General features: G+C 46.8%; 73 protein-coding genes (1 of these 73 running past the window's edge). 17 read left to right on the top strand and 56 right to left on the bottom strand.

Annotated features, from left to right (window positions below):
* Nucleotides 1–202: the end of a redox-regulated ATPase YchF gene (locus tag HA494_00910; GenBank protein ID NHV96342.1), read on the top strand. Its footprint begins 1,007 nt before the window's first position; 202 of the gene's 1,209 nt are visible here — the last part of the coding sequence; its start codon lies beyond the left edge, outside the window; it ends in the stop codon at nt 200–202.
* Here HA494_00910 and HA494_00905 read toward each other — a convergent pair.
* From HA494_00905 to HA494_00885, 5 genes are read right to left on the bottom strand one after another with little or no spacing between them, the layout of a single operon-like run.
* Nucleotides 199–927, bottom strand: a complete 729-nt coding sequence (locus HA494_00905) for a 30S ribosomal protein S3ae (protein NHV96341.1) — start codon at nt 925–927, stop codon at nt 199–201. The genes HA494_00910 and HA494_00905 overlap by 4 nt on opposite strands.
* A gap of 22 nt (nt 928–949) precedes the next feature.
* Nucleotides 950–2,245, bottom strand: coding sequence for a serine--tRNA ligase (gene serS / locus HA494_00900; GenBank protein NHV96340.1), 1,296 nt, complete (start codon nt 2,243–2,245; stop codon nt 950–952).
* A complete protein-coding gene (locus HA494_00895) occupies nt 2,238–2,492 on the bottom strand; it encodes a hypothetical protein (GenBank protein NHV96339.1) in 255 nt (84 codons plus the stop codon). Before HA494_00895 ends, serS begins: the two co-directional genes overlap by 8 nt.
* Nucleotides 2,489–3,880 (bottom strand): DHH family phosphoesterase, encoded by a 1,392-nt coding sequence (locus HA494_00890; protein NHV96338.1) that lies wholly within the window; start codon nt 3,878–3,880, stop codon nt 2,489–2,491. The genes HA494_00895 and HA494_00890 overlap by 4 nt, the downstream gene beginning before the upstream one ends.
* A gap of 13 nt (nt 3,881–3,893) precedes the next feature.
* On the bottom strand, nt 3,894–4,343 hold the full coding sequence (locus tag HA494_00885; protein ID NHV96337.1) for a 30S ribosomal protein S15: 450 nt from the start codon (nt 4,341–4,343) through the stop codon (nt 3,894–3,896).
* A gap of 213 nt (nt 4,344–4,556) precedes the next feature.
* Here HA494_00885 and HA494_00880 point away from each other — a divergent pair, with 213 nt between their 5' ends.
* The 5 genes from HA494_00880 to HA494_00860 all read left to right on the top strand — a co-directional run bounded on the left by HA494_00880 (nt 4,557) and on the right by HA494_00860 (nt 9,515).
* The gene (locus HA494_00880) at nt 4,557–4,781 is read left to right on the top strand and encodes a ferredoxin family protein (protein NHV96336.1); all 225 of its coding nucleotides are present in this window, start codon (nt 4,557–4,559) and stop codon (nt 4,779–4,781) included.
* Between the two features lie 75 nt (nt 4,782–4,856).
* Nucleotides 4,857–6,473, top strand: coding sequence for an FAD-binding protein (locus tag HA494_00875; protein ID NHV96335.1), 1,617 nt, complete (start codon nt 4,857–4,859; stop codon nt 6,471–6,473).
* A 117-nt stretch (nt 6,474–6,590) separates the two neighbouring features.
* On the top strand, nt 6,591–7,568 hold the full coding sequence (locus tag HA494_00870; GenBank protein NHV96334.1) for an amidohydrolase: 978 nt from the start codon (nt 6,591–6,593) through the stop codon (nt 7,566–7,568).
* A gap of 175 nt (nt 7,569–7,743) precedes the next feature.
* Nucleotides 7,744–8,613 (top strand): branched-chain amino acid ABC transporter permease, encoded by an 870-nt coding sequence (locus tag HA494_00865; GenBank protein ID NHV96333.1) that lies wholly within the window; start codon nt 7,744–7,746, stop codon nt 8,611–8,613.
* Entirely contained in the window at nt 8,610–9,515 is a 906-nt protein-coding gene (locus HA494_00860; GenBank protein NHV96332.1) for a branched-chain amino acid ABC transporter permease, read from the top strand. Before HA494_00865 ends, HA494_00860 begins: the two co-directional genes overlap by 4 nt.
* Nucleotides 9,516–9,609: 94 nt before the next feature.
* Here HA494_00860 and HA494_00855 read toward each other — a convergent pair whose 3' ends face one another.
* The 8 genes from HA494_00855 to HA494_00820 form a co-directional block, all read right to left on the bottom strand.
* Nucleotides 9,610–10,329 carry an ABC transporter ATP-binding protein gene (locus HA494_00855; protein NHV96331.1) on the bottom strand — a complete coding sequence of 240 codons (720 nt, stop codon included), beginning with the start codon at nt 10,327–10,329 and terminating at the stop codon, nt 9,610–9,612.
* A 7-nt stretch (nt 10,330–10,336) separates the two neighbouring features.
* Nucleotides 10,337–11,089, bottom strand: coding sequence for an ABC transporter ATP-binding protein (locus HA494_00850; GenBank protein ID NHV96330.1), 753 nt, complete (start codon nt 11,087–11,089; stop codon nt 10,337–10,339).
* Between the two features lie 80 nt (nt 11,090–11,169).
* Nucleotides 11,170–12,192: an amidohydrolase gene (locus tag HA494_00845; GenBank protein ID NHV96329.1), complete on the bottom strand. Its 1,023-nt coding sequence runs from the start codon at nt 12,190–12,192 to the stop codon at nt 11,170–11,172.
* Between the two features lie 208 nt (nt 12,193–12,400).
* Nucleotides 12,401–13,915 (bottom strand): ABC transporter substrate-binding protein, encoded by a 1,515-nt coding sequence (locus HA494_00840; protein NHV96328.1) that lies wholly within the window; start codon nt 13,913–13,915, stop codon nt 12,401–12,403.
* Between the two features lie 51 nt (nt 13,916–13,966).
* Nucleotides 13,967–14,554, bottom strand: coding sequence for an XTP/dITP diphosphatase (locus tag HA494_00835; protein ID NHV96327.1), 588 nt, complete (start codon nt 14,552–14,554; stop codon nt 13,967–13,969).
* Complete coding sequence (locus tag HA494_00830) at nt 14,538–15,173, bottom strand: Kae1-associated serine/threonine protein kinase (GenBank protein ID NHV96326.1); 636 nt, start codon at nt 15,171–15,173, stop codon at nt 14,538–14,540. Before HA494_00830 ends, HA494_00835 begins: the two co-directional genes overlap by 17 nt.
* Nucleotides 15,161–16,147, bottom strand: coding sequence for a N(6)-L-threonylcarbamoyladenine synthase Kae1 (gene kae1, locus HA494_00825; GenBank protein ID NHV96325.1), 987 nt, complete (start codon nt 16,145–16,147; stop codon nt 15,161–15,163). The genes HA494_00830 and kae1 overlap by 13 nt, the downstream gene beginning before the upstream one ends.
* A 41-nt stretch (nt 16,148–16,188) precedes the next feature.
* Entirely contained in the window at nt 16,189–16,734 is a 546-nt protein-coding gene (locus HA494_00820; protein ID NHV96324.1) for a hypothetical protein, read from the bottom strand.
* A 72-nt stretch (nt 16,735–16,806) separates the two neighbouring features.
* Between HA494_00820 and HA494_00815 the strand changes: the two genes are divergently transcribed.
* Complete coding sequence (locus HA494_00815) at nt 16,807–17,262, top strand: hypothetical protein (GenBank protein ID NHV96323.1); 456 nt, start codon at nt 16,807–16,809, stop codon at nt 17,260–17,262.
* Here the strand turns inward: HA494_00815 and secY are convergent.
* The 23 genes from secY to HA494_00700 form a co-directional block, all read right to left on the bottom strand.
* Nucleotides 17,259–18,671 (bottom strand): preprotein translocase subunit SecY, encoded by a 1,413-nt coding sequence (gene secY / locus HA494_00810; GenBank protein NHV96322.1) that lies wholly within the window; start codon nt 18,669–18,671, stop codon nt 17,259–17,261. The genes HA494_00815 and secY overlap by 4 nt on opposite strands.
* Nucleotides 18,672–18,678: 7 nt before the next feature.
* Nucleotides 18,679–19,083 (bottom strand): 50S ribosomal protein L15, encoded by a 405-nt coding sequence (locus HA494_00805; GenBank protein NHV96321.1) that lies wholly within the window; start codon nt 19,081–19,083, stop codon nt 18,679–18,681.
* A gap of 74 nt (nt 19,084–19,157) precedes the next feature.
* Entirely contained in the window at nt 19,158–19,619 is a 462-nt protein-coding gene (locus HA494_00800; protein ID NHV96320.1) for a 50S ribosomal protein L30, read from the bottom strand.
* Nucleotides 19,620–19,637: 18 nt separating this feature from the next.
* Entirely contained in the window at nt 19,638–20,204 is a 567-nt protein-coding gene (gene rpsE, locus HA494_00795) for a 30S ribosomal protein S5 (GenBank protein ID NHV96319.1), read from the bottom strand.
* 50 nt (nt 20,205–20,254) lie between these two features.
* Nucleotides 20,255–20,848 (bottom strand): 50S ribosomal protein L18, encoded by a 594-nt coding sequence (locus tag HA494_00790; protein NHV96318.1) that lies wholly within the window; start codon nt 20,846–20,848, stop codon nt 20,255–20,257.
* Nucleotides 20,845–21,276 carry a 50S ribosomal protein L19e gene (locus HA494_00785; GenBank protein NHV96317.1) on the bottom strand — a complete coding sequence of 144 codons (432 nt, stop codon included), beginning with the start codon at nt 21,274–21,276 and terminating at the stop codon, nt 20,845–20,847. Before HA494_00785 ends, HA494_00790 begins: the two co-directional genes overlap by 4 nt.
* Nucleotides 21,277–21,280: 4 nt before the next feature.
* Complete coding sequence (locus HA494_00780; GenBank protein ID NHV96316.1) at nt 21,281–21,685, bottom strand: 50S ribosomal protein L32e; 405 nt, start codon at nt 21,683–21,685, stop codon at nt 21,281–21,283.
* Nucleotides 21,682–22,230, bottom strand: coding sequence for a 50S ribosomal protein L6 (locus HA494_00775; protein ID NHV96315.1), 549 nt, complete (start codon nt 22,228–22,230; stop codon nt 21,682–21,684). Before HA494_00775 ends, HA494_00780 begins: the two co-directional genes overlap by 4 nt.
* Nucleotides 22,214–22,606, bottom strand: coding sequence for a 30S ribosomal protein S8 (locus HA494_00770; protein ID NHV96314.1), 393 nt, complete (start codon nt 22,604–22,606; stop codon nt 22,214–22,216). Before HA494_00770 ends, HA494_00775 begins: the two co-directional genes overlap by 17 nt.
* A gap of 9 nt (nt 22,607–22,615) precedes the next feature.
* Complete coding sequence (locus HA494_00765) at nt 22,616–22,777, bottom strand: 30S ribosomal protein S14 (GenBank protein NHV96313.1); 162 nt, start codon at nt 22,775–22,777, stop codon at nt 22,616–22,618.
* A 1-nt stretch (nt 22,778) separates the two neighbouring features.
* Complete coding sequence (locus HA494_00760) at nt 22,779–23,306, bottom strand: 50S ribosomal protein L5 (protein ID NHV96312.1); 528 nt, start codon at nt 23,304–23,306, stop codon at nt 22,779–22,781.
* A gap of 7 nt (nt 23,307–23,313) precedes the next feature.
* A complete protein-coding gene (locus HA494_00755; GenBank protein ID NHV96311.1) occupies nt 23,314–24,039 on the bottom strand; it encodes a 30S ribosomal protein S4e in 726 nt (241 codons plus the stop codon).
* The gene (locus HA494_00750) at nt 24,032–24,388 is read right to left on the bottom strand and encodes a 50S ribosomal protein L24 (protein NHV96310.1); all 357 of its coding nucleotides are present in this window, start codon (nt 24,386–24,388) and stop codon (nt 24,032–24,034) included. The genes HA494_00755 and HA494_00750 overlap by 8 nt, the downstream gene beginning before the upstream one ends.
* Before the next feature lie 11 nt (nt 24,389–24,399).
* Nucleotides 24,400–24,831, bottom strand: a complete 432-nt coding sequence (locus HA494_00745) for a 50S ribosomal protein L14 (protein ID NHV96309.1) — start codon at nt 24,829–24,831, stop codon at nt 24,400–24,402.
* Nucleotide 24,832: 1 nt separating this feature from the next.
* Entirely contained in the window at nt 24,833–25,156 is a 324-nt protein-coding gene (locus tag HA494_00740) for a 30S ribosomal protein S17 (GenBank protein ID NHV96308.1), read from the bottom strand.
* Nucleotides 25,153–25,434 carry a ribonuclease P protein subunit gene (locus HA494_00735; protein ID NHV96307.1) on the bottom strand — a complete coding sequence of 94 codons (282 nt, stop codon included), beginning with the start codon at nt 25,432–25,434 and terminating at the stop codon, nt 25,153–25,155. Before HA494_00735 ends, HA494_00740 begins: the two co-directional genes overlap by 4 nt.
* Before the next feature lie 11 nt (nt 25,435–25,445).
* Nucleotides 25,446–25,622 carry a 50S ribosomal protein L29 gene (gene rpmC, locus HA494_00730; protein NHV96306.1) on the bottom strand — a complete coding sequence of 59 codons (177 nt, stop codon included), beginning with the start codon at nt 25,620–25,622 and terminating at the stop codon, nt 25,446–25,448.
* Nucleotides 25,623–25,632: 10 nt separating this feature from the next.
* Nucleotides 25,633–26,235: a 30S ribosomal protein S3 gene (locus HA494_00725; protein NHV96305.1), complete on the bottom strand. Its 603-nt coding sequence runs from the start codon at nt 26,233–26,235 to the stop codon at nt 25,633–25,635.
* 23 nt (nt 26,236–26,258) lie between these two features.
* Entirely contained in the window at nt 26,259–26,720 is a 462-nt protein-coding gene (locus tag HA494_00720) for a 50S ribosomal protein L22 (protein ID NHV96304.1), read from the bottom strand.
* 98 nt (nt 26,721–26,818) lie between these two features.
* The gene (gene nadA, locus HA494_00715) at nt 26,819–27,820 is read right to left on the bottom strand and encodes a quinolinate synthase NadA (protein NHV96303.1); all 1,002 of its coding nucleotides are present in this window, start codon (nt 27,818–27,820) and stop codon (nt 26,819–26,821) included.
* Between the two features lie 38 nt (nt 27,821–27,858).
* On the bottom strand, nt 27,859–28,689 hold the full coding sequence (locus HA494_00710) for an aspartate dehydrogenase (protein ID NHV96302.1): 831 nt from the start codon (nt 28,687–28,689) through the stop codon (nt 27,859–27,861).
* Nucleotides 28,682–29,551, bottom strand: a complete 870-nt coding sequence (gene nadC, locus HA494_00705) for a carboxylating nicotinate-nucleotide diphosphorylase (protein ID NHV96301.1) — start codon at nt 29,549–29,551, stop codon at nt 28,682–28,684. Before nadC ends, HA494_00710 begins: the two co-directional genes overlap by 8 nt.
* Nucleotides 29,548–30,543: a hypothetical protein gene (locus HA494_00700; GenBank protein ID NHV96300.1), complete on the bottom strand. Its 996-nt coding sequence runs from the start codon at nt 30,541–30,543 to the stop codon at nt 29,548–29,550. The genes nadC and HA494_00700 overlap by 4 nt, the downstream gene beginning before the upstream one ends.
* Nucleotides 30,544–30,674: 131 nt before the next feature.
* Here HA494_00700 and HA494_00695 point away from each other — a divergent pair, with 131 nt between their 5' ends.
* Together HA494_00695 and HA494_00690 are read left to right on the top strand one after the other, a co-directional pair.
* Nucleotides 30,675–31,067 carry a hypothetical protein gene (locus HA494_00695; protein ID NHV96299.1) on the top strand — a complete coding sequence of 131 codons (393 nt, stop codon included), beginning with the start codon at nt 30,675–30,677 and terminating at the stop codon, nt 31,065–31,067.
* Nucleotides 31,068–31,211: 144 nt separating this feature from the next.
* A complete protein-coding gene (locus tag HA494_00690) occupies nt 31,212–32,111 on the top strand; it encodes a serine/threonine protein kinase (GenBank protein ID NHV96298.1) in 900 nt (299 codons plus the stop codon).
* On the opposite strand, the gene HA494_00685 is transcribed toward HA494_00690, so the two are convergent.
* The 13 genes from HA494_00685 to HA494_00625 form a co-directional block, all read right to left on the bottom strand.
* Nucleotides 32,108–33,319 carry a methionine adenosyltransferase gene (locus tag HA494_00685; protein ID NHV96297.1) on the bottom strand — a complete coding sequence of 404 codons (1,212 nt, stop codon included), beginning with the start codon at nt 33,317–33,319 and terminating at the stop codon, nt 32,108–32,110. The two genes, HA494_00690 and HA494_00685, sit on opposite strands and share 4 nt — an antisense overlap.
* 22 nt (nt 33,320–33,341) lie before the next feature.
* Entirely contained in the window at nt 33,342–33,581 is a 240-nt protein-coding gene (locus HA494_00680; GenBank protein NHV96296.1) for a ribonucleoprotein, read from the bottom strand.
* 142 nt (nt 33,582–33,723) lie between these two features.
* Nucleotides 33,724–34,482 (bottom strand): CBS domain-containing protein, encoded by a 759-nt coding sequence (locus tag HA494_00675; protein ID NHV96295.1) that lies wholly within the window; start codon nt 34,480–34,482, stop codon nt 33,724–33,726.
* A gap of 52 nt (nt 34,483–34,534) precedes the next feature.
* Nucleotides 34,535–35,557: an alcohol dehydrogenase catalytic domain-containing protein gene (locus HA494_00670; protein ID NHV96294.1), complete on the bottom strand. Its 1,023-nt coding sequence runs from the start codon at nt 35,555–35,557 to the stop codon at nt 34,535–34,537.
* Between the two features lie 15 nt (nt 35,558–35,572).
* Nucleotides 35,573–36,367 carry a 3-hydroxy-5-phosphonooxypentane-2,4-dione thiolase gene (lsrF, locus tag HA494_00665; protein NHV96293.1) on the bottom strand — a complete coding sequence of 265 codons (795 nt, stop codon included), beginning with the start codon at nt 36,365–36,367 and terminating at the stop codon, nt 35,573–35,575.
* 39 nt (nt 36,368–36,406) lie between these two features.
* Nucleotides 36,407–37,483, bottom strand: coding sequence for a type 2 isopentenyl-diphosphate Delta-isomerase (locus HA494_00660; GenBank protein NHV96292.1), 1,077 nt, complete (start codon nt 37,481–37,483; stop codon nt 36,407–36,409).
* Nucleotides 37,480–38,238: an isopentenyl phosphate kinase family protein gene (locus HA494_00655; GenBank protein NHV96291.1), complete on the bottom strand. Its 759-nt coding sequence runs from the start codon at nt 38,236–38,238 to the stop codon at nt 37,480–37,482. The genes HA494_00660 and HA494_00655 overlap by 4 nt, the downstream gene beginning before the upstream one ends.
* Nucleotides 38,220–39,176, bottom strand: coding sequence for a mevalonate kinase (gene mvk, locus HA494_00650; protein ID NHV96290.1), 957 nt, complete (start codon nt 39,174–39,176; stop codon nt 38,220–38,222). Before mvk ends, HA494_00655 begins: the two co-directional genes overlap by 19 nt.
* Before the next feature lie 3 nt (nt 39,177–39,179).
* Nucleotides 39,180–40,028, bottom strand: a complete 849-nt coding sequence (gene amrB / locus HA494_00645; protein ID NHV96289.1) for an AmmeMemoRadiSam system protein B — start codon at nt 40,026–40,028, stop codon at nt 39,180–39,182.
* A gap of 46 nt (nt 40,029–40,074) precedes the next feature.
* A complete protein-coding gene (locus HA494_00640) occupies nt 40,075–40,749 on the bottom strand; it encodes a 30S ribosomal protein S2 (GenBank protein NHV96288.1) in 675 nt (224 codons plus the stop codon).
* Nucleotides 40,750–40,838: 89 nt separating this feature from the next.
* Nucleotides 40,839–41,351, bottom strand: a complete 513-nt coding sequence (locus HA494_00635) for a DUF2102 domain-containing protein (protein ID NHV96287.1) — start codon at nt 41,349–41,351, stop codon at nt 40,839–40,841.
* Nucleotides 41,352–41,360: 9 nt separating this feature from the next.
* Entirely contained in the window at nt 41,361–42,602 is a 1,242-nt protein-coding gene (locus tag HA494_00630) for a methanogenesis marker 15 protein (protein ID NHV96286.1), read from the bottom strand.
* A 13-nt stretch (nt 42,603–42,615) separates the two neighbouring features.
* Nucleotides 42,616–43,050: a methanogenesis marker 5 protein gene (locus tag HA494_00625; GenBank protein NHV96285.1), complete on the bottom strand. Its 435-nt coding sequence runs from the start codon at nt 43,048–43,050 to the stop codon at nt 42,616–42,618.
* 168 nt (nt 43,051–43,218) lie between these two features.
* Here HA494_00625 and HA494_00620 point away from each other — a divergent pair, with 168 nt between their 5' ends.
* Nucleotides 43,219–43,620, top strand: coding sequence for a metallopeptidase (locus HA494_00620; GenBank protein ID NHV96284.1), 402 nt, complete (start codon nt 43,219–43,221; stop codon nt 43,618–43,620).
* Here HA494_00620 and HA494_00615 read toward each other — a convergent pair.
* A complete protein-coding gene (locus HA494_00615; GenBank protein ID NHV96283.1) occupies nt 43,595–43,792 on the bottom strand; it encodes a dodecin domain-containing protein in 198 nt (65 codons plus the stop codon). The two genes, HA494_00620 and HA494_00615, sit on opposite strands and share 26 nt — an antisense overlap.
* Before the next feature lie 155 nt (nt 43,793–43,947).
* Here HA494_00615 and HA494_00610 point away from each other — a divergent pair, with 155 nt between their 5' ends.
* A complete protein-coding gene (locus tag HA494_00610) occupies nt 43,948–44,970 on the top strand; it encodes an MFS transporter (protein NHV96282.1) in 1,023 nt (340 codons plus the stop codon).
* A gap of 317 nt (nt 44,971–45,287) precedes the next feature.
* Nucleotides 45,288–45,767, top strand: coding sequence for a bacterioferritin (locus HA494_00605; protein NHV96281.1), 480 nt, complete (start codon nt 45,288–45,290; stop codon nt 45,765–45,767).
* A 16-nt stretch (nt 45,768–45,783) separates the two neighbouring features.
* Here HA494_00605 and HA494_00600 read toward each other — a convergent pair whose 3' ends face one another.
* From HA494_00600 to HA494_00590, 3 genes are read right to left on the bottom strand one after another with little or no spacing between them, the layout of a single operon-like run.
* A complete protein-coding gene (locus tag HA494_00600; GenBank protein NHV96280.1) occupies nt 45,784–47,802 on the bottom strand; it encodes a thioredoxin domain-containing protein in 2,019 nt (672 codons plus the stop codon).
* Nucleotides 47,803–47,841: 39 nt separating this feature from the next.
* Nucleotides 47,842–49,815, bottom strand: a complete 1,974-nt coding sequence (malQ, locus tag HA494_00595; GenBank protein NHV96279.1) for a 4-alpha-glucanotransferase — start codon at nt 49,813–49,815, stop codon at nt 47,842–47,844.
* Nucleotides 49,816–49,846: 31 nt separating this feature from the next.
* Entirely contained in the window at nt 49,847–50,563 is a 717-nt protein-coding gene (locus HA494_00590; protein NHV96278.1) for a hypothetical protein, read from the bottom strand.
* A 103-nt stretch (nt 50,564–50,666) separates the two neighbouring features.
* On the opposite strand from HA494_00590, the gene HA494_00585 reads away from it, so the two are divergent.
* Nucleotides 50,667–51,548, top strand: a complete 882-nt coding sequence (locus tag HA494_00585; protein NHV96277.1) for a ferrous iron transporter — start codon at nt 50,667–50,669, stop codon at nt 51,546–51,548.
* A 91-nt stretch (nt 51,549–51,639) separates the two neighbouring features.
* Nucleotides 51,640–52,338 carry an ArsR family transcriptional regulator gene (locus tag HA494_00580; protein NHV96276.1) on the top strand — a complete coding sequence of 233 codons (699 nt, stop codon included), beginning with the start codon at nt 51,640–51,642 and terminating at the stop codon, nt 52,336–52,338.
* On the opposite strand, the gene HA494_00575 is transcribed toward HA494_00580, so the two are convergent.
* Complete coding sequence (locus HA494_00575; GenBank protein NHV96275.1) at nt 52,335–52,829, bottom strand: hypothetical protein; 495 nt, start codon at nt 52,827–52,829, stop codon at nt 52,335–52,337. The genes HA494_00580 and HA494_00575 overlap by 4 nt on opposite strands.
* A gap of 46 nt (nt 52,830–52,875) precedes the next feature.
* On the opposite strand from HA494_00575, the gene HA494_00570 reads away from it, so the two are divergent.
* The 3 genes from HA494_00570 to HA494_00560 all read left to right on the top strand — a co-directional run bounded on the left by HA494_00570 (nt 52,876) and on the right by HA494_00560 (nt 54,709).
* A complete protein-coding gene (locus tag HA494_00570; protein ID NHV96274.1) occupies nt 52,876–53,358 on the top strand; it encodes a metallophosphoesterase family protein in 483 nt (160 codons plus the stop codon).
* A gap of 50 nt (nt 53,359–53,408) precedes the next feature.
* Nucleotides 53,409–54,059: an MBL fold metallo-hydrolase gene (locus HA494_00565; protein NHV96273.1), complete on the top strand. Its 651-nt coding sequence runs from the start codon at nt 53,409–53,411 to the stop codon at nt 54,057–54,059.
* Nucleotides 54,060–54,205: 146 nt separating this feature from the next.
* Nucleotides 54,206–54,709 carry a hypothetical protein gene (locus HA494_00560; GenBank protein NHV96272.1) on the top strand — a complete coding sequence of 168 codons (504 nt, stop codon included), beginning with the start codon at nt 54,206–54,208 and terminating at the stop codon, nt 54,707–54,709.
* A 47-nt stretch (nt 54,710–54,756) separates the two neighbouring features.
* On the opposite strand, the gene HA494_00555 is transcribed toward HA494_00560, so the two are convergent.
* Nucleotides 54,757–55,098 carry a nucleotidyltransferase domain-containing protein gene (locus HA494_00555; protein ID NHV96271.1) on the bottom strand — a complete coding sequence of 114 codons (342 nt, stop codon included), beginning with the start codon at nt 55,096–55,098 and terminating at the stop codon, nt 54,757–54,759.
* Nucleotides 55,073–55,468 (bottom strand): HEPN domain-containing protein, encoded by a 396-nt coding sequence (locus HA494_00550; GenBank protein ID NHV96270.1) that lies wholly within the window; start codon nt 55,466–55,468, stop codon nt 55,073–55,075. The genes HA494_00555 and HA494_00550 overlap by 26 nt, the downstream gene beginning before the upstream one ends.
* Nucleotides 55,469–55,619: the final 151 nt, after the last annotated feature.

The raw sequence follows: 55,619 nt of genomic DNA, 5'->3' as shown, positions 1-55,619 counted from the left end.
TAAAAAAGGTAATGTTTTACCAGACGCCAAAGTCGTGCGAAAAGGCACCACGGCTAGAGACTTAGCCTACCTTATACATACTGATCTAGGCGACACTTTTCTCTATGCTGTTGATGCGGTTAGTGGTGTAAGATTGGGTGCTGACCACGTATTAGAAGATGGGCAAGTAGTAAAAATCGTAGCGGCTGGTAAACGCGGCTAATTTGTAGGAGGCGCCGCTTCGCCACCCTCTTCTTCAGACTCTTCAACCTCTTCTTCAAATTCCTCTTCTTCGTCTTCTTCTACCACAGCCTCTTCTTTGGCTGCTGTTTCAATTATATTCGCAGCCGAAGCCATAACCGGTATGCCCTTCACTATTTTGAATTTGAATATACCAACATGTCTTAGGGCAGCGATCTTTCTGGCCTCATTATGGATGTCTGAGCCTATCTTGCTCAGCACAGCCTCTTGGGCGAACTGGTCGTAAGTTAGGGATGCGGTCTTCTCTAAAAGAACTTTGTCAGCCGCCATTCTGATTGCGTGTTTACGTGAAGAGTTTATCCTCCTTTGCGTAAAGGCCACTACATATACTCTAACGGTTATACCATCCTTGGTCACATAGTCTTTTATGAATGTAACCATGGATGAGCCCCTACGTATAAGACTTTTTAGATACTCTCTAGAGTATTCGTATGCCTTGAGTATGGATTTGGCTACCCCGTCTTGAACCTCTGTGATCTGAAAGTATAGTTTATACACGTATTGTTGAGGGTCTTGTTTAACTATATCGTAGAGTGTGGTTTCGACAACTCGCCCAGCCGCCTTTTCCACATCCGTAACCGGGATGTAGCCGATTTGGGTGCTGCCAAAAGATGGGGGAGCCTCAACTATCAGCCAACTCTTGCTCCTCCACTTATCCTTGATCTTAGCAGACTGACGCTTCGGCATATTTAACAGCCAAGCCCACGATCTACATAGATTTAAGCCCTACTCTATTCTGCAACACCAGCCTCTCATCACCAAAGTATGGTCTAAGGACCTTCGGTATGTTTATCGAGCTGTCCTCGTTCTGGTGATTCTCCATAATCGCTATAAGCGCTCTTTCTGTCGCAACGAGCGTACTATTAAGGGTGTGAACAAACCTCGACTCCTCGTTAGGCTTATCCCTATACTTTATCCTCAACCTGCGTGCTTGATAATCTAGACAATTGCTGCAGGAGACCACCTCTCTATAGGTGTTTTGAGCAGGGAACCAAGCTTCCAGATCATAGGTTTTGGCTGAAGTCTTGCCTAAATCGCCAGAGCAGAGGAGAACCACTCTATATGGTATCTCTAGCGATTGGAAGAATTCTTCAGCGTTGCGTATGAGCATCTCGTGCTCCCTCCACGAATCTTCAGGCTTACAAAAGACAAACTGCTCAACCTTCTCAAATTGATGAACCCTAAATATCCCCTTAGTATCACGCCCATGAGCCCCGGCTTCCTTCCTAAAGCAAGGGCTTATCCCACCATATCTCAACGGTAACAGTAATCCATCAAGTATTTCATCCATGTGCATAGCTGCTATAGCGTGCTCAGCAGTCCCGATAAGGTATAGATCTTCGCCCTCGATCTTGTAGATCACATCCTCAAAGTCTGAAATTATGATCGTGCCTTCTATCGCCTCCCTCTTCAACATGTAGGGGGGCTGAAGAAGCGTAAACCCCTTCTGCTTTAAGAAGTCGAGTGCATAAGATATTAGCGCGTAGTTTAATCTGACCAAGTTATCCTTTAAGTAGTAGAACCTTGAGCCAGCTACTTTAGCAGCCCTATCTAGGTCAATGACATCAAGCGAGAGTCCTAGGGCTATATGGTCTCTAGGCGGGATTTGGAAGGGTTTAGGTTCACCCCAACTTCTGAGTACTACATTATCTGATTCGTCTCTCCCAATTGGTACGGACTCGTGCACGAGATTGGGCAGCGCCTTTAGTAGGTTGCTCACTTCTCGATCAAGCGCATCTGCCTCAGCATCAAGTCGATCTATCCTTTCTGACAACTCTTTAACTGCAAGCATCTTTTCCGACACATCTCTACCCTCTCTCTTTGCTTGCGCTATCTCCAAGGAGAGTAAGTTTCTTAGGTGTTTGAGCTTCTGAACCTCCGTCAGCATCTGTCTTCTTTTAGCGTCTTTTGCTAGGAGGTCGTCGAGTGGGAAAGATACGCCTCTTTTAGCGAGCATATCCCTTATTATATCTGGGCGCTCTCTTACCAGCTTAAGGTCAAGCATCAGCCTTCACCACATTCAACGAAGCCAACGCGGACTGCATATCCTCAAGCATCTCCTCAACGGTCGATATTAAGGTTTCAAACCTAAACTCAGACTCAACTTCTAACAGTAAACTACCGCCTACACGCTCCATCCTAATATGAAGACCTTCAGGCAAGTTAACATTATCAGGATAGAGCGCCACATACAAAGCCTTAATCAGCCTCTGATCATCGCTGGTTAACTCCAAGGTTATCTTAGATTTCAAGCGCCTAGCACTTCTTGAATCAAACTCATTAGTTTTGCGGGCTCCATGTAGGTTAGAGTTGCACCGCCAGCAGCCTTATGCCCACCACCTTGCCCGTTAACCCTCTCAGCCACTTTTCTGAGGGTAAGCCCGATGTTGACTTCTCCCTTGTACGCGGCGCCTAATCTGGCTGAGATCCTTAGCCCCCCTTCTTTGGTCTTCGTGGTTAAGAAGAGGGGTTTATCTGAGAACTTGGGTATTGTGGAGAGTATAGAGGAGATTGAGCCGAGCATCTCCGCATTAATCAAATCATCAGCAACGATGAGATTAAAGAGCTGATGCTTCATTACCCTCGTCTCATCTTCTGTGAACATCTTCACAGCCCTGTTTATAATCTGCCTATACTCAGCAAGCACCTTCTCCGCTTCAGTCAAAGAGTAGCCTCTGTCACCTAAGCATAAACCCACTCCAAGCCCGCTCTTACCCATCCTACCGCAAGCATTTAACACCGTGCCGAATTCCCTAGCATCCCTAAGAGGTGAGAATTCATCTTCTTTAAGAAGAGTATAAACATAGCCTATCAGCTCATCTACGCCTCTACCACCAATATAGGGGAGTAGAATATCTACAATCTTCTGCTTCTCCTCCTTTGTAAGCTCCGATAAGGTACGCCAGTGATCGTCGCTCCTCAGCTTGATACCAGCAGCACTTAACGCTGTGAGGCAGGCTTCACGGTTACCACTCAGACCTTGAATGTAGGGTGTTGTGGTAGCGGCTAGCGCCTCATGCACGGCTCTGGTTTCACGACCATAGAAGAGGAGGTCTATACTCTCACTCACTAGACCAGCATCCTTCGCTGCCTCTAAAACGACCTTATTGGCACCTACTAACGATCTTCGCTCACCTTGGTCCTGTTTATCAGCCAAAGCAGCAACTACCGGAAGCCAGCTGAAGCCCCTCAAGCTGTGGTCAATGGCTGATGAAACAAAGTAGGCCAGGGTTGAGGCGCAGGCTTCTACACCACCATCAAACCCGTAGCACCAAGCGTTAAGAATAGAAGGGTGTGCGAGCTCATCCTCCGGAACTTGGTGGTGGTCTATAAGAACCCACCGTGAACCCAAATAGTTTTCTAACACCTTGAGCATTCCCCCACCTAATTCACAAAGAACGTAGAGGTCGTAGTCTTCACACCTCAACTCCTCCAGCGCTGTGGTTGTGAGGTCGTTTAGGATACGTATGTTATAAGATGCTTCTAGGCACCTTAGTGCTCTTGCTATAAGGCTTGCAGAAGATATGCCGTCAGCATCTATATGGCCTACGATAAGTATCCGCTTCCTACTTTCAGCCGCCTCTACGATCTTTTCAGCGATGAGGGAAGCCTTTGCCTTCAGAGCCTCTAGATTACCCAACTTTCACCTATCTTCACGCCAACTGAGCCACTACAGCAGAATACTTCCAATCTTGAGGAAGACGCCCAATCCTCTTATAGTACTTCGAGAGCCTATGTATCTTAGCCTCAAGCAACTCAAGCGAACGCACATTCTTCCTATCACTTCTGTGAACCGCAAGATGCTCCTGAAGCCGCTTAGCCCGCGCAAGCAAACGCTCCAGATCCTCCGGGAGATCGCCTAGCAGATTATTCTCCCTCAACACATCAGTTACCGATTTCCCTAAAATAGGTTTAACAAGAGGTATACCATACTCATCCCTAAGCCTAACACCGATCTCAGAAGGCTTTAAACCGCTTTTAGCCAACTTCACAATCAAAGCCTCAACCTCCTCAGGGCTATGAGTAACCCAGCTAGGAGCCCTCTTCGAAGTCGGCCTAGTTGAATGCGACTTACCTCTTCTATGCGAATGTATCCTCGCCAAACTCTCTGCAACACCGCCAACAAAACCAACACATAAACCTTACGGAAAACTACTCATTATTGTTAAAGCGCCCTCGATTTGTTCCAGAAGTTTCTTGTTTCTCTGGTGAGGCTGTTTAGGCAGAGGTGAATAATCATCTTAAGAGAGTGTGTTAATTGTGTCTTAGGTTGGAGCGGTAAGCTTTTAAATATAGTTTTGATCAACACAAAGACGATGCCACCAGTTATTGATTTGGAAAAATGTAATGGTTGTGCTACCTGTGCTGAAATCTGTCCTCTTGATGTTATAAGAATAAAGGATGGCTTTCCAGAAGTTGCGTACCCTGAGGAATGTTGGCATTGTAATGCGTGTAAGCTGGATTGTCCAATGGGTGCCATAGAGCTGCGTTTCCCCCTACCGCTTATGCTGCTTTATGTTGAGGCTAAGAAGGAGGAATAGATCTTGGGTGTAGAACTGGATCTTACACCGATCGAGGCAGATGTCTTGGTTGTAGGTGGCGGAATTGCGGGGCTAATGGCCGGAATAAGGGCTGCGGAACTAGGTGCGAAAACGGTGATAGCGGACAAAGCGAACCCTCTGCGCAGCGGAGCAGGAGCGACAGGCAACGATCACTTCCAGTGTTACATACCCGAAGTGCACGGTGAAGACATAGAACCAATAATCGAGGAACATCTAACATCTCTAACAGGAGGATGGTGGTACGATGTAGATCTAGTTTATACATTTTATAGGAACTCCTTTGAGATAGTTCAGAAGTGGGAATCGTATGGTATCCCCATGAGACCACACGGTTACTGGGAGTTCACAGGCCACGCACTCCCAAAGAGACCACGCATCTTCCTAAAGTATGCGGGAGCCGAACAAAAACCAACACTAGTTAAGGTTGCGAGGGAAAAAGGGGTTCATATTCTAAGTAAAACACCGATTATAGATTTAATCACTAAAAATTGGAGAGTTATCGGGGCGATCGGCTTAGATGTCTCAAAAGACGACCCCGTGATGAAGATATTTAGGGCGAAGAGCGTGGTTTTATGCACAGGCTCTACGACCAGATTATATCCTTCTATCACACCAGGCTGGCCCTTCAACACCGCTTGGTGCCCAAGTAACACTGGCGCAGGTATAGCCATGGCGTATAGAAGTGGTGCTAAGCTGGTCAACATGGAGGTCCCATATACGCACGCGGGTCCAAAATATTTGGAGAGGTGTGGTAAAGCTACTTGGATAGGCGTATTAACAGACCTCTTTGGTAATCGAATCAGCCCCTGGGTTACCAAACCTACCAAAGAACTTGGAGACATCGCTGCAGACATATGGCACGATGTGTTCAACTACATGATGCAATCCGGCAAAAGCCCCGTTTACATGGATTGCAGTGAAACAAGCGAAGAAGATTTAGAGTATATGATATGGGGGTTAAAGAACGAAGGCAATACAGCACTCCTTGATTATCTTAAAGACGAAGGGATAGATTTCAAGCGATACCGCTACGAGTTTACTAGATACGAACCTATGCTCATCGGAAGAGGAGTAGAAATTAACGTAAGAGGGGAGACAAGCCTAGAAGGACTCTATGCAGCAGGAGATCTTGTAGGGAATTTTAGAGCAGACATAGCTGGGGCTGCAGTTTTTGGGTGGATAGCAGGTGGCAGTGCAGCTCAAAACGCTAAAAGGATATCATTATTTGAAAATGTTGAAGAAAGTCCTTTAATAAAAGAGAGGAAGGAGTTCTGTTCAACTCTGCTGAACAGAAGTAGGGGAGCGAGCTGGAAGGAGTTTAACTTAGCACTTCAACAAATCATGAATGATTACGTCGGTATTAGAATTCGTTCCGCAACATTAGTTAAAGCGGCTCTGAAATATTTGGCGATTTTGAAAAGGAAAGCTTGCAATAGTCTTAAAGTCGAGAACTCTCACGAGCTGATGAGGACATTAGAAGTCTTTGACTTACTGGAGGTAGGTGAGGTGATAGCGCTAGCGATTCTTCAGAGGGATGAAACCAGACCACCACACATCAGACTAGACTGCCCCTGGACCAACCCACTTTACAACAACCTCCTACTAACTGTAAGAAAGGTTGAGGACAAAACAGAATTCGAGTGGCGAAAAAGAAAAACAAGCATAAGCTAAACTTGCACTATATTGTGTATTACGGGAGCCCCCACTCCATATCTCTTGCCCCTAGGATATGCTAAGCGTTAAGTTTATAAGGTATAAACCGACGATAAGAGGTTAGGTGTAATATGTATGATAATTGATTTTTCTTCACATATTATCCCTCCGGATGTCGGAAAAATTTTAATGAAAAAAAGTTATTACGGCCCGCTCGATCAAGATGGGTCAAAATGGCAATTCCCTTACCCGCCAGAGAATTCTGATCCCCACTATCGACTTAAGGTAATGGAGCGTTTTAAGATTGATATGCAAGTATTGAGCCCGACCTCGCCTATATTGCTAGGTTTTGAAAAGGAACCAAAGGAAGCTATTAGAATATGCAAATTATCGAACGATTATATCGCTAAGCTTACTAACAAGTATCCTGAGAAATTTGTTGGCTGCGCGTTAATACCGCTATTTGATGTCGAAAGCGCGCTGGATGAGGTAGATAGAGCGATAAGGGAACTGGGGTTTAGATGTGTGACAATAGCTACAAATCAATATGGCAAAGGCATAGACTCTGCAGAATATCATCCCTTCTACGAGAAGATTGCTAAATACGATGTACCAGTTTTTCTTCATCCAACCCATTGGGAGAGCTATCCTTTAGTTGATATGGAATATGGTTGGAAGTGTTTACAGATCTTTGGCTGGCCTTTTGATACCACACAAGCCGTGTGGCGATTGATATGTAGCGGCACTCTAAAAAAGTTTCCAACTTTAAAGATAGTTACTCATCACCTAGGAGGGATGTTTCCCTACTTTGTTCGGAGAGTAACCATTGGTGTGGTAGCTCAAAATCTGCAGAAAATTTTAGGCGAGTCGGTTGAAAGTTACTTCAAGCAGATATATGGGGATACCGCTTTAAATGGTGATTCGGTTGCTAGTCTTATGTGCGGTTATGCTTTCTTTGGTCCGGAGAGGATGCTCTTCGGATCAGATTATCCTTTTGGACCGCCTGAGGAGTTCATAGGCGAAAACATAAGAGGGATAGAGGCTATGCTAATACCTCAGTCTGAGAAAGAAAATATTCTAGGCAGAAACGCGGAAAAATTACTTAAACTCTAAGTCGGCTTGCATTTTTGTTGTTAGCATGGATAAGGGGATTCAAAAGAAACCGATCATAGTTTTGCATATAGAAGGGGGCAAGATAAAGGGTATGGGTCTGACCTCATTAAAAGGGAGATTACGATCAAAAAATTAAAATATCAATATTGAAGAGAAGTGTAAGAAGGGGGTATAATTGGAAGTACTTCCGATTTTGAATTATGCGCTAAACGGTTTATTGTTAGGTGGAGTATTTGCTTTAACTGCATTGGGTATGTCAATTATTGCGGGTATAATGAGAGTTATTAACCTGGCTCATGGTGATGTCGCTGTCTTTGCAGCGTACCTAGCGTTAATTGTCTCAAACTTTTTAAAGGTTGATCCTCTTTTATCTTTGGTAGTTGTTGCACCTTTGCTGTATGTTCTTGGATATTTTATACAAAAATTTCTCGTAAACAAGCTAATTTTCGAAAGATTTTATTTTACAGCACTCATGACCTTTTCTCTAAGCATAATACTCCAAAATTTAATGCTTCTGCTATTCACCGCGGATGCGAGAAGCCTAATCACACCCTATCTGCTCACTAATATAGATTTCTTTGGATTGACCCCACCTCCTCGTTTTTTGATAGGTTTTGCTTTTTCCTTTGCGGCATTTATAATACTTTACGTTTTTCTTAAGAAAACTTATATCGGGAAGGTTATCCGCGCGGTTCCCGCGGATATAGAAGGTGCCAAAATGTTAGGGATAAAGTCTGAAGACATTTATTGTATCGCCGCAGGTCTTGCTTACCTCTCACTTGCGATAGCAGGGGTCTTACTTGGTATGGCGTTTGTCTTTTTCCCAGATAGTGGTCCAACATATCTATTGCTTTCATTTGGCATACTTGTTTTAGGTGGGTGGGGGAGTATAAGGGGAACCTTTGTAGGCGGGCTTATTTTTGGCTTGGCGATGAGTTTTGGCGGGCTATTTTTTGGTTCGCGTTTTCAGCTTGTCTTCTGTTATTTGATTATCCTCATTGTTCTTATTATAAGGCCAAGAGGGATCTTTGGTGGTAAAATATGAAGCGCATCTACTTTCTCGGTGGTATCTTAGTTGTTTTTCTTATTCTATTACCTTACTTTGCAGGACGCTTCTTCGTTAACGCAGCGATATTGACTTTGCTATTCTTTTCTATTAGCGTAACTTGGGGGTTTATGGCTAAACATGCGTGGCTGGTATCTTTAGGACAGCAGATATTTGTTGGTGTGGCAGGTTATACAACAGCTGTATTGACGATGTATTACGATGTGCCTCTATGGTTAAGTGTGATAGTTGCGGGTTTTGTTGGTATGTTGCTCGCGGGCTTGCTTTCATTCCCCCTTTTAAGGCTACGTGGTTTCTACTTTGCCATAGGCACACTAGTTACAGCAGAAATAGTAAAACTTCTCTTCATCGGATGGGACTATGTAGGTGGCGGAATGGGTCTGATTTTTAGAAACGTATATGGCATTTCCTTGCAAGCACTATATTATGCTACCGTAGTGTTGGCATTCTACTCAATCTTTCTAACGTCCTTTATCTACCGCTCAAAACTAGGGTTTGGATTAAGAGCGTTAGGAAATGAGGAGGAAGCTGCCTCAGGACTTGGAGTAAATCCATTCGTATGTAGAAGCATCTTGTTTACTCTAGCATCTTCGGTTGCGAGCTTTGCAGGCGCCCTCTACGCGATTTTTCATCCGTACGTCGAGCCAGTGACATTCTTTAATATAAATTGGACAACAGGTTCGGTCTTCGTTTCTATAATCGGCGGTGTAGGCACAACGATAGGTCCACTTTTTGGAAGTATCGTATATGTAGCTCTCACCTACTTACTTTCTGAATATGTTGGACTTAGCCTTCTATTACAAGGAGTAATCACAGCCGCCTTTTTGCTACTTTGCCCAGTTGGTTTATGGGGATATTTACGTATGAAATTAAAGAGATAGGTTTGTTTTACCAAAGCAATCTAAGCGGCACTACGGAAGAATACTGAAGATACATAGAGAGAAGGGCGTCTCGGCCCACAAATAATCTTAAACTTCATTCTTCACCCAGATACGCTTTTCTAACACGTTCATCCTTCAGAAGGGTAGACGATAATCCTTCAAGCACAACTCTACCCCGCTCTAACACATAACCCCTATCTGAATTTTCTAGCGCGCGATCAGCATACTGCTCAATAAGCAAGATTGTAATACCTTGTTCTCGAATATTCTTTATCAGATCGTATATTTGAAGGACGATTTTAGGAGCAAGACCCAAAGAAGGTTCGTCTAATATTAGAAGTTGAGGTTTAGTCATCAGCCCTCTTGCGAGCGCGAGCATCTGCTGTTCTCCTCCACTCAGGGAGCCGGCGAGTTGATTTTCTCTCTCTTTTAGTCTGGGAAAGAAAGCAAAGACTTCTTCAAGCGTGTGCTTCATCTCAGTTTTCGCTTTAGAAGCATATACTCCGAGCTCGAGATTTTCACGCACCGTCATATGACCGAAAAGTCTTCGACCTTCTGGTACAATGGTTACCCCCCGTCTTATGATCTCAGGTATCGAAAGTTTATCTATTTGTTCTCCATTGAATATTATGGAACCTGTCCTAGGTTTAAGAGCACCTATGATAGTCTTGCATAGTGTTGTTTTGCCTGCGCCATTAGGACCGATCAATGCTACGATCTCGCCCTTTTTGACCCTCAGAGAAACATCCCAGATAACTTGCATTTCCCCGTAAGAAACGTTTATGTTTTTAACTTCTAGGTGCCCGTTTTCCATAGCTTTCTCAGCCCTTGATAGCCCATTTTTCGCCAAGATAAGCTTCTAACACTTTCGGATCGTTTGTTACAGCTTCTAGGGAGCCCTCCGCAATCTTTTCGCCATAATTAAGTACAATAACTTTCTCTACTGTACCATATAAAGCTCTGAGAATATGTTCTACCCATATGATAGTGACACCAAAATCCTCTCTAATCCCTCTGATAAGCTTCTTTGCTTCATTGATCTCTGTGGGGTTTAATCCGCTCAACGGCTCATCTAAGAGTAAGACTTTAGGTTTTGTTGCGAGAGCACGTGCAATTTCAAGAAATTTTCTCTCAGCTATATTAAGGCGAGACGCGAGTAGGTCCTTCTTTTTGTCCAATCCAACTAATGTCAAGTATTGTTGCGCTTCACTCCTACTTTTGTTCAGAGCTTCTCCAGCACAATAAAGCATACCTACTATGACATTTTCAAGCACAGTCATCTCTAAAAATGGTTTTACAATCTGATAGGTTCTTGCAATACCCAATCTACAGATCTTATAAGGCGGTAAACCAGTGATATCCTTACCACCAAATTTAACACGCCCTTCATCCGGTATAAGAACACCTGAAATAAGGTTAAATAGCGTCGTTTTTCCTGAGCCGTTTGGTCCGATGAGCCCAATTATTTGTCCTTTCTCCACCACGAAACTTACGTTTTTTACAGCCGTTAGTGCACCAAAGCGCTTAACCAGATTAACGCCCTCTAACAAGTTCGGAACACGAATAACTTTCATTCAGATTTCGTTATATAAGTTTTGCTGTCTTCTGATGCAGCTTTTATTCTTTTCGAGTCTCGAGGAACATACCACTTGGTCTAACGGATATTTAAAAGAGCTTTAGCGTTAAAATAGTAGATTTTGATCTTATCTTCCTCGCTTATTGGTAGCACTTTTATGCGCTCTACTGCTTTAATTGAATCCTCATAGGGGTAGTCTGATGCAAACAAGATCTTATCGCAACCTAGTGTTTCGATAACAAATGTTAAAGCAGGCGTATAGAATTCTCCGCTTGTGCCCACGAAGACATTGGTTTTGAGATATTCACTTGGTTTCTTTGAGAGTTTGATATTAAAATGCTGGGCAACCCACGGCCTTAAAACAGGAAAATCAAGGCGGTTGAGGAGGAAAGGTAGTGTTTCACCTAAATGGCCTAAGACAAATTTGAGATTAGGGTATTTATCAAATACACCACTTAGGATTAACCGCATCATACATAGTGCTGTATCGAATGTAAACCCGAAAGCTGGGCCACCTAATGCATAGGCATAATCTTTTCCCAATTCTCTAATCCTAGGAACAGTGGGGTGGAGAAATATTGGAACTCCTAACTTTTCGGCTTCTTCTAAGATTACCCAGTATCTTTTATCATCAAGGTACCTTCCGCGTATGTTTGAATGGGTCTTCCACCCTCTAAGCCCTAGATCTTTCACAGCTCTTCTAAGCTCTTCAGCAGCCTCTGTGGGATCTTGAGGCGCTAAGCTTGCAAGACCAACAAATCTATCTGAATGCTTCTCTACGATGGCTGAAAGTTCATCATTAACCTTTCTAGCGAGCTTGACTCCGGTCGAAGGGTTAAACTGTTCACATCCGGGCGCAGAAAGGCTTAGCACTTGCATTTTTACACCTGCTTGGTCCATATCTTTTATCCTCTTTTCTTCTACTTCGACTAACTTATCCAATAGCCCCACAGTATGAGGCTCTTGAACCAAAGGAGTGTAGGATAACCAGTAGACATCTCTTTTTTTATCTGGTTTATACCGAGGATAGTTTCGATTTTTCAAAAGAGTTTTAACGTAATCTTTTGTGTAGAAATGCGCTTCGAAATCTATTATATCCATCTTAAGACGGAAGAAGGCGAACAAGATATATATGTATTTCTCTTCAGATTGTGATGATGTTACGATAAGGAGACACATGACAACCAAGAAAGCACCAAACGCTAAAACCTTATCGTAACATCATCCAGATTGTAAGAAGGCTCAATCAGCTCAGAGATTAAGCTTCTCCAAGCAGTTGATCAAAAATAAAAGGGGGAAGTAGTAGATTTCAGGATATACCTAGCAACTCTGGTATCGTCTTTGGTTCGACTTCGATTGGTATTTCTTTCCATATGCCGTTCTCAACCACTTTCTTGTCCCACTTGTACTTTGTTCCTTTAAACCACTGTCCAACGACTTGAGGTGTCAGTGAAATATGCTCTTTGTAATCACCGAGTTGCGGGAAGTCAGGAACTATTTCTTGTACCTCTGGAGGATATGGTCGTTTGAAGTTCACATGACCAAGAATTGTATCTATATCTGTATCTGCTATAGCATTTCTAATCGCTTCAGGTTCTAGATTACCAGCCCTTTCAATCGCATTGAGAGCAAGTTCGAGCAGATGTAAGGCAGGTCCTATAGGCTCTGTCCATTGCCTACCTGATTCTTTTTCCCATAGATCGCAAAATTCTTGCGCAGTCACATTAAGCAGCTTAGATCTGGTTGGATAAGCCGGGCCGAACGAGTACTCCGTTGCTATACCAATTGGGAGATCGCCGCCCAGAGCTTCAACATTAGAGGGGAACATTATAGCTCTACCTATGGAGGTAAGTTTTGGTATGAATCCCATTTCACGAGTCTGCCTCCACAACGTTGCGAAGTCCGGCGCAATCATATTAGCAACTAGCACTTCTACACGTTCTCGCTTCCACCTCTCAATGTATGCGCTGAAGTCTTTGGTGCCCCAAGCTACCAAACCTACATCTATTATTTGGTACCCCCGCTTACCAACCACTTTAGCAAAAGCTTCCCTGAATCCTCTACCCGCTGGATCATCGTTCCAAATAGCACCGATTATTATCTCATTAGGTGGTTTCTTTAAGACTTTTTGCCAGTACGCCATATATCCAAGATAACATACTGGTTCAGCGAAGAAAGCGATGTAGGCCCACTTGTAGGGTCCACCTTTTAACCAAGCAAGAACGACGGCTTGACTTATGATTGCGGGAATACCGTATCTTTCAGCGGTCGTGCTAACTGGAACTGCGGAGGATGCTACGCTTGAAACGATCATGTGTACGCCTTCCCTCGTTATAAGATCTTCAGTGACTGTCGTAGCCATACCTGTGTCGCTTTGCGTGTCTCTCAAGATGATCTTTATGGGTATCTTTTTGCCGTATTTTGCGACATATACACCGCCTTCTTTATTGACCACTTCTTCGATTTTTCGAGCAATCCAAGGATAGGATTCGGTGAAGGGTGCTTCAGCTCCAGTTAATGGTGCTGGCCAACCTATTTTGATGTAATCTGGCGCTGGAGTTGTTGCTGTTGTGGTTGGTGTAGTTGTTGTGGTTGCTGTGGCTGATGCTGTTACTGTTGTTGTTACGGTTCTTGTTACTGTAGTTGGGGATGGTGTTATTGTTGTTGTCCGCTCTATGGTCTTCGTAACCTCCCTTACGACTTCAGCTGGCGCTGCTAAGGTTCCAGCATAGTAGCCTCCTACACCAGCAACGACACCAGCAACAATAGCAGAAACGGCAACCGTTAAGAAGCCTCTCCTAGTAACACCCCTTTTAGACGACATAAAACGAATAAGCAAAAAAGAAGTATTTAAGCTTTCAGAAGGAGAGGTGGTTCAAACATTATGGTGCTTAAGATCAAACAATACCTCGGCCAGTAGATGAGCGGCTTTTGCGCGGTGTGAGAATCGGTTCTTCTCTTCGACGCTCATTTCAGCGAAGGTTTTTGTCTGCCCTTTTGGTATGAAGATTGGGTCGAAGCCGAATCCTCCGCTTCCTCTCGCCTCCTCAGCTATAACCCCTTCGCAGACGCCTCGGCATAGTTTAATCATACCTCTTTCATCGATGTAGGCTATTTGTGAGGCGAATTCCGCTTCCCTATTCTTCTCACCAGCCATGAGTTTGAGTATGCCAGCCACGCCGATCTTCTTGTAGGTGTAGGATGAGTAGGGGCCTGGGAAGCCGTTCAACGCTTTTATGAAGAGCCCTGAGTCCTCTACGAATAGCGGTCTTTTGAGGACTTGATAGGCGCTCAACGCGCTTTCTTTCGCTATCTCCTCTAGCTGCTCACTCTGTATCTCACGCTTCTTTACGCTTGACACCTCTACTCTAATGTTGTATTTGGATAATACGGCTTCGATCTCTTTCACCTTGTTGAGGTTGCTGGTTACGAATATTATGCTTCGCTTAGACGACTCTAGCATACCTTCCTCTGCGCTCAATCTCTCGGATCTTAGCTTTAAGAGTGTTTACAAATGCTTCGCCGTGAATCGAGCTGTAGCCCTCTAGTACGCTGTTAAAGTAGAGGTCAGCCTTCTCTGTGTAGGTGCTGATCAACACGCCCTTAAGTAGGTGTAGATCAACAGCTCTATCTTCAAGCTTCTTTGAGATGAAGGATAATCCGAAGTCGAGGGCTACAAGCCTACCTTTTGAGATGATGAAGTTGGATGGTGTCAGGTCGCTGTGCATGATGTCGTGGCTATGTAGAAGCGCTATAGCCCTACCCATCTCTCTACACAACCCTACACACTCTTCATCAGACCTTGTTAGAAGAGCCTCTTTCAGCCGCTCACCTTCAATAAACTGCATTATGAGCTCTGCTCTTTTTGGGTCGACAAAGTAGACCAGAGGTGTTGAAACGCCGCATTCACGCGCCTTCCTTAAGAAGAGGGCTTCCTGCGAAGTTCTATGTGATCTGATCGCTTGGTCTAGCTGTGGTTGGAAATAGGGCTTGGTAACCCTAACTTTCCTCACAGCCAGTAGATCAAGCCAGTTGGTCAAGTAGAGGTCTGCTTCAGCACCCTTCCTTATCAGCTTCTCCAAGGCGTATCGACCGAATCAAGCCTCCAAGACTGCCTTATGATGCTCTTCTCAACAGGAACAGAAACCCCAGCACAATACGCCAAGAGACCTGTCCAAGCGATCTGAGCGCCACAGTCACCAGCATACTTCGAGGAGACGGCGCCGAACTTTGCGTTATGCCGAGATGCAACCGCATTAAGCATCTCACACAACCTTCGGTTCGCAGCAACCCCGCCTGTGACAAGTAGCTCATGCTTCTCCGTGAAAGCTAGAGCACGCTCGGTTACCTCACAGAGCATAGCGAAGCCCGTCTCCTGTATGGAGTATGCCAGATCCTCGAGCGATTCACCCGAAGATAAGAGGTTCTTTGCCGCTGTCAGTAGACCTGAAAACTGGACGTCATTACCCTTCACTGTGTATGGTAGATTTACGTATCTTTTGGCAGATTTTGCTAGCTCCTCGATCTTTTTGCCTGCGGGTGAAGCAAAGCCGGCTGCTCTACCGAACTGGTCAAGAAGCTGCCCTATAGTTATGTCGAGGGTTTCGCCGAAGATCCTCCACCTACCTTTTGAGTGGGCTGATATGAGCGTATGCCCGCCTGAAACAAGGAGGACAAGTGGATCGGAAAAGCCGGCCTCCAATATGGCAACCTCAATATGCCCAACCGCATGATTTACAGGCACTAGTGGTAAATTAAAGTAGGATGCAAGTGCTCTAGCTACAGTAGCACCAACCCTCAAACACGGGCCTAGACCCGGCCCTGCTGAATAAGCTACAAATGAAAGATCCCTGACCCTTATCCCAGCTACTCTCAGAGCTTCTTCTATTACAGCAGATGCTTTTTCGGCGTGGTGTCTAGATGCTTCACGCGGGTGGATGCCTGAGCCCTCTGGAGGCGTGTAAACGGACTTTACATCTGATAAGATCTTACCAGTTGATTCAACTATCGATGCTCCAAAGGTGTGGGCTGTCGATTCAATACCTAAACCGTATATTACCTTCTCTAAGTTGGGTAACAAGGCTTATTCAGCGTCAGTTAAGTTGGTTTATGCGCTCTATAGAGGTCTCCTAAGAGTTCGATGTATGGTTTAACCTCTATCAGAAAGTCGTCAAACTTAGCCTTCTCGTAGGTAAATTCGACCTCTCCACCTTTGACTACACACTTCGCCATAAGTACGATGCCCTTGCTTCTCTCAGGCTGCTGCGGGTTGAGTTCTGGGAAGTAGATCAAGGCGCCGTAGCCGACTTTATGATCCTTCATCTTGAAGATTAGGTTATAATACATACTCATCGTCTTTGTGAATTCCCTCATCTGCTTCTTTCTGCTCTCTGAGCGCTTAACCTCCTCGAAGCCACCGCTGGTCAGCGTATCAACCATCTCTTTTAGAAACCTTAGCTCTGGAACCCTCTTCGTGTAGCCACCATACTCTATTGGTATTTCATACACAGAGTGCATAACAGTGTCCCAGTCATCTATGTATCTAAACTTCTTGCCAGATTCAAGGAACATTTCACGTCTAAGCTGCTCCTCTAACAAATCCTCTATCTTTAGGTGCTTGCGTATCTTCTTCTGCGCTCCCAACTCCTATCCGACCACAAGCTTATGCGTATTCGGTATGAATAAAGATATAGGTATCCCTTGTTAGATCAGTGTATGGTGCGCTTGCCTAAGATCTCATTTATGTCGGCTGAGATCTCATTTCATTTGCACGCAACTGAAGATGAGGAGAGGTGCTTATTGGCCTTCTCAAACGCACTTAACATCGATCCTCGAGACTTCACAAAAACAGTCTTGGGTGGGCATTATGGTAACGAGGTTAAGAGGTATGTTGCCCATTTGACTGGGCGTAGGGCTGATGAGTGGGGTAAGCAGCTCGTTCTAAAAATGGATGAATCAGACAGAATGAGAATCGCAGGCGAAGTCGAAAAGTATCTTGATGAGCACGGGAAGCTCTATCTTAGGTTAGATAAGCAGAGCCTAATAGATGGCTTAATCAGAGCCGGTATTGAAGATGTTGTAAGGGTAAAGTTGAAGCCTCGGTTGAAATGGAATAGGGGGAGGATGAGGGAAGATTATGCTGAGTTTCTCCTAAATCCCCTAGATCCCTAGCCTTTGCCCAACAGACCAGCTAATCTTGGCATCATAGTCTCAAGCTGCTCTCTCATGAGCATCTGATAGTAGTTAAGGATGATATCAACCATAAGGAGGATACCTATCCCAGATCCGAAGACACCTAAGACCTGCGAACCCCCAGCTATAAGACCTATGATTACACCGCTCACTATCGTTAAGGCTGGAATATACTTATTCAAGATGCTCTCAACAGACACACTACTCCTCCTAAACCCAGGGACCTGAACATTAGCATCGAGCAGACTCTGAGCCACAGCCTTGGGCGATAGCCCACCTATTTCAACCCAGATCTTAGCGAAGAGCACAGCAAATCCTATCAAAATTAGAATCGAGGTTGCGGTGCGTAAAGGCTCAGCCATCGCTATGTCTGGTGAAGATGGTATCGACATATAGTAGATAAGACCGCCTGTAGGCCCTGCTCCTGGATTTGTTTGGTTAAAGGTTACGATTGTGTTTAAGATCGGGTTATCATTATTTGGGTTGAGGTTTCTCCAGAGTATTTGTGAGAAGAATGTTAAGTTGGCCATTAGCGCTGATGTTAGAATGACTGGTATGTTTGAGACATACATCAGCTTGATCGGGTATACGCCTGAGAACCCTCGGTATCTGGTTGAGGTTATTGGGATCTCGATTCTAATCCCTTCGATGTAGATTATTGCTAGGATAACTAGTAGTGTGATTAATAGTGTTGAGATGCTTGGTAATCCATGAGGTCTGAACCAAGCTTCGTGCGGCACACCAGCTAATGTAGCGTTGACCGCATACGGGATGGCTCCGAAGTAACCCGCACCAGTTGGTAGTATGCTGAACATGTCCCACAGTATGCGCTGCGCTACACCAGCCATAATGAAAAGCGATATACCACTCCCTATCCCCCAACCCTTCTGAACGAGCTCGTCCAGAAGCATAACAACTACACCCGCAAACAAGAGTTGGGCAAGTAGGATTATTACGGTGGTTGAAGTGAGGTTCCTACCGAACGCTCCACCAGCGATGTAAGCCGAAGCTTCTACCAGAATGACGATAAATGTAAGTATCTTAGTGGCTGATGTGAAGAGGGCTCTATCTTCAGGCTTCTTAAAATCAACCTTAAAGATTTCAGCGCCCTTAAGTAGCTGGAGAATAAGACCAGCGGTAACGATCGGTCCGATGCCGAGCTCCATAAGTGTACCTTGAGAGGAAGCGAAGATTATTCTCGTAAATGCAAGCTGATCCTGACCGCCGACTGTTACACCGTAGAGCGGAACTTGAGCCATAACGAGGTAGATGACGAGAGCGATGGCGGTCCAGATGAAACGCTCTGTAAGACTAGGTTTCCTAGCTGGTTTCGGTACCTCTGGTAGGATCGTTGAAACGGATGAGATGAAGTTTCTGAACGCGCTCATACCCGGCTTAACCCTTAATTAACTGACCTCCAGCCGCTTCTATCTTGGCTTTCGCTTGCTCTGTATATGATTTAACTATGACCTTTAACGGTGTATTGACTCTTCCGGCTCCAAGCAGTTTCTCATACCCTAGGCTCGTCAAGTTGATTTCAGATGTGTTTTGTGAATGTGATAGGGTTTCTAGCTCACCGACATTGATCCATCTGTGTGGCTTCGATTCACGCTTAGGCTTCATAGAGTCTTTGCTGAAGTGGTCAGGTGCATACTTAACTGTCCAGCTCCACTTATGCTTATGCAGCCCAGCCTTACCTGTACCTCCCTTCTGCCCGCTCTTCCTGTGCTGCCCAATCTGACCCCAGCCGTGTGTTCTGGAGCCGCGTAGCCGCCTCACTTTACGAAGCCTCGTCGGCATACCCACTTACCCTCTTCGACCACAGCCATGGTAGTGAATCTAGCATAAATCTGTTTACTAGAATGCATCATACATCACAGCATCTTCGAAACAAGCTTCGGTAGCTCCGGGTTCTCGCCTAACACACCATCCCTGTAGAGCCGCCTACTTGAAGCGGGGAAGCCTCCTCTCGGAGGGTGTAATGTGAAGAATGGCTTTATCAAGCTAAGCTTATTTAGAGAGATCTTACCTTCAGCCAAAGAGGCGGCTAGTGAAGCAAAGTCTTCGAACCCGAGTTTTCTGACTTCTTCAAGTGTAAGGCGCTTCCGGCGAGAAACTTTACCCCTTTTCTCTAACAGCTCTTTAATTAATTCGGCTTCTGCAGGGGACCAAGCAACGTAATCCTTAACTTTTTTAAGCATACCTCTTACTGAAGGTGTATCAGTAACTAATGTTGCTGTGTATCGCTTATCGAGGTTAAGGAGACGTAGGGTCATTTCAGCCCAGTGTGGAACGTTTATGGTCCCCCTTAACCTCACAACCAACAGGCAAGTCATGGTTCGTAAATCCCTCCTCTATCTAGTTATCAGATTCAACTTATGCATATTCTTGAAGGCTTCATAGACAGCGTTGGTTATCGATGATGGTGTGTTCGTTGAACCAAAGGTTTTTGTCCAAGCATCTACCACACCAGCTAATGAGAGCAGTTTTCTGACGGTTTCACCAGCCACTAAGCCAAGACCTCTTGGACCGGGTATAATCTCCACGGTTACGCTACCCGCCTTTCCAACTATCTTGTATGGTACACTATGTGCTCTTGAGCATCTGCACTCCCAACTCCCGCACCCAAGTTTAACAGGTATGATGTTTAGAAGAGCAGCGTTGGTGGCTTTGTCGATTGCACTTCTCATCTGCATAGCTTTGCCTCTCCCAACGCCAAACCAGCCAGGTGAGCCTACCGCGACTATTGCTACGAATCTTGTAATTTCTCCTGCGTCGGTCTGCTTCTGCACTATGCCTGCGCTTATCACCTCTGATTTGAGGTCTGGTAGGAGTGTTCGGACGATTTCAGGCTCTCTTATCCGGTACCCTTGCTCGAAGATGGTGCTTAGAGAAGTTATCTTCCCGCTCTGCACCAGCATACCGAGCTTTGTTCTAGGAGTCCAGCTCTGCTTCTCTCCTACTTCTACGCTCACTTCGCCATCACCTTCAACACCTTCGTCTTAACGGATGATGCGTGCTTAACATATTCTTCAGGCTTAAAGCGGCGGGACAGTAGGAGGGAGAACTTCTTCTTATATGCTTCTGGAGAGGATGTTAAGAGCATATTGGCGTATTCGGCGATATGCTTTCCAAGCAGACGGTCTTCGCTTGGTAGAGTTCCTGGATCGACAGGCACCTCCACACCTGCGTAAATAACACCTTTAACGAAAGCTGCGACTCTAGAGCCTTGGATATAAGATCTGGGGCCAAGGTAGAGGACTGCATACTTGATCCCCTTTGCTACCGCTTTTGTGCCTAATAGTAGACCTGTAAGGTAGGCTGCTGGTGTGTTCTTTCTTGAGCCCTTCCAACCGTATTTTGAAAGCTCCTTCGAGTTAGCCGAGGTTAGAACTATGTCGCCACCTATCTTTGCTTCATGTATCTGACCATATATGGTGTAATTGCTTATGTGAACTGTGAGGAAGGGTTTTCTACCGTATAATAGGAGCCTCCTTTTTCTGTAATCGGTCTTACCTTCTCTCCTCCTTCTGAAGATAGGTATATAGCTTTTCGCTGCGCTCATGCTTTACTCACTTCTTTAACCAACTCGTTTAGATGGCGTATGCTTCTTACCTGCCCGCCTTTGATCTGACGGTACAGCTGGTCAAAGACTTTACCTGTTATAACACCTCTATCTCTAAGCAACTTGAGTCTACGTCTCAACGCCCTTACACGGGTAACCCACAGCTCCTTCTTACCAGCTCTAGCGGTTTTAGCGCCTTTTTTGCTGCCTGGCCCGCGTTTAGACTTCTTTTTATCCAAGCGGTGCCTGCCTCTCGATACACCCTTTTTAGGCTCAGCCCAGATCACACCTTTTTTGATCAAATCTCTTATGGAGGCTCGGGTTATGGCGTCCGCTATCTCTTCCGCTGCATCAGGGTCGAACCTAACTCTACTCACCCCAACCTTCAATACTTCTGCGGCAAGCCTCTTCTTTGCGCTGAGATCCATAGACCTAGCCTCCTCGTTTCACACCAGTTGGGTTAAGAACCTTTATGCCCAACTCTTTCGCCTTCGCTAGTATCTCCATCCTCTTTCTAGCACCTACCGTATGGGCTATTCTAGCAGCGTCCGTTTCTGGGTTAAGGCGCTCTAGGTCAGAAGCGTTATACACAAGCACATCTCTAAAGCCGCTTGGATGCAGCTCCCTAACGGCCGCTGGTCCTCTGTAACCGATCTTCACTATCTTAGGCCAACCTTTAACTCGAAGCCTCATCTTACTATCTATACCCTTAGGTTTACGCCATGATGGCTTAACCCTCTTATACCTCCAACACTCTTGCCTAACAAAACTTGGGCGCCTCGATGCGATCTCTTCCCGAAGTTTGAGTAGTTCTTTGATGTCAGCTCTACCACTCATGGGTTTACCACCTTCTCATAGATGTAGATGCCATCCAAGAATACGCGCTGATCCTTTCTTTTAATCTTCGTAGCCTGCTCTATGTTTGCCGCGGTTGCACCTACGTGCTCTTTGTTTATGCCAGTGACTATCACATCTTCACCCTGCACCTGAACTTTACAGTCGCCTACGATCTCTGCGGTCCTCGGGCTGCGCTCACCATAGAAGTTCTCAATATAAACGGTTTTATCCTTAACCCTAACCGTTATGGGGAAGTGAGCGTAAACTATCTTAAGCTTGTAGGTGAATCCTTTCGTAACACCAGTCACCATATTTGAAACTATAGATCTGGCTGTTCCTAACACTGCCTTATCACGCCTCCTACTAGAAGGCACCGAGATGAGCACCTTATTACCCTCAACCTTAAGATTAACAGGTATCTTCGAGAAGTCCCTACTTACAGTCCCAAGCGGACCCTTGATGTGGAGTACGTAGCCTTCTAGGTTAGCCTTTACACCCTCTGGCAGCTTGACCTCTTCGGTTAAGGGTTTAGTAGACGTAGCCAAGAAGCCTACCCCCTACACCTTTCTCCACGGCTTCGTAGTGTGACATCACACCTTTTGGTGTTGTAACTATTAGTATTCCTACACCAACGGCTGGTAGGAACCTCTGCTCCCATTTGCTAAATTCATTCTTAGAGACGCTAAACCGAGGCGTGATAACACCGCATTTATTGATTCGCCCAAGCAGCTGAATTCTGAACTTACCCGCTAACCCATCATCAATAAACTCAAACTCACCTATATACTTGTAGCGCTGCATCGTTCTAAGTACCTCGCTAGCTAGCTTGGAGGCTGGTATGACGATGCATTCCTTCTTATTTCTCATTTCGTTGTTGTAGATTGTTGAGAAGAGGTTCGCGAGCACGTTTTGCGCAGGCATAGCCACCACCTACTCATATTTCTTGAAGCCTAGCTTTTCAGCGACCTCTCTGAAGCACTGTCTACACAGGGTGAGATTATATTTTCTTACGAGAGCATTATACTGCCCGCATCTTTTGCACCAACGAGCGCCTTTACCGAACTTCCTAGGTTTGCCGTGCCTCTCTTTCAACTTAAACCACCTCCACACCAAAATTTGACTTCAGGAATTCTATAGCTTCCTCTTTTTTGACCCTATGTGCACTTCCAACTTTAGAGGGGGCGCGCTTACGATACATCACTCGGTAGCCAGGTCTTGTAATGAATACTGAAACGTTCATGCCGAAAATGCCTAACTCAGGTTTGTATTTCACACCAGGGATATCTATATGCTCCTTTATCCCGAAGGATACGCTTCCGTTTTCGTCAAAGCTAGAGGCGGGGATGGTATTGCCTTTTGCTTGAAGAAGCCTCTTTAAAGCCTCGACGGCCCTTTCTCCTCTCAGCGTCACAACGACGCCTATCGGCTCTCCTCTTCTGACCCCGAAGTCCCTTATCGTCTTCCTCGCTTTTCTAACACTCGGTTTCTGTCCAAAGAGCTCCTCTAGCACCATTGAAGCTCTCTGAAGCGGTTCACCTGACTTACCTACCCCTATGTTTACCACAACTTTTTCTACCCTCATTCTGCGCATAGGATTTTCGGTGATTTGAACCGTTGACATGGGCTCACTAACCTCCTACGTATATGAGTGGTCTGTCTCCCCCCACTGGCATAAGCAGGCTGGTAGGTAGTTCTACACTTTCTGTACCTATATTGAGAGTAGCCATAGGTTTTCTAGTAAACGTTCCTGGCTTGAGCTCCTCGATGTAGCCTTGGAGACCAGCACGCTCACCACCGATAACCAGCACACGTACACCTTTCTTCATACTTACGGTATTTATAATCTTCTGTGAAGGGACTTCTATTAAACAGGCATCACCAACCCTAAGCGCGAGGTCTTCCCTATCCAATATACAGCGCCCATCGTGCAAGGTGTATTGTATGACACCACCCCGAACAGTAACCTTATTAATTATCTTACAGAGCTTGAGGCTCTTCTCCTCCACAGGTATCTCAATCGGCTCCAGCGGTTTTCCATCACGAGGAACAAGACGATAAACCTTACCCAAACCATCAAACTCTATAACATCCATCAAACCAACAGGAAAATCAAGGTCACGCCTAACTACGCCATCTACACGCACCTTACCAGAATTTGCAACGAACCTAGCTTCACGGTAAGTGTTAACTAGGTGAAGCACATCTCTAATTAGCACACCAAGAGCATAGCTTCTGTCCTTGCCATGTGGGCCTGGGCTTGTTTTGATCGTGAATTCTTTCACTTTTCTGGGTATAGGCCAGAAAGGTGGGGCGGTAGATCTCTTCGCCCTATTTGAGCCGCCCATCTTACCCAACTTTCTTTGCACCTCCTCTGCGCTCAAGTATCTTCTGTCTCCATTTGTCGTCTAGGTTGAGGGCTGTAATCATAACTTTGGAGGCGTGTATCTTTACTGGTGCTGTGCCACCAGCGATCTTCTCCCGTGTCACCCCTTCCACTGCTATTCTACCCATTTCACGATACACTGCGATGACCTTGCCCTCTACACCCGCGTATTCACCACGCATAATCTTAACGGTATCACCTTTCCTTATTGGAAGAGATCTTGTCCCATACTTTGCCCTAAGCTCGTCTGAGAGGTGTGCTGAAAGCATCTTACCACGCTTGTGATGAGGAAGCGTTTTAAGAGTAGCTCTGCTCACCATATATCACACCACTACACAATCATAGGCGCTAGGTTAGCTATCCTAGGCCACCTCTCAGCAGCCTCAGCAGCCACAGGACCCTTTATGTCAGTACCTTTAAGGTCGCCCTCAGGTGTAACTAGTACAGCAGCGTTGTCCTCAAAGCTCACCCTTAGACCACTAGCCCTTCTTATAGGATACTTCTGCCTAACTATAACCGCGCCGAAGACCTGTTTACGCAGCTCAGGATTGCCCTTCTTAACAACAACAGTAACATGATCACCCACAGCGGCTGCGGGGATTCTCCTAAGCCTACCTTTAAACTTAGTTACTTGAACGAGTTTAAGCGTCTTTGCACCAGTGTTGTCCGCGCAATTGAGTATGGCGTTAGCTGGTATGGCTTTAGTTATGTATAGCTTGAACTCAGCCACACCTTTAGCTGAAACCGCGCGTGACTTAGACAACCTACTCACTCTCCTTACTTATGACCACAAAGGCAACCGATTTCGCCAGAGGTCTGCATTCGGCTATCTGCAAAGTATCCCCCTCTTTTACATCGATGCAAGGCGGTAGATGGGCGTGAATCTTGCTCCTCCTCCGCTCATACCTCATATACTTGGGGATGTAGTGAAGATACTCCTTCTCCACAACCACTGTGTTCTTCGCTTTAACGCTTACCGCTTTACCTTTTATCAACCTACCCCTTATACTAAGTTTACCGTGGAAAGGACATAGCTCGTCTGTGCAGCTCTTCTTAGGTGGTTCAACATCTATTCCTATGCGCCTCATTTAACCCTCACCTTCAACCTCTTTACCCTATCTTCAGGCCTCGCTACGAGCTTAGCTCCTTCAACCTCCACAACACCTTGAGGCAGCTGGAAGGCAAATCTGCAAACATCCTTCGGTAGCGTCTTTATACGCCCAGCAGAATAGATCTGTAGCGTCTTCTTGGTTTCGTAGACGACCATACCTTCGACGTTGTTAAGTGTGGAGTCTCGGCTATCTACCACTTTGACGTCAAGCCCGATCAACTCATGCGCCAAGATATTTGATGGTTTTATCTTCATCTACCTCCGCCTCACTTGCCAGCTAGCTCCTTCTCCCTCATTATGGTCAGAACTCTAGCTAGAGTTCGCCTAACACTTCTAATCTTGCCAGACTCCTTCCTAAGCGTGCCTCTAGCCGCTGCTGTTCGTAGGCGAAGAAGCTCGCTTCTGAGCTCCTGCGCTTTAGACGCCAACTCCTTGTAATCCATCTTCCTCAACTCAGCTGGCTTGAGCTTGGCCAACCTCTCCACCTCCTTCTTTTAACTCAAACTCCGGGGGCACAAGGTCTTTTAGCGCGATCTTAACTTTGATGCCGTAGAGCCCCATCTTCAGCAACACGTGTGTAGTAGCCTCCCTCACCATCTTCTCAGCTGGATCGCCGCTTTTCGGCAGAACCCCTGCTCGATACTTCTCAAAGTTCGCCCTCTCGCTCCTCAGCTTACCAGCGATCTTAATCTCAGCACCCATCGCTCCAGCAGCCATAATAGAGTTCAGCGCCCAGAGGGCAGCCCTTCTGAAGGGTGTGCCTTTTTGAACCATCTGCGCTATTCTTTTGCACATTATGAGGGGGTTCAGCTCAGGTATCTCGACTTCTGCGACTGAGATCTGTGGGTTCGGTAGGTTGAACTTTTTCTCTAGCTTTTCTGTCAGCTCTTTGATCCCTAGGCCCCTTCTACCGATTACTAAACCGGGTCTTGTGACGTAGACTGTGATCCTCGTACCGATAGGTGTCTTAAGTATGTCTGATGCACCGTATCCAGCGTCAGCCAGCTCTTGCTGAAGAAACTCGTCGATCTCGGCATTCCGTATATAGCTCTTCATCACGTTTTTGATGGCAGACATATCTAGACCACCTTACCTACAACCTCGATGTGGGTTAGTGTGTTGAAGCTGGGGCTTGAGCGCCCGAAGGCCCTAGGTATGTAACTCCTAACCTTTCTACCTCGTTGCGCAGCAGCGTGCACTATAATAAGATTATCGGTATCAAACCCTTTGAATTCTGCGTTCGCCTCCAAGTTTTCAAGAGCAGCAAGCACCTCTTTGGCGGCTTTAACAGGGTATCTTCCAGCATAAAACTTCTCTAAACCGGATTTATGGCCCAAATCTCTTTTATACTTTCTAAAAGGCACGACACGCTTCTTCGCGATAACCTCCTCTAATAGACGCTTTGCCTCAGGAAGAGTCTTACCTTTTATAAAGGCGCAGACCTCGGTTGCAGCCTTTGGGCTAACATCTACTTCGCGCCTACTGGCGCGCACGTGTATGAGAGGGTCGTATTCTTTGAAGCTGTAGCCGGATTCTGGCAATATGGAACCCCAATCTAGACTTGACCCGTCACACCACTAAATAAATACTTTACCTTACCCGCTCTCTGAAAAACTTGCTCGCTTCCTTCTGGTGCTTGTTAGGTGATCTGCAGCATCCTCTCTATCGCTACCCTCGCTCTTCTAGCGACCTCCTCGTCGACTTTGACTACGTAGACCATTTCTTTAAGCGATGTAAGGACTTTGTCTAGGGTTATCATCTTCATGTATTTGCAGACCGCGTCCTCCTTGACCGGTATGAATTTTTTATCTGGGTTTTCTTTCTTTAATCGATGTAAGAGACCGACTTCAGTCGCTATTATGAACTCTTTGGCCGGCGAGGTTTTAGCCTCCCTCAGCATGCCACTCGTGGATAACACTGAGACCCCGTTAGATCCGTCTGGCGAGCAGAAGTAGAGGCATTGGCTGACACAGCCGCACTCAGGGTGTATCAGAAGTTTGGCGTCAGGATGCCTTCTTTTCATAGCGTCAATATCTTCCGGTCTAATGCCTGCGTGGACGTGGCATTCACCCATCCATATGTGAAGCCTACGCCCAAGTTTGGCTTCAGCGTATGCACCGAGGAACATGTCTGGTAGGAAGAGGATCTCCTTCTCTTTCGGTATGGCTTCTATAACTTTGAGGAGGTTGCTGGATGTGCAGCAGTAGTCGCTTTCGGCCTTTACTTCTGCGGTGGTGTTTACGTACGCTACTATGACTGCGTCTGGGTGCTTCTTCTTCCAGGCTCTGAGCTGCTCTACGTTTATGGTATCGCATAGTGAGCAGCCTGCGTTCAGATCTGGTATGAGTACGGTTTTGTCTGGGTTGAGTATGGCTGCTGTTTCAGCCATGAACTTTACGCCGCAGAGCACTATGGTCTTGGCGGTTGTGTTTGCTGCATATCTGGCTAATTCTAGTGAGTCGCCTACGTAGTCTGCTACATCTTGCACCTCTGGTAGCTGGTAGTTGTGCGCTAAGATAGTTGCTTCTCTAACCTTCTTCCAGTATTTTATCTCCTCGACGATGTTATATGTGAGTTTTGCGGTCTGCACATATTGTTTTGTGGTGGGTGTCGGATAAAAGGAGGCGGTTTTCGGCAACATAAACCTTGAGGGTTGGATGAGTTGTTCTAATTTGCCCCTTATATGCCTACTTTAACCCCGGAGCTGCAGATGCTTCGTAGGGCTGAAATTGCTGATAGGGCTGCAATGTAGCTCGTCTTAGGGTTCGTCGATGATGGTGTGTTCTTCATCACTATGGTTATTTCACCGAATTCGCCCTTCGCAACTAACTCGTGTATGTTTACGTCTATGGTTGGGTCTGCCACTACACGTATGAGAGGCTCTTTTGGTTGGGCTGCGAGTGCTAATGTTGCTGCTACATTTACATTGGCTGGGAAGAGCCTTACCGCTTCCGAGGCGCTGCCCTCGTAGAGTAGGGTTGGTTGAGTGATGCTCTTTGGATCTAACCCTCTTTCAGTAAAGTAGGGTGATGAGGCTAGTGCGTTTGGGTGTTTGTGAGTCGTTAGGGTTAGATCTGTGAAGCCTACTATGCTTGCTGCTTTTATCGCATCAATTCCACCTAGGGCGCCTGAGATCACGTAGATTCTGTTCCTGTGCTTTTGGCAGAGCTTAAGTAGGTTTTGGAGTAGTGTGTTGTCTAGCAGCGCGCCTACGCTTAGTATGAGTAGGTCTTTTCTGCTCTTCAGAATCTTTTCAGCGTATTCTTTTACTGCTTGCTGTGAAGCAGCTTCTACTACTAGGTCTACTCCTGCTTTTAGGAGTTGGTTGATGGTCTTGACCACCTTGATCTTCTTTTTGAGTTGTGTGTTGAGCTTTTTTGCTGATTGGGGGTCCTTGTCTAGGACCGCCTTCAGCTTGGCACTTGGTATGAGCCCTTCGTCTATCGCTTTGGCGATCTCGCTTCCTATTGCTCCGCAGCCGATGATCCCTATACGCATCTTTTTAGGCATCTTCTTCACCTTTGTATGGTTCCACTTCTAGGCTGATGTCGAGCGGTTGAGGCGAGATGGTTAGGCTGCCCATAGAGATTACGTCCACACCGGCTTGCGCGTAGTCGAGGAAGTTTGTTTGGTTTATTCCGCCGGAGGCTTCTAGCAGAACCCTGTTTCGCAGGCCCCTTCGCTCAAATTCTTCTACGACTTCTTTGACACCTTCTAGCGGCATATTGTCGAGCATAATTATGTCAGCACCAGCCTCCGCAGCCTCTAACGCTTCGGCTAACGATCTTACTTCAACTTCAATCTTTGTTGTGAAGCTGGAGACCGCTCTCGCCCTCTTGACCGCTTCGCCGACGCTGCCGCATAAGTTGATGTGGTTGTCTTTAATCAGCACCATAGATGATAGGTCCATTCTGTGTGTGTCTCCCCCTCCGATCTTGACAGCCTTCTTTTCGAAGAGTCTTAGGCCTGGGTGGGTCTTTCTGGTGGCTGCTATGCGTGTCTGTAATCCTTTTGATTTGATGAGGTCTGTTGCTGCTCTGGTGGCGGTTGCTATGCTGCACATGTGTGATAGGAGGTTTAGGAGGGTTCTCTCAATGAGGAGTATGTTTTTGGCTTTTCCTATAATCTCACCTAGTATTGTGTTTGCTTCGAATCTCTCCCCGTCTCTGATCTTCATCCTAGTTTTGAGGTTTAAGAGCGAGGCTAGTGTTTCGACTTCCTCTGTGCCTGCGAAGACGCCGCTTGCCTTCGCTAATATCTTACCTTTGGCTTCAGTTTCTGGGTTTATGGTTAGTTCGGTGGTCAGGTCTCCCCAGGGTGCGTCTTCCTCTACAAACTTTAGCAGGGTTTCTTTGAGGAGGGGGTTGCTCATCCTACATCTTCCTCTATTCTCCAAAGCTCGTCAATTACGGTTTTTGGTAGGATGTGTTTTTTGCCCTGTTCATCTATGAGTATGCGTTTGGATGGTGTGAATCTGCCTATTTCTGCTACTGGTATGCCTTTCGCTGTGAGCCTCTTTTTGACCTCTTCTACGCCTTTTGGGTCTACGGCGAGTAGTAGGGCTCCTGAGCTTATTAGGCGGAGGGGGTCTATGCCTTTGAGTTGACATATCTTTTTTGTTACATCTCGTATGGGGATCTTTGCTTTGTGGACTATGAAGCCTAGTTTGGATGCTTCTGCCATTTCGCATAGCCCTCCTATTATTCCTCCTTCGGTTGGGTCGTGCATGGCGTGAACGTAGCCTGTTGAGTAGGCTTCTACGGCTTCCTCTACTATGCTGATCTTTTTGGCTAGGTTTACTGCTTCTCTTCTTGTGTTTTTTGGTAGGTCTTTGAGTGTTTTGTCGTGTCTGGCTAGGATTGATGTTCCTTCTAGGGCTGCTGCTTTAGTCATTAGGATTACGTCGCCTAGTTTTGCGTCTGCTGCTGTTACATAGCTCTCCGCTATGCTGATGCAGGTTGATATGATTATGGGTCTTTTGAGGTCTTTTACTGTTTCTGTGTGCCCTCCTGTTATGGTTAGTCCTATCTTTTTTGCTGCTCTGTGCATGTCTGTTGTTATCTGCTTAAGCGTGGATGCTTCCGAGCCTTCTGGGAGTAGTATGACTGATTGCAGGAACATGGGTTTGGCGCCTGCTGTGGCTACGTCATTCGCAGCAACGTTTACAGCGTACCAGCCTATCTCTTCAGCTACCCCAGTTATTGGGTCTGAAGATAGGATTAGGTAGATGTCTTTAAGCGCTATTACTGCGACGTCTAAACCGATTCTGGGTTTGACTTTCAGGAGTGGTGATGGTGCTCCTGTTCTTCTTAGGACTAGGGATTGTAGTATGTTTGGGGGTACTTTCCCTATTGGTAGGGGCATATCTGCGCACACTACCCACTAGCCACATAGCTCAAGTAAGAGTGGGTAGTAAACCCTTCTCCAACGTGTTTGTTGCCGAAAACTTAATGTGTTTCTGTTGGTTCAGATAGTGTGGTTGAAAGTGGGTTAAGTTGGGTAAGGTTGTTGAGAAGGTTAGGTTTACAAACTCCTTTGATCCTGAGAGGTCTGTTGAAGTAGAAGCAGTTGTTGACAGTGGCGCTACGATGGTAGTGTTGCCTAAGAGTTTGGTTAAGATGCTTGGTCTGAAGAAGGTTGAGGATGTGAAGGTGAAGTATGCTGATGGAAGTGTGAAGGAGAAAGAGGTGTATGGTGTGGTGAGAGTAGAGTTGATGGGCAGGGTGGGTAATTTTGATGTGTTGGCTGAGGAGGAGGGGGCACAGCCTCTTATCGGTCAGATCGTGCTTGAAAGGTTAGATTTGATAATCGAGCCGAGCACGAGGAGGCTTACCCCGAATCCAAGGTCGCCTGAAATGCCTATGATCGAAGTATTCGCAGTAGAGTAGGAATTAGCCCAACCCTCTCCACGCGTGTGTTTCTGATCCACTTGGACCGTTTGTATTATCTGCACCCTAAGCATCAAACTAAATAACCCACTCATCTAAACCTCAAGCAGCGACGCAAAATGCGCGCAACCAAGAGGTAACAGCATGTCAACAACCCACATCGCAGCCCAAACCCTCAAAACACTAGAGCCAGAAGAGTGGAGCGTGCTCGCAGCCCTCGAAAGAGCACTCGACGCCTACGAAGTCGTACCCTTCGACTACCTCTCCAAAGCCACACACCTACACATCGATGAAGTAAAGTTCAGAGCCAAGAAACTCGACCAACTCAAGCTCATACACCTCACCTCAAAAGGCGCAACCTTAGTCTCAGCAGGGCTAGACGCCCTAGCGCTAAGAGGCTTCGTCAAACGTAACCTCATAAGCGGAATAGGCTCGATGATAGGCGTAGGCAAAGAAGCAGACGTGTACGAAGCCGCAGACGACTCGGGCAACCTCTACGCCATCAAATTCTACAGAATAGGGCGAATAAGCTTCAGAGCGATAAGAGTCAAACGAAGCTACTCCGAAGACCTTGCACACCACCACTGGCTAAAGGTGAACATCAACGCAGCCAAAAAAGAAGCAGAAGCGGTCAGCAAACTACTCAAAGTAGGCGTCTCAGTACCAGAGATCATAGCACGCGAAAGACACGCGCTACTCATGAAGAGGCTTCACGGCAGACTACTCGTAGACTACAAAGAACTCAAAGACCCAAAGAAGACGCTAAAAGAGATCCTGAAGAACATTCGCAAAGCATACACCGAAGCAGGAGTCATAAACGCAGACCTAAGCGAATTCAACATCCTCTGCGAAGACCCAAAGATATGGATCATAGACTGGCCTCAAGCAGTGGAAAAGAACCACCCCAACGCAGAAATCCTCCTAGATAGAGATGTAGCAAACATACTCAGATTCTTCGGAAGAAGATTCAAGATAGAGTGCCCGCTTGAAGAAGCGTCCTTCTACGTCAGAGGCTGGAGAGACAGGGTCGAAGTCTACGGTTAGAAGAGCGTTACCTCCCCACGCCTAATCATCTCAGTAACCTGAGAAATCTTGCCCAACTCCTCCAACATTATACCTTCAACATCACCCTTCACAGCACCCAGACTCCTACCCCTCTCAAGCACTAGAGCAGCGCTTGCAACCTGAGGCTCAGAGATAGGCGAACCAATCCTACTCAATAAACGCACATAAACCTCCCTAACCCCGCTCACCTCACCAAAAATCCTATTTGCAGCCCTCTGCGCAACAACCTGATAGATCTTACCAGTGTGATTAACCGGATTCTTACCCGCAGTAGCCTCCATAGAATACTGGCGCATAGGCGCTATGAGACCATTAGCACGATTCCCCCTACCTGTATTCCCATCATCCCCAGCCTCAGCAGACGTCCCAGTCACGGTCAAGTAGTAGCTCCCAGTAGCCTTAATATCACCAGTATTCACTTTAACTACTACTTCGAGCTCACTCTGTTTGGCGGCGAGATCCTTAATCAAGTTACTTACATCCTCCATAACACTCTCATAATGGGAAGCATCAGGGATCAACCCACTCACAGTAGCAACAGCCACAGTAAGGTTCAGCGTCTTACCCCTCCTAAACCCCATGACTTTGATGTCCTCGCCAGTCTCAGGAAGCATCTTCTTCACCCGCTCAGAGTTCAGCAGCTTCTCAGTCTGCAAAACGAGTTCCTCAGTGGGCGTAAGAGGGGCATAACCCACACCTATAGAAGTATCATTCGCCAAAGGCACACTCTTCGACCCGCTGAAGACCGACATTAGATCCTGAGAACCCTGCTTTATCCTATAATCCACAACAACGTGCCTCTCCACATCTAGATGCCTCACAGCCCTCTTAAGATAATCCTTCACCGATGTGAGAGCTATACCACCAATCGGCACAGAAATAGTTTCAGACCCCTTGCTTATAAACGAAGTAGATCTACCAGCGATGAGGATATAGATAGGCTCTATAACCTCACCCCCACCGAATCTAGGCTGAGACCTACCACCAACAAGCAGCCCCTTATCCACGTTGTGGTGCAGTATTGTGCCGAACTCTCTAAGATAGTATTCGCAGAGGCTTAACGAAACGGCTTCACAAGCCCCATCTATAAGGCTGTCTGGGTGGCCGACACCCTTCCTCTCAACAATCTCCACTTCGAGCTCAGAAACAGGAGAAGCTTTAAGTTCCTCAGTATGCAGGAAGGACATCACCAACCCATCTTCCCAACGATTATATATCGTCTTCGAATTTGATGAACAGCACGTTATTGCCTCGTATAACCACTTTGCCGAATTGGGCAGAAAGCACACCCTTCGAATACTCCTGCGCATCCACAAGGATAACATTCATGTAGCTATCGACATTGGCCATCTTCCCTCGATACTCCAGGTCACTCTTCAGCTTCACAGAGATATGCTTGTTAATCGCCTTCTGAAGGCATTGCAGAGGCTTCTTCCCGCTGTGTGACAAAGGTTTTCACTTCTTTAGCTACTGAGTGACAACTATGGAGGGAGATAAAAACTTTCCTAATCAACTTTACATAACAATGGTGAGGAAACCTTTAACACTACATTAGAGGATAAGCTTTTCATCTGCCAACACATCTGAGCCTCTACGGGGTTTTCGCGTAAGCTTCTACTAGGTCTCGAGCCGTAACTATACCCACAAAATCCTCTCCTTGGAGAAGTGGAAGCCGCTTAATGCCCTTCTCCACCATAATCTTAGCTGCCTCACTTATGGTAGTGTTGACTAGCGCTGTGATCAGAGGTGTTGAAAGTAGAAACTTTAGCTGGGTTGTGAAGGGTAAGTTCCGCGCAGCCACTTTCGTGATAATGTCACGCTCAGCAAAGATGCCGTAGGGCTCATCATCCCTTGTGACGATGACGCTACCTATCCTCTTATCAGCCATCATCTGAGCAGCCTCTAGAGCCGTCGCATTCTCATCCAAACAGAAGATCTTCTTAGACATAACCCCCTCAACACCAACAGCCAAATCAGCTTCAGCGATACCTTTGACAAGATCGGTTGCGGTAACAATCCCTATCAGCCTATCACCCTCGAAGACCAGCAGCCGCTTCTTCTTCTCAAGCATCATCTTCGCAGCCTCCTTCAGAGAAGCATCCGCACCTATGCGGCCAAAGGAGATGGACATAACCTCCAGCGCTAGAGTTGTGGAGAGGTCTCGATTCAATGCGATGACCTTCCATATTATGTCAGTCTCTGTAAGAAGACCGATTGGACCGACGCTACCCATCACCACCAAACTTCCGATATGCTTTTCACCAAGAATAGTAGAAGCTACCCTAAGGTTTTCAGTCGGGTTTATCCACTCAACATTCCTCCTCATAACATCAGCTACTATCTTAACCAACCGCCCACTTACTGCCTAAAGAGCACTATTAAAGGTAGCGCAGACGATACACCTACCTGTTTGGATTTATCACAACCTTAAGCGACTCACCCTCGACGACGAGTCTAAACCCCAAGGCAGTCTCAGCGAGAGGTAGACGGTGAGAGATCAAACAACCTAACTCTAAGGCTCTGCTGGAAACAATCTTAAGAGCCTCCTCAAGATCTCTAGGCGCAGCACCATACGAAGTAGTTAAAGTTACCTCATTTCTCCAATACTCTGTCAAAGGGATGTATGGTCTGTAAGATGGGTCAGGCACCGCAAAAAATAGAACGGTGCCTCCTCTATCCACACACCTTATAGCATCTTCATAAGCTGATGGAGCACCTGTGCAGAGCACAACCTTATCAGCCTTCCTACCGTTAAAGCGGAGGAGAGCCTGCTCAACGTCTTCTTTGCGAGCGTTTATAGTTAAATCTGCACCCAAGCGTTTAGCGTGTTCTAACTTTTTTTCACTGATGTCTGTGGCGATGATCTTGGAGACGCCTTTAAGGCGGGCTAGCTGTAGGTGTAGAAGACCTGCTACACCACTACCAAGGATGAGAAAGGTGTCATCCTTCTTTAACCCCGCTACTCTCTGCCCACGTATAACACATCCTAAAGGCTCTATGAAGACGCCTTCATCAAAAGAAACCGAGTCTGGAAGCAGATATGTTCCCTTTTCCACGTTTATCTTCGGCACCCTGATGTATTGTGAGAAGCCGCCTGGGTAGTAGTTGGTTGTGTGTAGTGTTTCACACGCGGTCTCCTTACCGGATAAGCAGTATCTGCATACCCCGCAAGGGACGTGGTGTGAGACGAAGACCCTGTCTCCAGGCTTATAGGCTGTTACACCTTCACCTACTTCCACAACAACGCCTGTAGCTTCGTGACCAAGTACAACGGGTGCTCTCTTCTTGCGGTACCATTCTAAGATATCTGTGCCGCAGATTCCACAAGCCTCTGTTCTGATGAGGAGCTCTCCTGCACCTATCTTTGGCACTTCGACTTCCTCAATACGGATATCTTGATTGCTGTAGTAGACCGCTACACGCAACCGCGAAAGACCCTTTTAGCCGCCTCGCTTAACTCTCTCAAACAGCTCGAGCGCTTCCTTTGGCGTGTGGTTTTCGTGGATTATCGCTCTGATAGCCCTTATCATCGCAACTGGGTAGTCATGCTGCCAGATGTTTCTACCAAGATTTACACCGATCGCTCCCTTCTGAAGGGCGTCATAGATCCACTCGAAGACCTCGAGCTCTGAATCAACCTTCGGGCCCCCTGCTATAACTACCGGTACTGGACAGCCTCTAACGACCTTCTCAAAGCCTTCCTTGCAGTAGTATGTTTTCACTATTCTCGCACCTAGTTCAGCAGCAATCCTAGCGCTTAATGCGAGATATCTCGCTTCACGCTTCTCAAGCTCCTTACCTACGGCTGTAACAGCCATAACTGGTATACCGTAATCTTCGCATTCATCGACGAGTGTGGCTAGATTCTTTAGTGATTGGTGTTCATATTTGTGGCCTACGAAGATGGATAGAGAGACTGCTGAGGCGTTTAGTCTTATCGCCTCTTTCACGGATGTTATGATGCTCTCATTGGAGAGGTCTTCGCCTATAACGCTAACTGCGCCTGAGACTCTTAGTATTATGGGTTTGGTGTTCGTTGGATCTATGCAGGAGCGAAGTACACCACGTGTAAGCATAATTGCGTCGGCGTAAGGCATTAGTGGCGCCACAGTCTTACCAGGCTCTTCGAGTCTCGTAGTAGGTCCTTGAAAGTAGCCGTGGTCTATTGGTAGGAAGAGTGCACGCCCATCCTTCTGGATCAGTTGAGCTAACCTATTCCTCATACCCCACTCCAATTCAGATCACCGGAGATACGCGCTTGTTATTGATAACCTTTATCGCTCTGTTAACCAGTCTTTTAGAGGCTGTGTGATAACCTTTCGGACGTTTCTAAGCTCGCTGACACTTCTGGCACCTACTAGAAACATGGTCGCCTTAAATTGGAGGATTATCTTTTTAAGCGTATTTTCCAATTCTTCTTTAGAAACGACAGCCGCTTTAAGGAGAGGGTAGGCCATCCCGCTCAGCGCTGCACCCAGAGCGACACATTTGGCGGCATCTAAACCAGTTCTGATGCCTCCTGAGGCTACTACAGGGATCTTAACAGCTTTAACAACTTCGATAAGAGCAGCAGCTGTCGGTATCCCCCAGTCCCAGAAGATCTCGCCTAGCTCAGCCTTCTGATCAGCTTCAGCTTCTCGTGCACGGTGGTGTTCTATACCAGCCCAGCTTGTTCCACCAGCACCAGCTACATTCAATGCTGCTACATTAGCCAGCTCTAGCTTTAGGGCTACTTCTTTGGACAGCCCGCAACCTACTTCCTTAACTATAACTGGTAGGCTCAGCTGTTTAGTCAGCTCGCGTATCTTGGCTAGAACCCCTTTGTAGGTTGGTTCACCTTCTGGTTGTATGAGCTCCTGCAACGGGTTAAGATGGACTACAAGTGCGTCCGCCTTCACAATATCGATCAGCTTCTTAATATCGTCTAAACTTAGACCTCTTGCGAGCTGCGCTCCGCCTATGTTGGCTGCCAGAAAGATGCTGGGCCCTTCATTCCTAGCCACCCTGTAGGTTTCTGCTAGGTCTTCACCAAGTAGTGCTGCTCTTTGGCTTCCGAGCACCATACCTAGGTTCAGCCGCTCTGCAGCAGCCGCTAGATTCGCGTTAACCTTCGCCGCTTCAGGTGTACCGCCTGTCATCGCATCTATTAGTATAGGTGCTCCGAATCTATGGTTCAGAAAGGTCGTTGACGTGTCTATCTCGTTGAAGTCTATTTCAGGCAATGCGTTATGGATCAGATGCACACACTCCAGAAGGGTTGTTGCTGTGCGGGCTTGGACATCTCGCTCTAGAGGGATTTTTAGTCCGTCCAGCTTCCTCTTCGCTATGATCTCTTTCTCGTCTTCCCTCAAGATTCTACCCTTCTAGACACACGTGTGGCTATGGTCTCCTCTCCGCGTAATGCCTTTAAAACTCTTTCAGGGTAAAGCCCATTTACAAAGTATACGTCTAAGCCCATCGAAGCGATCTTCTGGGCTTCTTTAACCTTTCCCACAATCCCGCCGGTGACGTCGAGGCCAGCTTCACCAGTATGCTGAGGTAACCAGTTTGGAGAGACTTCTTTAAGTAGTCTACCGCTCTTCGGGTTTGTATCGTAGAGCCCGTCAACATCGACTATGAACACTACTCTGTGAGGCCTAAGGCTGCTTGCTATAATGCGCATAAGTGTATCTCCGGATATGACATAAGAGCCTTCTTCGGTTGAGATTACATCGCCATATGTGACTGGTGTTAAGTCGCTGGAGAGGACAGCGTTAAGAATCTCAGCTGTGCTTCCTTGTAGAAGGCAGAGCGGCTGAATGCTGTATGCAGAGACACCTGCTTTGAGTAAACTTAGCACGATCTCGTTATGCAGGGTTAAGACAGCTAGGCGTGTGAGAGTAACGCCTTTAGGGTCGATTTTAACTGGTTCAGGTGTTAAGCCGTATTTTTTCGCTATGGGGTGTGCATAGGAGCCGCCTCCGTGCACTATCACCAGCCTACCCCCATAGGATGCTAATGCGGAGGTAAGTCTATCTAGGTGGTTGTGGTTGAGGAAGAAGGGTCTGCTCTTATCTGTGATTACTGAGCCGCCTATCTTGACCAGCGCTAACTCTTCTCGATCCAAGTCTTCACCCCGTTGTTAGGTAGAGGTGTTACGAAGGTTTCTGAGGCTACTTTGGAGACCGATCTGACAACATCTTCTACACCCTCTTCTGAGCATAGTATGATCACACTACCGCCTCCTCCTGCTCCCGTCAGCTTCGCGCCTAGCGCCGAGGGGGATGATAGGGCTGCTTCGACTATTTGCTCGATCTTCTTTATCGAGATCCCCAGCCAGCTCAACGTAGTGTGGAAGAAGTTGAGGATCGCACCAGCCCTCTTTATGTCACCTGAGATCAACGATTCTGCACAGCATCTTGATAGGATGGTTGCTGAGTCAACCAAAGAGTTGAAAAGGGAGGGGTTTTGTTCTCTCCACAGCCTAACACGCTCTACTAGCTCGCCTGTTTCTCTCTCCACACCCGTGGAAGCTACTACAAAACTCACTTTATTCTTCAGCTGTATAGGTTCCGGCTGAGAACCTCTTGTGAATAAAAGTATGCCGCCTCTTGCAGAGACCTGAACATCGATACCTGAAGGGTTTTTATGTACGATGCGCTCAGCGGACATAGCCAACCTTATGATATCCTCTAACTGCAGTTTATGGCCTAGGGCTAGTGCTGTAGCGGCGACCGCAGCGACTGCAGAGGAGCTCGATGACCCTAACCCTGATCTGGGAGGGAGATCGCTCTGAACTGTAAGTTTAATGCCTCTATTTTCGCCTAGATGCTCTTTAACCGCCATAATGGCTACAGCAAGCGGCTTTAACCTTTCGTGTATGTTGCTAGTGGATAGATCTGCTTGTATCCCGAAGTCTTTTGAGTATATGGTTGTTGCTGAGGCGGGCTCGGCTTTTGCTGTGGTGCCCTTATTTATGGCGGCAGCTAGGGCTGTGGCGCCATAGACCACGAAGTGTTCTCCGCAGATGATTATCTTACCCGGTGCGTACGCGTATGCTTTCAAAGCCTATCCTTTACAGAATCTTATAGAAGCATACCCTACTACCGAGCTCTTGTCTCCGCTAACATCTCCGCTCGTGGCATACTTAAGAAGCTCAGCCCTCTTTAGTGAGAGATCGTTGACTGCAGTCATAAGGGCGGCGATAGGTCCGTAACCGCATGCTGAAACATCTAAACGCTGAATAACACCGTAGAGCTTGAGAACATCTAGAGAGAGGGCTGCGTTTATGAACTCTGCATCTTTACGAGCGGCTTCTCTTTGGCTCTCGTAGTGGGTTAGGTCTGATGACGCGATGATTAGGCATCGCCGCCCTTTTACGATCTTAGCGATAGCATGCCCCACTTCTACGGCTGTCTCCTTGTCTTGGAAGAGCATTGAGACAGGTAGGATCTTGAATTTTGAGTCGTAGATGTACTGGAGGAAGGGTAGCTGGACCTCAATAGAGTGCTCTCTTCTATGCGCCTCTTCGCTGAAGTCGACTATCCCAGAAATCTTAACCAGAGCCTTAGCGTCCTCGACGCTAACCTCAAGATCGCCTAGGGGTGTACGCCAAACACCACCAGCGACCGTAGCAACCCCGCTTCCTAACCCCCAATGATTTGGACCTAGGATGACTACTAATTCAGGGGTGGGGAGGGATGAGGCGTAGTAGTAACCGTGGGCTGCGACTGGGCCGGAGTAGATGTAGCCAGCGTGTGGAGAGACGAGTCCAGCAACCTCCTCATCAGACTTGGGTGCTGGTGGTATCTTCTGTGGGCCGAGGGGGTGTAGGAAGCAACCCTCTATGCTCTTTTTGAGCCTAGCCGGGTCTGCCTCATAGAACTGTCCAGCAACCGCAGGTCTTCTAACCTCCAAGCGTATCAGCAGTAGAGTGGTATGTGCTCGCTTTAAAACGTTAGGGTTAAGGCTTTTCTGCAACAGCCTCCTCGACCAGCTTAGTTTCGAAATCTTCGATGGTGTACTTCATGGGCTGGTCTGCAGTCAGTCTGCCTGTGCGTATGAGTACGGCTCTTGCTAGGAGCCAGAAGACGGCTGCTAGAGCTTTTCTCCCCCGGTTATTTGCTGGTATGACGAGATCGACCTTTGAGGTGACGTTATCTGTGTCACAAATCGCTACAACTGGTATGCCCATCTTGGATGCTTCGTCAACCGCTTGGGTATCGATTGCCGGATCAGTCACTACGACGATCTCTGCATCGATGTGGTTGGGGTAGAGCGGGTTTGTGAAGGTTCCGGGCATAAACCGCCCTGTGATCGGAATAGCGCCCGTCAACTCACAGAACTTTTCAACAGGTGTCTTGCCGTACTCTCTGGATGAGTATACGACCACCTTACTTATATCGGCTCTGGAGATAAACCGTGCTGCGATCTCTATTCTCGCCAAAGTCTTACTGAGGTCGATGTAGTGAAGCCCGTCTGGTGTCGTTCTGCTTACGAAATGCGCCATAGCCTTCGTCTTAACCATCGTGCCGACCCTTATGCCAGTTGAGAGGAGGGTCTTCTCAGATATCATAGTCTCTGGTTTACTAGGTTGCTCCACACCCTCGGCTTCCTTACCCGAATCTTTAGTAGACATCTAGCGCTCTACCGCTTACCGTATAGACCACCAACTACACATCTTAATAAGGCTATACTATAATAGTTGGGGTCAATGTACTAACAAATTTATGGGTAGAGTATTTCACCGTAGGGGCATCTCCGCATCGTTCCGCAAAGGTGTGAGCCGCGGAACATCATATCTGGGCATCTAACCTTAACCTTACCATCGCCGTAATCTATGAGCAGAGCTACGATATTCTTCTCCTCAATATATTTGCATCTGACGAGCTTAGCAGAAACGTTTGATGCGCCTTCTCTCGGCCCTCCCTCAAGGGCTACTGATATAAAAGGTAGGAGGGTCAACTCACCACTAAGCTGGAGAAAGCCGCCAAATACGCTGTGAGACCTTATAGGCTGCGACGATTCGCAGACGAATACCCTCCCAGACTCGCTTTCCTTCAATTTTTCGACGATCTCGTCAACAAACTCTCTGGGACCTTTGATGAGCAAGCCATATGCCTTCTCCTTCACCCTTACTTTATCACCAAGCTCAGCAAAAACTCTATACCAGAGACTAGATGGCGTGCTCTCCGAATTAGGCGAAAGAACGACCCGAACCGTCTTCTTTTCTGTAGACATCACACACCACTAAGCGTTAGAGGCAAGGACAGCTGCACCCACCGCGCCAGCGAACTGCGAGTGAGGAGGCACCTTTACTTGAGAATGGGTGATCTTCTCTATAGCCCTCACTAGACCCCTATTCAAAGAGGTGCCGCCTATCTCTATGATAGGAGACCTCACTTCGATCTCTTGAAGCTGCTGCTCAAAGAACTGCTCCGCTACGCTGAAGCAGGCTGCTGCCGCAACATCCTCCTTCTTTGCGCCCGCTGCCAAAGCGGCTACTATATCCTGTATGCCGAAGACTATACAGTAAGCATTCATCCGTATGTTGCTCGGGTTACCTCTGAGAGCAAGCTCACCAAGCTCGCTCACACTTACACCAAGCCTAGCGGCTGCGACCTCCAAGAACCTTCCGGATGCGCCTGCACATACCCCACCTACCGTAAAATTGTAAGGGATGCCATCGTGTGTGCTGATCGCCTTATTATCGTTACCACCAATATCTATGATCGTTGCATCGCCGGTATGCTGATCTGTTAGGAATGTAGCTCCTTTCGCGCAAACGGTTATTTCCTCCATAGCGACTTTCGCATTAAACTTCGGGCTTAGAAGATGCCGCCCGTAACCTGTTACACCAACCGGATCGCTGCCTACTGAGAAGCGCGTCTTCGCACCATTAACCGCCTTCTCCACAACCTTCAACGCTGTATCAAGTATATCAGTGGTCGGCAGGGCACTGAAGCCAACTACCTCACCCTCCTCCATCAGAACCGCTTTGGTCCAGGATGAGCCTGAATCCAAACCGAGGCTTACACCCTCTTGCCTCTTTACCTCCAGTAAAGGTCTCTTTCTGATAAGGTTTGCAAGCGCTTCTAACCTAAGGAGAAGGTTTTCTGCCTTGGTCCGCTCTGTATAACTGTATGTAATTATTGGAAGGTTAAATCTGCTCTGCAGATATCTACGTAGCACCGTCCTAGTTAGACTACCCTCAGCGCACCTGAAGCAAGTAAGCAGAAGTATACCATCGACATCACGGTAGTTCTCTAGAGCTATCGCTTGACCCAGCATAACCCTAAGGCTGTGGCTGACCGGTGAGAAGCCCAGCTTCTCAACCCCGAGCTCAATCTCCTCTAGCGACGCTTCCGGAAAGAAGATTTCAGCACCCACAAGCTCCGCAACCTTATCGAGCTCTGGCTGTATTCCGCTCCACTCAGTTCCACAGGAAATCTGAGCTATCCTTACCTTTTCTTTCCTGTAGAGTAGTGGGATGGTCACCAAAGGTTCACCCTAGGCTCTTCAAGAAAGAGTTGATCTTTGAAACGAATTCTCTCGCCTCATCGTAGTTCTTAGGATACTTCACTGATAATACTGGTATACCCTTCTTGACAACAAGGTGCCACACCATTTCGTTTGCGCGTGCACAGCCTGAACTTCCAAAAGCATATTCAGGGTCTCTAATGAAGATAGCAGCCTGAGCTTCCTCTATTAGAGGCGCCAAATAGGCAAGTCTCCCCCTTACACCTGCTGGCACATCCACAGCACAATACTCCAAACCAGCTTTCACATCATCGTATGTGACATTGTAAGGAGGCGAGTTTAAACCATCGCTTAACCTCTTAGCAACCTCTCTCATCACTGAAAGAGGTTCATGCCCCCCTCTCTTTACGAGATCGTATAGGATGAGGCTGTTATAGGGGAAGATCAGTACCTTCGCCATCCAAGATAAATATGATACATCCAACCTTATAATATTTTTACTACATCATTTGCTTGAATCTTTTACTCAGCATAAGGAATCCAGGATACTATTCCATACTTTGCGCAAAATATACGTTTATGTCTTCTATTCCTTAGACAAAACTTTAAGATAAGTCCCTCTTAATGTATGGCTGTCTTGAAGTACTCTTATGCCGAGGATGTTAGGCTTCTCGCTGAGTCGATAATCGATGTGCTGGGTTTGAACCATATTGACCGCTCGAGGCTAGGGTTTGTGAGGAGCCGGGGTTCGAGATCTAGGCGGGTGGCTGCTAGAGTACACGCTTTAGGTAGGGTTTGGGAGGCTGGCTTTAATATTAAACCCATGTATCTTATAGAGGTCATATCTGAGAGGTACGATAGGTTAACTCAGCCAGAGAAGGAGAAGGTTATCATACACGAACTCCTCCACATACCTAAAAGGTTCGGAGGAGGGTTTGTACCCCACGGTAAGGGTGTGAATCGGAGGAGAGTAGAGGAGATGCATTGGAGATATAGGAGGGGTGTTAACTCACTTTATACCCAGCCTTAACCATGACTTGAAACTCCTTCACCTTACCCTCTCTTATGCTGCCTCTTATCTCTGAAACCGAGAACCAAGAAATCTGGTTACTTTCCTTAAAGGCTTCTTCCACCGCCCTTCTTATCGCATCGTCTAATCCTTTTTCGGAGGCTCCAACTACCTCAACATATCTATAAGCCAACGTCCATCAAAGATTTTAGCACATAACATACATATCAGTTTTACCCCCTCCTACCTTGCAAAAGGTTAATATAACAATAGTAGTTGTCATCGAAAGTAGGTCTTGGCATAAAGGGGCTAAAGCTAGCTGCCTCGGTACAGAAGGTGTCTGATAAGGTGTCAAAAAGTGATAAGAAGCGTATAATTGCGCAGCTAATCTTCGCCCAGTTCAGCTTAACCTTTGCTAATACCGTGCTTTCACCACTTCTTGTTCTCGTAAAGAATTCCTTGACTCTGGATTACAGTGAAGCTGGGTTTTTGATCGCCGCCTACTCTCTCGGGTACTCTATCGGTCAGATACCGTGGGGATATCTTGCAGATAGGTTTGGTAGCAAAGCGTTGGCTCTTTCACTTTTCAGCACTGGGGTTACATCCTTTCTCTTCGGCACGTCCACAAGCTTTTATGAGGCATCTGCTTGGCGTATCGTAAACGGCTTTGCTTCTGCTGGCATCTTCGTCCCGACGATAAGGATAATCGTATCCCGTTTTGCTGAGAGTAGGGGTACTGCGGTCGGCTTAAGTTCGCTGGGTTCCAGTATCGCTACAATACTCAGCCCGCCGGTATTCTCTATTGTAGCTACCGTGTATGATTGGCGCTATAGCGTCTACTTATCATCGGTTCCTAGCTTCATAGCCTCGCTCTTCGTATGGTTTCGGTTAAGAAACGTAGCGATAAAAGAGAATTCACGAAGCTTACCGAAGGCTGAGCAGAACTTATTTAGTAGCAGAGAGTTCTGGATACTGGGTTATGGACAGTTTATGCGTCTTGGCTTTCAATACGCGTTGGTGGGTTGGCTGCCTACTTTTCTATTTGAAGCGAGAGGTTTTGAATTCATCATAGCAGCATCGACAGTATCGGTTTTAGGTACAATTTCACTCCTTGGAAACCCGTTAGGAGGCTTTCTAGCCGATAAGTTAGGGCACATCAAGATCCTGGTGCTCTCTTTTGTTGGTTTAGCTGTTGGTTGTGCGTCTTTAGCCTTTACAACAGATCCGCTGCTCGTTTGGGTTATCGTTGTCTTTTTGGGGGGATGTTCATTCACACACTTCGAGCGCCTATCTTTGCCATTCTTCCTGACATCTTCGGTATTGATAGATCCGGAAGGGTTACGGGGTACCAGAATACCTTTGCATCCCTAGGCTCTCTCCTACTCCCCTTCATCTTCGGCGTCGTAAGAAACACCACAGGAAGTTTCTTGAACGGATGGATTATGCTTGCAATACTTGTTCTCTCGGCTTCCTTTCTAACGAGTGCTGTCAAAGAGAAGCGATGAATCGGCTCGACGAGTAAACCAGCACGTACTAATCGAACTCTCCCTGCAGATGATGTTACGGTAAGGTTTTAGTGTTTGGTGCTTTCTTTGGTTGTCATATGTGTCTCCTTATCGTAACATCATCCTCCCTGCAAATAGAAATCCTTTATAGCATCTTTTGCAGTAAGTAAGGTGTGATACAAGTTGGGTAAGAAGGGAAGAGAAGTCGTTGAAGGCGATGTTGACCAGCTTATCCGCGAGTTGCAGAAGGCTCACGCAGACGAATGGATAGCATTCTACTACTACACACTAGCTGCAGAGATAGCTGAAAGCAGAACCTCACCTATGGTCATAGATGCGCTGAAGGAACTCGCTAAAGACGAACTTGAGCACGCAGGAGAGCTGGCTGAGAGAATAATTGAACTCGGCTCAGAACCAACCAGAGACTTCGCTCAGCTAACCAAAGTAGCTAATTACCCTGAAGTCAAGCTACCTAAAGACCCCAGAGACCTTGATGGCATCATCAAGGCTGTAATCGATGCTGAGAGGGGGGCAATAGAGGTCTATAACAATCTACTTAAGAAGCTGATGAAGGAGTGGGGAGATCCTATCACTTTCCACATCATAAGGCACATAATGCAGGAAGAAGTTGATCACGAAGAGACTATGGAGGACATCCTCTAACCCCTTCTCCTTATTTTTATAGTGTCGAGAGAAGCCTCCTTAGCTCCTCTCTGCTCGTGGCTGGTGGGTAGCAGCTTTGCTTCGCACAAATATAGGCTGTAGGCGAGCCGGCTGCAAGTGTTTTCCCTTTCACTAGAGGGATAAGAGTTGAGTGTTCAGATCCGTCTGCACTCTGAGCCAGGACCCGTTTAAGTAGTGGTGTTCGGTAGACTTCTTCTAATAAGTGTTTGGCTCTCTTCGGTTCGCCTATAATAACCACTTCAACAGGCTGCGTATTTCTGTAATCTAGTGCTGAGATTAGTGTTGTGTGTTCTTCAGGCACCTCGGCTACGCTTCCCCAAACTGCTTTGAGCGCCCTCTCAGCCGTTAAAGCGAATTTCCCGTTTTGTGTTAGCGCTGATAGTCGGAGTAATGCGTAAACCATTAATCCATAGGGTGAAGGCGTAGCACCATCTTGGGCCTCTTTAAGTCTTAAAACGATGTTCTCTTCTTGTGAATTATAGAAGCCACCCTCAATCTCATCTTCGAAGAGTTCGATAGCTTTCTCCGCTAACCTACAGCTCCACTCCAACCACTCTACATCAAAGTCTGATTCATATAGATCGATCAAGGCGTTGGTTAAGTAGGCGTAGTCTTCAAGCAACCCTTTGACGCTAGCTTCGCCATCGCACCAACTATGGTATAGTTGTCCGCTCTTCATCATCTCCCGCTTGATAAAGGATGCGCAACGCTCAGCCGCTTCAAGATACTTCTCCTCGTCAAAGGCTTGGTAGGCTGCTGAAAGGGCTGAGATCACAAGAGCGTTCCACGATGTCAAGATCTTCGTATCCACATCCGGTTTAGCACGCTTCTCACGCTCCTTTAGAAGCGTCTGTCGAGCCTCGGAAAGTTCTTTTTCGACTTGCTGCTTATCTAAACCCAGTTCGTAAGCGACTTGCTCGACCTCCTTGGCTACATATAGTATATTTCTTCCTTCAAAGTTACCTTCTTCTGTTATACCGTAAAATAGATTGAAGGCCTTTGAGCCAACCAAACCATCTATTTCCCCCTTGGTCCAAGTATAATAGTACCCTTCTTTGCCCTCAGTTTCAGCATCTTGTGCTGAGTAGAAGCCTCCGAGTGGTGAAGCCATTTCGGTTAGAATCCAATTTATGGTCTGCTCCGCAACACGCCTATAAAACGGGTCTCTGGTGATCCGCCAAGCATCTACATAGATCGAGGTGAGCAGAGCGTTATCATAGAGCATCTTTTCAAAATGTGGTACAAGCCAAAATCGGTCTGTTGAATATCTGTGGAAGCCTCCGCCTATCTGGTCAAAGATGCCGCCTTTCGCCATAGAGGTTAGTGTCTTTGTGAGTATGTTAAGGGCGACTTTGCTCTTGTTCTTTAGATAGTATCTTGTGATGAATGAGAGGATGGGTGCGTTTGGGAATTTGGGGGCTTCGCCGAATCCTCCGTAGAGAGGGTCGAAGGCACCGCTGAGCTTAAGCATGGCTTCCTGCATAATCTGTTGGTCTGGCTCTTGCTCTACAGGCTTAGTGCGCTCTCTAAGGTAGGTTATTATCTCAGATGAAGCCTCCTCTATTCTAGCCCTATCCTTCTTCCAATACTCCGCTATAGTTATGAGTAGCCGCTTAAAGCCTGGTAGACCGAACCTATCTTCAGGGGGGAAGTATGTGCCTCCGTAGAAGGGTCTTAAGGTTGGTGTTAAGAAGACGGTTAAAGGCCATCCTCCAACACCACTCATAGCGAGAACAGCTTTCATATAGAGTTGATCAATATCAGGCCTCTCCTCTCGGTCAACTTTTATAGGTATGAAGTATCTGTTTATGATAGCTGCGGTCTCTTCATCCATAAAGCTTTCACGGTTCATAACGTGGCACCAGTGGCAGGTTGAGTAACCTATGCTGAGAAGTATTGGCTTATCCTCAGCCTTAGCCTTAGCTATCGCTTCGTCACACCAAGGGTACCAATCTACCGGGTTAGAAGCGTGTTGCCTTAGATAAGGACTCTTCTCCCTCGCTAGTCTATTCAACCTAATCAAAATAGGGCATATCCTGGCTGATTAAGGTTACTAAGATGCGGATCTTCTGGCTTCAGCTACCATCTCGAGGAGCGCCCTAACTCTAGTATCTTTCACAATCCTTTCTAAGCTGAGCTCTGATCTATGCCTCCAGTTCCCAGCCTCTGCACCTGTTCCAGGAATGTTGTGCACCGCTTCTTCGAGCCATAGATCCTCCAAGCTGATTAAGAGCAGTTTGGCGCTGCTGGAAGCAAGCATCTTTAGACTTGCCGCTAGGAGATCCTCTAAAGAATGCTCTTCTTTGAGTAAGCCGCGATCTTTTAAGTACTGCTTCAGCTCCTTTATCTGCTGCTTACGTTGCTCGCGTTCCTTTGCTGCTTGCTGATCACTTATTAACCCCATTTTGTGTCTTAGTGTTATGTCTAACCCGTTTAGATAGGCCTTGAATGTCGGCATATCGTGTGTGTTCAACGCAGCTAGGGTGTTAGGTGTGATCTGCTCTATGGTTTGGGGGTGTTTTAGTTGGAGGATGAAGCATCCTAGTAGCCCGTGCCTTCTGAGAGACCTGTTCACATAGCTTGGCACTGTACCGAGGTTTTCGCCTACCACCACACATCTATGCCTATGTGACTCTAGGCATATTATGGCGTAGAACTCCTCAGCCCTATACTTCACATAAACTCCTTCACCGCTTCCAGCGCCTTTTGGTATCCAATAGAGTCTGTGTAGGGCCATTATGTGATCCAGTCTAAGGTAGCCCGCGTGCCGCATATGGTGTCTGACGCATTCCATGAAGTAGCTGTAGCCAGCTTCTCTAATCTTTTCTGGATGTAAAGGGTTTATGCCCCAGTTCTGCCCCCTGGGGAAGAAGAAGTCTGGTGGAGCACCAACTGAAACATCTTTGACGAATAGGTCGCTGTAACGCCAAGCATCATAACCCTCAGGGCTGCAACCAAGAGGTAAATCTAGATATAAACCAACCCCCACCCTTTTGGCGTAATGTGAAACTTGTTCAAACTGTAGGTGGGCTAGCGCTTGTAGGTAAAGGTGCTGGCTAACACTCTTTTCAAACCCCTTTGTCTGTTCTGATTCCCTCGCTGCTCTGAATCTAGCAAATTCCTCCAGCTCTGGGTGTTCTTTGATGTATCTTACTATTTTGCTGTTTCTGTTCTTTAGAGCTTTTTGAGCGAGTTTAGCTGCAATATGAGTTTTGATTTGAATTATATCTTCGTACCCAACTCTTTTCGCTAAAACTACCTCCCTTAACTTCTTCCTTAATCCTTCATCCAACAGCTTTAGAGTAGAGGGTGTGTTTAGATCTACGTAGAAGTCACTCCAGAAGAGTCTGCTGGAGGGCGAATATGGGCTTGGGTCGAAGGGGGCAGAGGGATTAAAAGGAAGTAGCGGAGTAGTCCCGACAAATGAAGCGCCAACTCTAGACGCCCACTTAATGAGGTTAAGAATATCAGTATAGGTTCCTGCGCCCCAGCTTCTCCTTGAATGGAGAGCGTAAAGTGGTATGAACAGACCCCAAACCCTACTCTTTTGTTGATAGGCCTTGGAGGGTGCCGCGATAACGAGAGAGCGATATGTCGAATCACCAACCCTCACATCAAGCCTATGGTATCCAAAGGGTATATCGAAAGGTGCTCTTAGGGTAAAATCCTTGACAGGCTGAGTGCTAGCATTGATGACCCATTCTCTGACTTTCTCTTCTCCCTCTAATCTTAGCCTACATACAATCTTGTTATCTGAATGTTCCTCTAGTTTTATTGGTAGGGATCTGCTTCCATCAAACAGAACCAGCACAGGCTCTACGACTCTAGACTTAAGTTGAGCAAGCCGCGCTCGATAGGCTTGGGTTACATCGGATAGACCCTCTAATTTTGCTCCAAGCGATCTAAGGACCTTTAGAAGCGAAGCATTGGGTGGTCGCCTAACCTTGCCAAAAACATCACGATACATCGTCTGCACACTGTAAAGTCGGCACAGATCTCCTAAGCTCGGCTTACTCTTGCTCTGCAAGCTCAGAGTCCCTAAGTTGTTCTGAAGCCTTTTAGGTTTGCTCTTTTGGTGGCTGTTCACCTAACGCGATCTTAAGGATCTTTGTGTGCTTTTCTTCATCCAAGTCGATGGAGTTGAGAAGCGCTTTTACTACTGGGCTGCACTCCTTTAGATGGTCTAGTCTCTGATCGACCGTCTCATCCTCGATCCGTAGCACATTCTTTAGGGTGGCAGAATCTGTTGTGGTGAAGATGGGTTCGTTCAATCGATCTAGCCTAGCAAGTATGTGTGAAACTATATCGGCGTGTCTGAGGCTATCTGAAGCGATCTGTCTAAGGAGGAGCTCGAGCAGCTCGTCTCTGAGTGTGTCTGAAGCCTTTAGGCAGCGTTGGGCGGTCTTAAGCTCAAGCATCCTCCTAGCATTAAGTTGAAGCGCCAATTCATCGAACCCCTCCTCAACCTTAGGTCGCACATTCAACCCCCTTGAGAGCGAGATTATCTGCTTAGCAACGTCCAAAAGATTCAATTCAACAGCACCGCGCTCCAGACCCCCTGCGATCTTGCGGGTGAGCTCCTCAACCACCAACAACACATCGCCTTCAAGTATGCCTCGTAGCCTACTGCCCCGCCTACCCTTCAGATACTGCGTTACAGCAGCCGGAGTCACACCAAGCGAAGACGCAGCATCCTTCTTAGAAAAACCGAATCTAGAGACCAGCTGAGCCGCTACATGCGCTCGAAGAGTAGGTAAGATCTCCTCAACCTTCACCCTATCAACCGTTCTAGTTACCTTTTTTTACACCGTTAATTAGATTATTTAACAGCAGAACGCTTATTAAAAGCTAACTGTACTATTACCTAATAGTGATAAAATGTTAGGTCAGCTGCTTATCGCTCTACGTGAAGGGTTTGAAGCAGCTCTAATCACAACCGTTATCCTAGCATACCTCATCAGAATAGAGAGGAGAAGTTTAACGAAGTATGTTTGGACGGGGGTTTACCTCTCCATAGCCTTAAGCTTTCTCATAGGAGCCACTATCTGGGTCACATATGGAATCTTGCCTAAAGAAGCCCAAGTCCTATTCGAGGGAGTAGCAGCTTTGGTCGCCGTCGCGGTGCTTACATCCATGATCTACTGGATGGCTCTAAAAGGTAGGAGGATCAAAGAGGAGATAGAAGGCAAGCTTAGAAGCCTAGTGCGGGAAGAGGTTATGGTAGTATCTGGCAGAAGCAGCGTTTCAGCCTACCTCCTTCAGAAAAGGGCGGCCATCGCCTTTATCACACTTAGCTTCATAGTCGTTTTTAGGGAAGGGTTAGAGACCGTGCTCTTCCTCACACCATTCATGATAACAACTCCTCAAGAGACGTTGGCTGGTGCTGCGCTAGGAATAGGTGCAGCGATAATCTTAGCCTACTTGTTTTACAAGATAGGCATGACACTTAATCTAAGAAGATTCTTCTACTACACAAGCATTCTACTCACTTTATTGGCAGCAGGCTTAGCAGGGTATGGTACACACGAACTGCTTGAGTACTCTGAATCTATCGGTGTAGAATTAGGTTGGGTTGCTGAGCCAGCTTACGCGCTTAATATTTCAAGCGACAGTCTCATCCACCATAAGGGAGCTTTAGGATCTATCTTTGCTGTTCTCTTTGGTTATACGATTAAAGCAGAGTGGCTTAGGCTGATCGTGCACATAACCTACCTGGTGATCGCTCTACCTCTTCTGATCCGCACGTATCGCAAGAAATAGGTAGTCAGCTATTCAGCTTCTTTTCATATTCTATATATTAAAGGTAAGAAATGCTTAAACGGAGGCTACGATGATATTGAGGTGTGATAATATGGGGGTTAGTGCTGAAGTATCAAAAGTATTAGCCAGCAGCTCAAGATGGAAGATACTTGAACTGCTTGCAAAAGGGCCTAAGGACATTAAGGCGATAGTCAAGGAAACAGGGATACAACCAACTGCTGTAAGATACCACCTGCAAGCCCTACATAGGCTAGGTCTGGTAGAAACATACGAAGAAAAGGGAAACATCGGCAGACCAAGAATCTACTACAAACTCGCTAAGAAGCAGATCTCAGTCGAGTTTCCAGCTAGAAATTACATCCTACTGGCCAAACTGCTGCTGGAAACTTTGAAGCAAAACCTAGGCGCAGAAGGCGCTAAAAAGCTACTTTACACAGCAGGTGTTAATAAAGGGAAGGAGATAATAGAGGAGTTAGCATCTAAATTCAACATAACCAGATGGACCCCTCAGACCTTTAAGTCAGTCTACGTTGACAACTATCTGACCCAAATAGGTGTGCAGCCTGAAGCCGTAAAGTTAGGCAGCGACAGAGTTGTCTTCAGGGAGCACAGCTGCCAATTCCTAGAGCTCGCAACAAAGTACCCAGAGCTGGTATGTGACGTACTTGACACCGCTGTGCACCAAGGTATCAGCGAAGCAATAGGCGGGGTGAAGATAACCAAGACCAAATGTATGGGTCACGGAGACGACTTCTGCGAGTACAGCGTGGTGTGGAAGAAAGCGGCTTAAAGGTCTAGGAGTGCGTTGCAAAACCTGCGTAGAGGCTCACCTATCTTACCTTCTTTAACCCAACTTCTCTTTAATAGTAGCGTAGCTTTAACCTTCACACTTTTTTTAGTAAGGCGTTTGATCATCTGTTTCAGGTAGCGCCTTTCGTCAAACCCTCCGTAGGTCACGAATAGACCTACCGTTTTTCCCGTTAAGTTGACCTTTTCAAGATATTGGTTTACGGGTGGGCAGGCTAGGGTCCATTTTGGTAGACCTAAGCAGATAAGATCGTATTTGCTTGGATCAGCGCTAGGCTGTCTTATGGGAGTTCGTAGATTCGGGATGAAAGATAGGAAGAGCCAGTAGAGGTAGTGGTAGCGTTTAGTAGGCTGTATCTCCTCTAAATCAACTTCGACCTCCTTGTTATACAGTAAGGACGCTAGTTGCTTGGCGGCAGACCTTGTGTTGCCTGTGTATGAGAAGAAGGCTATAAGAACCCTCACAGCAAACATAATTAATAGAAGCCACTTTAAAAATGATGCTAACAGGTGGTGATGGTTGAGGATCATAGCTATCTCAGACACACATATCCAAAGCCTAAACGACCTTGACCAGAAGATCGTAGATAGGCTCTCAAAAGCAGACCTAATCCTACATGCTGGAGACTACACCGGAATACAGTTCGTCAGAGAGCTTAAAGAAATAAGCCACTTTATAGGAGTGTACGGCAACATGGATCCACCAAGCGTTAGGGCTGAGCTCAAACCGATAGAAGTAATTGAGGCTGAGGGGTTCAGAATCGGTGTGATCCATCCAAGCGAAGGCGGAAGCCCCTTCGGTCTCCTGGAGAGGGTCAAAAAGCGCTTTGATCAGGCTAAGCTAGTTGTGTACGGTCATACTCATCAAGCGAAGAAGGAGGAAGTTGAGGGGGTTATTTACGTGAATCCAGGTAGTCTGACCGGCGCATTCCCAGCGCTTCGGAAGACCTGTGCTGTGATCACTTTAGGCGAGAAGGTCAGCGTTGAAATAATATCGTTGTGACTCCTCATTAAGCTTTAATAGTGAGTATATGCTATGAGTGTTGACCCGCTATGTTTGAGTATGGTGGTGTTAAGATATCTTGGCTCGGGCATGACTGTTTCAAAATCAAAGACGATTGCACAATCTACATAGACCCCTTCAAGATAGCAGGCGGAGAGAAAGCGGATCTTATCTTAGTTACACATGAACACTTCGACCATCTTAGCCCAGAGGACATAAAGAAGATCGCCACAAGCGATACAACGATCGTAGCGCCGAAGATCGCTGAATCTGGGCTCAAAGGTATCCGCTGCAAAGAAGTCGTGATAATCAAACCTGGTGAAACCAGAGAAGTAAGAGGGGTAACTGTGCAGGCGGTACCAGCATATAACATAAACAAGTTTAGGGCTCCTGGTCAAGTCTTTCACCCGAAAGAGGATGGTAGGGTTGGCTACGTGGTGAAGGTTAAAGGGGTCAGCATCTACCACGCTGGAGACACCGATGATATACCGGAGATAAAGGGGTTGAATGTGGACATAGCACTTCTACCTGTTAGCGGCACATATGTTATGACTGCCGACGAAGCCATCGAGCTGGCTAACACCATGAAGCCAAAGGTCGCTATACCTATGCATTATGGTGCCATAGTCGGCAGCGAATCTGATGCGAAGCGCTTCAAGGCCGGTGTTAAAGGCAGAGTAGAAATCTTGCCTAAAGAGTAAAAAGAGACGCACTGCCGTGCAGTAACTACTCCATCCAGTATTTTGTTTCATCTTAAAAGATCCCTTCTCATTATTCTAAAAATGGGAAGTATAGCTTCGCGTTTAAAGGCTAAATAGGTCTGGTAAGCTTAATCTTTTGAGCCAGCTTGGTGATAGGTCGCTTCCAAGTGATGGCTGTGTTGCAGGCTGCCAGAGCCTTTGTTCTCGGTCTGCCTGAAGAGAGTGCGAAGAGCTGGGGCTTGAATAGAGCGATCTTCTACGCTGCTGCGAAAAGGGGCTTCCGAGGCTCTTCTCCACTTACCGAAGAGTTTAGGGCTGCTAGGGCTAGAGTTGGTGAAGAGGCTATCGACCTATTTAAGCTCGGTGATGAGGTTGCGCTTAAAGAGGTTAAGGATGGTAAGCTATACTTTAGGATAGGTGGTAGAATCCAGACCGAAGCTGACTTTGCAAGGCAGATTGAATCGAAGTTTGGAGAGCTGTTTGAGCACGTGTGGGAGGAGGCTTTAAAGATCGTCAAAGGCTACGATAGGAGCGTGTTACTTTCGCAGCGAGACTTCTATGCGAAAGTCTATCTCCCAAAAAGAGATGCTTTAGCTAAGGCGTGGAGCGAGCTCGTCCTAAAGGCTGAAGCCAAAAGAATAGGCAGATAAATGAGAATACCGTAGAATACGTAAAGGTAAACCTAAACGCTGTAGCTCTACGCCAGCTTAACCCAGTGCCTCATGGCATCCTTTATGATCACGCTTCTCTTCTTTGCTCTCTGGAACTCAGCTGGCGTATATAGTAGGAGCTCAGTAGACAACCAGTTCGGAAGAAGCCTTCTCACCTTCACGTATCTTTTGCCGAAATCTAAACCCTCGAATATGGATGAGACGACTATGATGTCTACGTCGCTTTCAGCAAGCCAGTCGCCTCTAGCGTAGCTCCCAAAGAGGTAGGCTTCACACCCACGATCTAACTCTTTCAACTCATTTGCAAAGCGTTCTAACGCAGCCTTAACACGCCTAGGTAGATCAAGGGCTTCTAAAGCCGAGCTCAACACCAACCCTTCTAACCACCGCCTCAGCAGCTTCAACGAGCCTCTTAGCGGTCTCTTCGCTGATCGCCTCCCAAGGTCTCTCAAACGCAGCGTTAGGGTACCTTGCGACCGTATAGTAGGGTGAGAGCTCCGATACTATTGGTCTGAAATCGGCAAGAAAGTCGAACACAGATGCCAACCTTGTTAAGTCGTGGGTCTTAGGGCCCCTCTTCCTCTTTAGAATAATGTAGGCTGCTTTGAGCGCCTTCTCCACGGCTTGGTGTGCTGCGAAGAGAGCCCAGTTCAGTCTTTTGTTCAAGAGAGCTGATTTAGATTCCTCGAGGTCGATGAGGGCTCCCTCATACCAGTTCTTTGCCTCCTCCCTAGCCAACCCTTCTTATTACACCAAAATAGTGCACTTTAAGCCTATCTCTAATTATATTGAAGACTGCAAGAAGGCTTTATAATACGCAGGTTTGATGCAGCTCGTAATGGCCAGTAGGCGTGTGCTCTTACATCTTCTTGACGAGAGGCCTAGGGTT

The organism is Nitrososphaerota archaeon, from assembly GCA_011605775.1.
Lineage (GTDB): Archaea > Thermoproteota > Nitrososphaeria > Nitrososphaerales > JAAOZN01 > JAAOZN01.
This window is presented reverse-complemented; position numbering and strand designations above follow the sequence as displayed.

Excerpts from the sequence above, each read along its gene's own strand:
- HA494_00760 (NHV96312.1), bottom strand. The coding sequence starts at position 23,306 with ATGTCAACGGTTCAAATCACCGAAAATCCTATGCGCAGAATGAGGGTA.
- HA494_00620 (NHV96284.1), top strand. The coding sequence starts at position 43,219 with ATGGCTGTCTTGAAGTACTCTTATGCCGAGGATGTTAGGCTTCTCGCT.
- HA494_00635 (NHV96287.1), bottom strand. The coding sequence starts at position 41,351 with ATGTCTACAGAAAAGAAGACGGTTCGGGTCGTTCTTTCGCCTAATTCG.
- HA494_00790 (NHV96318.1), bottom strand. The coding sequence starts at position 20,848 with ATGAGCGCAGCGAAAAGCTATATACCTATCTTCAGAAGGAGGAGAGAA.
- HA494_00905 (NHV96341.1), bottom strand. The coding sequence starts at position 927 with ATGCCGAAGCGTCAGTCTGCTAAGATCAAGGATAAGTGGAGGAGCAAG.
- secY (NHV96322.1), bottom strand. The coding sequence starts at position 18,671 with ATGAGCGCGTTCAGAAACTTCATCTCATCCGTTTCAACGATCCTACCA.
- HA494_00815 (NHV96323.1), top strand. The coding sequence starts at position 16,807 with ATGGTGCGCTTGCCTAAGATCTCATTTATGTCGGCTGAGATCTCATTT.
- HA494_00860 (NHV96332.1), top strand. The coding sequence starts at position 8,610 with ATGAAGCGCATCTACTTTCTCGGTGGTATCTTAGTTGTTTTTCTTATT.
- HA494_00575 (NHV96275.1), bottom strand. The coding sequence starts at position 52,829 with ATGTTTGCTGTGAGGGTTCTTATAGCCTTCTTCTCATACACAGGCAAC.
- HA494_00770 (NHV96314.1), bottom strand. The coding sequence starts at position 22,606 with ATGCCTGCGCAAAACGTGCTCGCGAACCTCTTCTCAACAATCTACAAC.
- HA494_00710 (NHV96302.1), bottom strand. The coding sequence starts at position 28,689 with ATGCCTAAAAAGATGCGTATAGGGATCATCGGCTGCGGAGCAATAGGA.
- HA494_00800 (NHV96320.1), bottom strand. The coding sequence starts at position 19,619 with ATGACTTGCCTGTTGGTTGTGAGGTTAAGGGGGACCATAAACGTTCCA.
- HA494_00785 (NHV96317.1), bottom strand. The coding sequence starts at position 21,276 with ATGGATCTCAGCGCAAAGAAGAGGCTTGCCGCAGAAGTATTGAAGGTT.
- HA494_00580 (NHV96276.1), top strand. The coding sequence starts at position 51,640 with ATGGGGGTTAGTGCTGAAGTATCAAAAGTATTAGCCAGCAGCTCAAGA.
- HA494_00565 (NHV96273.1), top strand. The coding sequence starts at position 53,409 with ATGTTTGAGTATGGTGGTGTTAAGATATCTTGGCTCGGGCATGACTGT.
- HA494_00780 (NHV96316.1), bottom strand. The coding sequence starts at position 21,685 with ATGAGTGGTAGAGCTGACATCAAAGAACTACTCAAACTTCGGGAAGAG.
- HA494_00690 (NHV96298.1), top strand. The coding sequence starts at position 31,212 with ATGTCAACAACCCACATCGCAGCCCAAACCCTCAAAACACTAGAGCCA.
- nadC (NHV96301.1), bottom strand. The coding sequence starts at position 29,551 with ATGAGCAACCCCCTCCTCAAAGAAACCCTGCTAAAGTTTGTAGAGGAA.
- HA494_00700 (NHV96300.1), bottom strand. The coding sequence starts at position 30,543 with ATGCCCCTACCAATAGGGAAAGTACCCCCAAACATACTACAATCCCTA.
- HA494_00685 (NHV96297.1), bottom strand. The coding sequence starts at position 33,319 with ATGTCCTTCCTGCATACTGAGGAACTTAAAGCTTCTCCTGTTTCTGAG.
- HA494_00585 (NHV96277.1), top strand. The coding sequence starts at position 50,667 with ATGTTAGGTCAGCTGCTTATCGCTCTACGTGAAGGGTTTGAAGCAGCT.
- HA494_00855 (NHV96331.1), bottom strand. The coding sequence starts at position 10,329 with ATGGAAAACGGGCACCTAGAAGTTAAAAACATAAACGTTTCTTACGGG.
- HA494_00850 (NHV96330.1), bottom strand. The coding sequence starts at position 11,089 with ATGAAAGTTATTCGTGTTCCGAACTTGTTAGAGGGCGTTAATCTGGTT.
- HA494_00725 (NHV96305.1), bottom strand. The coding sequence starts at position 26,235 with ATGAAGAGCTATATACGGAATGCCGAGATCGACGAGTTTCTTCAGCAA.
- HA494_00845 (NHV96329.1), bottom strand. The coding sequence starts at position 12,192 with ATGGATATAATAGATTTCGAAGCGCATTTCTACACAAAAGATTACGTT.
- HA494_00875 (NHV96335.1), top strand. The coding sequence starts at position 4,857 with ATGGCCGGAATAAGGGCTGCGGAACTAGGTGCGAAAACGGTGATAGCG.
- rpsE (NHV96319.1), bottom strand. The coding sequence starts at position 20,204 with ATGCTGGTGCAGAGCGGGAAGATAACTTCTCTAAGCACCATCTTCGAG.
- rpmC (NHV96306.1), bottom strand. The coding sequence starts at position 25,622 with ATGGATTACAAGGAGTTGGCGTCTAAAGCGCAGGAGCTCAGAAGCGAG.
- HA494_00840 (NHV96328.1), bottom strand. The coding sequence starts at position 13,915 with ATGTCGTCTAAAAGGGGTGTTACTAGGAGAGGCTTCTTAACGGTTGCC.
- HA494_00740 (NHV96308.1), bottom strand. The coding sequence starts at position 25,156 with ATGAGGCGCATAGGAATAGATGTTGAACCACCTAAGAAGAGCTGCACA.
- HA494_00735 (NHV96307.1), bottom strand. The coding sequence starts at position 25,434 with ATGAAGATAAAACCATCAAATATCTTGGCGCATGAGTTGATCGGGCTT.
- nadA (NHV96303.1), bottom strand. The coding sequence starts at position 27,820 with ATGTTGCCGAAAACCGCCTCCTTTTATCCGACACCCACCACAAAACAA.
- HA494_00835 (NHV96327.1), bottom strand. The coding sequence starts at position 14,554 with ATGCTAGAGTCGTCTAAGCGAAGCATAATATTCGTAACCAGCAACCTC.
- serS (NHV96340.1), bottom strand. The coding sequence starts at position 2,245 with ATGCTTGACCTTAAGCTGGTAAGAGAGCGCCCAGATATAATAAGGGAT.
- HA494_00625 (NHV96285.1), bottom strand. The coding sequence starts at position 43,050 with ATGGCGAAGGTACTGATCTTCCCCTATAACAGCCTCATCCTATACGAT.
- HA494_00870 (NHV96334.1), top strand. The coding sequence starts at position 6,591 with ATGATAATTGATTTTTCTTCACATATTATCCCTCCGGATGTCGGAAAA.
- HA494_00880 (NHV96336.1), top strand. The coding sequence starts at position 4,557 with ATGCCACCAGTTATTGATTTGGAAAAATGTAATGGTTGTGCTACCTGT.
- HA494_00750 (NHV96310.1), bottom strand. The coding sequence starts at position 24,388 with ATGGTGAGCAGAGCTACTCTTAAAACGCTTCCTCATCACAAGCGTGGT.
- HA494_00640 (NHV96288.1), bottom strand. The coding sequence starts at position 40,749 with ATGTCTACTAAAGATTCGGGTAAGGAAGCCGAGGGTGTGGAGCAACCT.
- HA494_00805 (NHV96321.1), bottom strand. The coding sequence starts at position 19,083 with ATGCCGACGAGGCTTCGTAAAGTGAGGCGGCTACGCGGCTCCAGAACA.